This window comes from Mycolicibacterium gilvum (assembly GCF_900454025.1).
GTDB lineage: Bacteria > Actinomycetota > Actinomycetes > Mycobacteriales > Mycobacteriaceae > Mycobacterium > Mycobacterium gilvum.
Genome location: NZ_UGQM01000001.1, coordinates 1498066 through 1555073 on the forward strand (window position 1 = coordinate 1498066; position 57008 = coordinate 1555073).

51 protein-coding genes and 9 pseudogenes (1 of these 60 running past the window's edge) are annotated in these 57008 nt (G+C 62.9%); 41 read left to right on the forward strand and 19 right to left on the reverse strand.

Annotated elements, in window-relative coordinates; genetic code table 11:
- The 5 genes from DYE23_RS07060 to DYE23_RS07080 form a co-directional block, all read right to left on the reverse strand.
- On the reverse strand, positions 1-866 hold the 5' portion of the coding sequence (locus tag DYE23_RS07060) for a GGDEF domain-containing protein (protein ID WP_115326857.1). 301 nt of this gene lie to the left of the window's left edge; only the first 866 of its 1167 coding nucleotides appear in the window; the start codon lies at positions 864-866; its stop codon lies off the left edge, out of view.
- A gap of 126 nt (positions 867-992) precedes the next feature.
- Positions 993-1214 carry a hypothetical protein gene (locus tag DYE23_RS07065; RefSeq protein WP_235660343.1) on the reverse strand — a complete coding sequence of 74 codons (222 nt, stop codon included), beginning with the start codon at positions 1212-1214 and terminating at the stop codon, positions 993-995.
- A gap of 172 nt (positions 1215-1386) precedes the next feature.
- Positions 1387-1797, reverse strand: coding sequence for a SufE family protein (locus tag DYE23_RS07070; protein WP_011895614.1), 411 nt, complete (start codon positions 1795-1797; stop codon positions 1387-1389).
- The gene (locus DYE23_RS07075) at positions 1794-2711 is read right to left on the reverse strand and encodes a sulfurtransferase (protein ID WP_011895613.1); all 918 of its coding nucleotides are present in this window, start codon (positions 2709-2711) and stop codon (positions 1794-1796) included. The genes DYE23_RS07070 and DYE23_RS07075 overlap by 4 nt, the downstream gene beginning before the upstream one ends.
- A 24-nt stretch (positions 2712-2735) precedes the next feature.
- The gene (locus tag DYE23_RS07080) at positions 2736-4052 is read right to left on the reverse strand and encodes an acyltransferase family protein (RefSeq protein ID WP_337442309.1); all 1317 of its coding nucleotides are present in this window, start codon (positions 4050-4052) and stop codon (positions 2736-2738) included.
- A gap of 296 nt (positions 4053-4348) precedes the next feature.
- Between DYE23_RS07080 and DYE23_RS07085 the strand changes: the two genes are divergently transcribed.
- Entirely contained in the window at positions 4349-4717 is a 369-nt protein-coding gene (locus tag DYE23_RS07085) for a hypothetical protein (protein ID WP_115326859.1), read from the forward strand.
- 81 nt (positions 4718-4798) lie between these two features.
- Positions 4799-5146 carry a hypothetical protein gene (locus DYE23_RS07090; protein WP_115326860.1) on the forward strand — a complete coding sequence of 116 codons (348 nt, stop codon included), beginning with the start codon at positions 4799-4801 and terminating at the stop codon, positions 5144-5146.
- Here the strand turns inward: DYE23_RS07090 and DYE23_RS07095 are convergent, their stop codons facing one another.
- Genes DYE23_RS07095 through DYE23_RS07105 form a run of 3 tightly spaced genes read right to left on the reverse strand, consistent with a single transcriptional unit; the run spans position 5147 to position 7711 of the window.
- Positions 5147-5779, reverse strand: a complete 633-nt coding sequence (locus tag DYE23_RS07095) for a Maf family protein (protein ID WP_172527892.1) — start codon at positions 5777-5779, stop codon at positions 5147-5149. It abuts the gene before it with no gap.
- Positions 5776-6057 (reverse strand): acyl-CoA carboxylase epsilon subunit, encoded by a 282-nt coding sequence (locus DYE23_RS07100; protein WP_115326862.1) that lies wholly within the window; start codon positions 6055-6057, stop codon positions 5776-5778. Before DYE23_RS07100 ends, DYE23_RS07095 begins: the two co-directional genes overlap by 4 nt.
- A gap of 28 nt (positions 6058-6085) precedes the next feature.
- Positions 6086-7711 carry an acyl-CoA carboxylase subunit beta gene (locus DYE23_RS07105; protein WP_115326863.1) on the reverse strand — a complete coding sequence of 542 codons (1626 nt, stop codon included), beginning with the start codon at positions 7709-7711 and terminating at the stop codon, positions 6086-6088.
- 461 nt (positions 7712-8172) lie between these two features.
- On the opposite strand from DYE23_RS07105, the gene DYE23_RS07110 reads away from it, so the two are divergent.
- From DYE23_RS07110 to DYE23_RS07140, 8 genes and pseudogenes are all read left to right on the forward strand, one after another.
- Complete coding sequence (locus DYE23_RS07110) at positions 8173-8589, forward strand: hypothetical protein (protein ID WP_115326864.1); 417 nt, start codon at positions 8173-8175, stop codon at positions 8587-8589.
- 200 nt (positions 8590-8789) lie between these two features.
- Positions 8790-10550 (forward strand): DUF4012 domain-containing protein, encoded by a 1761-nt coding sequence (locus DYE23_RS07115; protein WP_115328886.1) that lies wholly within the window; start codon positions 8790-8792, stop codon positions 10548-10550.
- 123 nt (positions 10551-10673) lie between these two features.
- On the forward strand, positions 10674-12170 hold the full coding sequence (locus DYE23_RS07120; protein WP_115326865.1) for a tyrosine-protein kinase domain-containing protein: 1497 nt from the start codon (positions 10674-10676) through the stop codon (positions 12168-12170).
- Between the two features lie 85 nt (positions 12171-12255).
- The gene (locus DYE23_RS07125) at positions 12256-13479 is read left to right on the forward strand and encodes an O-antigen ligase family protein (protein WP_172527721.1); all 1224 of its coding nucleotides are present in this window, start codon (positions 12256-12258) and stop codon (positions 13477-13479) included.
- A 247-nt stretch (positions 13480-13726) separates the two neighbouring features.
- Positions 13727-14173 (forward strand): acyltransferase family protein, encoded by a 447-nt coding sequence (locus DYE23_RS32005; RefSeq protein ID WP_276051713.1) that lies wholly within the window; start codon positions 13727-13729, stop codon positions 14171-14173.
- On the forward strand, positions 14077-15780 hold the full coding sequence (locus DYE23_RS31725) for an acyltransferase family protein (protein ID WP_276051712.1): 1704 nt from the start codon (positions 14077-14079) through the stop codon (positions 15778-15780). Before DYE23_RS32005 ends, DYE23_RS31725 begins: the two co-directional genes overlap by 97 nt.
- 17 nt (positions 15781-15797) lie before the next feature.
- A pseudogene (locus DYE23_RS31285) lies at positions 15798-16288 on the forward strand (Mu transposase domain-containing protein); the annotation flags it as partial.
- Positions 16289-16346: 58 nt separating this feature from the next.
- Positions 16347-16816 (forward strand): annotated as a pseudogene (locus tag DYE23_RS07140) (ATP-binding protein); the annotation flags it as partial.
- Between the two features lie 29 nt (positions 16817-16845).
- Here the strand turns inward: DYE23_RS07140 and DYE23_RS07145 are convergent.
- Positions 16846-17241, reverse strand: a pseudogene (locus DYE23_RS07145) (integrase core domain-containing protein); the annotation flags it as partial.
- A gap of 62 nt (positions 17242-17303) precedes the next feature.
- On the opposite strand from DYE23_RS07145, the pseudogene DYE23_RS31290 reads away from it, so the two are divergent.
- From DYE23_RS31290 to DYE23_RS07175, 5 genes and pseudogenes are all read left to right on the forward strand, one after another.
- A pseudogene (locus DYE23_RS31290) lies at positions 17304-18313 on the forward strand (IS3 family transposase); the annotation flags it as partial.
- A 101-nt stretch (positions 18314-18414) separates the two neighbouring features.
- The gene (locus DYE23_RS07160; RefSeq protein ID WP_011895481.1) at positions 18415-19497 is read left to right on the forward strand and encodes a tyrosine-type recombinase/integrase; all 1083 of its coding nucleotides are present in this window, start codon (positions 18415-18417) and stop codon (positions 19495-19497) included.
- Positions 19445-21376 carry a tyrosine-type recombinase/integrase gene (locus DYE23_RS07165; protein WP_235660318.1) on the forward strand — a complete coding sequence of 644 codons (1932 nt, stop codon included), beginning with the start codon at positions 19445-19447 and terminating at the stop codon, positions 21374-21376. The genes DYE23_RS07160 and DYE23_RS07165 overlap by 53 nt, the downstream gene beginning before the upstream one ends.
- Positions 21373-21672 carry a DUF6262 family protein gene (locus tag DYE23_RS07170; protein ID WP_115326493.1) on the forward strand — a complete coding sequence of 100 codons (300 nt, stop codon included), beginning with the start codon at positions 21373-21375 and terminating at the stop codon, positions 21670-21672. Before DYE23_RS07165 ends, DYE23_RS07170 begins: the two co-directional genes overlap by 4 nt.
- 34 nt (positions 21673-21706) lie before the next feature.
- Positions 21707-21940 (forward strand): annotated as a pseudogene (locus DYE23_RS07175) (integrase core domain-containing protein); the annotation flags it as partial.
- Here DYE23_RS07175 and DYE23_RS07180 read toward each other — a convergent pair.
- Positions 21904-22733 (reverse strand): annotated as a pseudogene (locus DYE23_RS07180) (IS3 family transposase); the annotation flags it as partial. The pseudogenes DYE23_RS07175 and DYE23_RS07180 sit on opposite strands and share 37 nt — an antisense overlap.
- A 282-nt stretch (positions 22734-23015) precedes the next feature.
- Between DYE23_RS07180 and DYE23_RS31730 the strand changes: the two are divergent.
- From DYE23_RS31730 to DYE23_RS07220, 8 genes and pseudogenes are all read left to right on the forward strand, one after another.
- Positions 23016-23192 (forward strand): annotated as a pseudogene (locus DYE23_RS31730) (ATP-binding protein); the annotation flags it as partial.
- Between the two features lie 235 nt (positions 23193-23427).
- Entirely contained in the window at positions 23428-24606 is a 1179-nt protein-coding gene (locus DYE23_RS07190; protein WP_115326870.1) for a polysaccharide biosynthesis protein, read from the forward strand.
- A 137-nt stretch (positions 24607-24743) separates the two neighbouring features.
- Positions 24744-25448 (forward strand): annotated as a pseudogene (locus tag DYE23_RS07195) (transposase); the annotation flags it as partial.
- Positions 25449-25602: 154 nt separating this feature from the next.
- Positions 25603-26190 (forward strand): helix-turn-helix domain-containing protein, encoded by a 588-nt coding sequence (locus DYE23_RS07200; protein WP_115326491.1) that lies wholly within the window; start codon positions 25603-25605, stop codon positions 26188-26190.
- A 123-nt stretch (positions 26191-26313) separates the two neighbouring features.
- Positions 26314-27807 (forward strand): DDE-type integrase/transposase/recombinase, encoded by a 1494-nt coding sequence (locus DYE23_RS07205; RefSeq protein ID WP_115326490.1) that lies wholly within the window; start codon positions 26314-26316, stop codon positions 27805-27807.
- Positions 27804-28619: an ExeA family protein gene (locus DYE23_RS07210; RefSeq protein WP_016343888.1), complete on the forward strand. Its 816-nt coding sequence runs from the start codon at positions 27804-27806 to the stop codon at positions 28617-28619. Before DYE23_RS07205 ends, DYE23_RS07210 begins: the two co-directional genes overlap by 4 nt.
- A 261-nt stretch (positions 28620-28880) precedes the next feature.
- Positions 28881-30109 (forward strand): IS3 family transposase gene (locus DYE23_RS07215; RefSeq protein ID WP_109536170.1). Its coding sequence is split into 2 segments (ribosomal slippage): positions 28881-29193 and positions 29193-30109, totalling 1230 coding nucleotides; the frame shifts between segments, so codons are not numbered across the junction.
- A 32-nt stretch (positions 30110-30141) separates the two neighbouring features.
- Positions 30142-30876: pseudogene (locus DYE23_RS07220) on the forward strand (IS1380 family transposase); the annotation flags it as partial.
- 198 nt (positions 30877-31074) lie between these two features.
- On the opposite strand, the gene DYE23_RS07225 reads toward DYE23_RS07220, so the two are convergent.
- The gene (locus DYE23_RS07225) at positions 31075-31812 is read right to left on the reverse strand and encodes an FkbM family methyltransferase (RefSeq protein WP_115326871.1); all 738 of its coding nucleotides are present in this window, start codon (positions 31810-31812) and stop codon (positions 31075-31077) included.
- A gap of 319 nt (positions 31813-32131) precedes the next feature.
- Between DYE23_RS07225 and DYE23_RS07230 the strand changes: the two genes are divergently transcribed.
- Together DYE23_RS07230 and DYE23_RS07235 are read left to right on the forward strand one after the other, a co-directional pair.
- Positions 32132-32818 (forward strand): FkbM family methyltransferase, encoded by a 687-nt coding sequence (locus tag DYE23_RS07230; RefSeq protein ID WP_115326872.1) that lies wholly within the window; start codon positions 32132-32134, stop codon positions 32816-32818.
- A gap of 180 nt (positions 32819-32998) precedes the next feature.
- On the forward strand, positions 32999-33688 hold the full coding sequence (locus DYE23_RS07235) for a class I SAM-dependent methyltransferase (RefSeq protein WP_235660345.1): 690 nt from the start codon (positions 32999-33001) through the stop codon (positions 33686-33688).
- A 20-nt stretch (positions 33689-33708) separates the two neighbouring features.
- On the opposite strand, the gene DYE23_RS07240 is transcribed toward DYE23_RS07235, so the two are convergent.
- A complete protein-coding gene (locus DYE23_RS07240) occupies positions 33709-34968 on the reverse strand; it encodes a glycosyltransferase family 4 protein (protein WP_115326873.1) in 1260 nt (419 codons plus the stop codon).
- Positions 34969-35180: 212 nt separating this feature from the next.
- Here DYE23_RS07240 and DYE23_RS07245 point away from each other — a divergent pair, with 212 nt between their 5' ends.
- From DYE23_RS07245 to DYE23_RS07260, 4 genes are all read left to right on the forward strand, one after another.
- Entirely contained in the window at positions 35181-36440 is a 1260-nt protein-coding gene (locus DYE23_RS07245) for a nucleotide sugar dehydrogenase (protein ID WP_115328888.1), read from the forward strand.
- A gap of 274 nt (positions 36441-36714) precedes the next feature.
- Positions 36715-37344 (forward strand): FkbM family methyltransferase, encoded by a 630-nt coding sequence (locus DYE23_RS07250; protein ID WP_172527723.1) that lies wholly within the window; start codon positions 36715-36717, stop codon positions 37342-37344.
- Positions 37345-37493: 149 nt separating this feature from the next.
- Entirely contained in the window at positions 37494-38582 is a 1089-nt protein-coding gene (locus DYE23_RS07255) for a glycosyltransferase (RefSeq protein WP_172527724.1), read from the forward strand.
- Between the two features lie 120 nt (positions 38583-38702).
- Positions 38703-40109, forward strand: coding sequence for an IS1380 family transposase (locus DYE23_RS07260; RefSeq protein ID WP_016341434.1), 1407 nt, complete (start codon positions 38703-38705; stop codon positions 40107-40109).
- Between the two features lie 257 nt (positions 40110-40366).
- Here DYE23_RS07260 and DYE23_RS07265 read toward each other — a convergent pair whose 3' ends face one another.
- Positions 40367-41602, reverse strand: coding sequence for an IS256 family transposase (locus DYE23_RS07265; RefSeq protein ID WP_115326326.1), 1236 nt, complete (start codon positions 41600-41602; stop codon positions 40367-40369).
- Positions 41603-41935: 333 nt separating this feature from the next.
- On the opposite strand from DYE23_RS07265, the gene DYE23_RS07270 reads away from it, so the two are divergent.
- The 8 genes from DYE23_RS07270 to DYE23_RS07305 all read left to right on the forward strand — a co-directional run bounded on the left by DYE23_RS07270 (position 41936) and on the right by DYE23_RS07305 (position 50010).
- On the forward strand, positions 41936-42472 hold the full coding sequence (locus DYE23_RS07270; RefSeq protein ID WP_115326876.1) for an arsenate reductase/protein-tyrosine-phosphatase family protein: 537 nt from the start codon (positions 41936-41938) through the stop codon (positions 42470-42472).
- Between the two features lie 231 nt (positions 42473-42703).
- The gene (locus tag DYE23_RS07275; RefSeq protein ID WP_115328889.1) at positions 42704-44194 is read left to right on the forward strand and encodes a sugar transferase; all 1491 of its coding nucleotides are present in this window, start codon (positions 42704-42706) and stop codon (positions 44192-44194) included.
- Positions 44195-44325: 131 nt separating this feature from the next.
- Positions 44326-45381 carry a GDP-mannose 4,6-dehydratase gene (gene gmd / locus DYE23_RS07280; RefSeq protein WP_115326877.1) on the forward strand — a complete coding sequence of 352 codons (1056 nt, stop codon included), beginning with the start codon at positions 44326-44328 and terminating at the stop codon, positions 45379-45381.
- Complete coding sequence (locus DYE23_RS07285) at positions 45342-46355, forward strand: GDP-L-fucose synthase family protein (RefSeq protein ID WP_372516260.1); 1014 nt, start codon at positions 45342-45344, stop codon at positions 46353-46355. Before gmd ends, DYE23_RS07285 begins: the two co-directional genes overlap by 40 nt.
- Before the next feature lie 168 nt (positions 46356-46523).
- Complete coding sequence (locus tag DYE23_RS07290) at positions 46524-47180, forward strand: undecaprenyl diphosphate synthase family protein (protein ID WP_235660346.1); 657 nt, start codon at positions 46524-46526, stop codon at positions 47178-47180.
- A gap of 6 nt (positions 47181-47186) precedes the next feature.
- Positions 47187-48581 carry an NAD(P)/FAD-dependent oxidoreductase gene (locus DYE23_RS07295; protein ID WP_115326879.1) on the forward strand — a complete coding sequence of 465 codons (1395 nt, stop codon included), beginning with the start codon at positions 47187-47189 and terminating at the stop codon, positions 48579-48581.
- A 284-nt stretch (positions 48582-48865) separates the two neighbouring features.
- On the forward strand, positions 48866-49384 hold the full coding sequence (locus DYE23_RS07300; protein ID WP_115326880.1) for a PH domain-containing protein: 519 nt from the start codon (positions 48866-48868) through the stop codon (positions 49382-49384).
- 38 nt (positions 49385-49422) lie between these two features.
- Positions 49423-50010 (forward strand): YdcF family protein, encoded by a 588-nt coding sequence (locus DYE23_RS07305; RefSeq protein ID WP_115328891.1) that lies wholly within the window; start codon positions 49423-49425, stop codon positions 50008-50010.
- Here DYE23_RS07305 and DYE23_RS07310 read toward each other — a convergent pair.
- From DYE23_RS07310 to DYE23_RS07320, 3 genes are read right to left on the reverse strand one after another with little or no spacing between them, the layout of a single operon-like run.
- A complete protein-coding gene (locus DYE23_RS07310) occupies positions 50007-50381 on the reverse strand; it encodes a hypothetical protein (protein ID WP_115326881.1) in 375 nt (124 codons plus the stop codon). The two genes, DYE23_RS07305 and DYE23_RS07310, sit on opposite strands and share 4 nt — an antisense overlap.
- 4 nt (positions 50382-50385) lie before the next feature.
- Positions 50386-50754, reverse strand: a complete 369-nt coding sequence (locus tag DYE23_RS07315; protein ID WP_172527725.1) for a chromosome condensation protein CrcB — start codon at positions 50752-50754, stop codon at positions 50386-50388.
- Positions 50755-50795: 41 nt separating this feature from the next.
- Positions 50796-51479, reverse strand: a complete 684-nt coding sequence (locus DYE23_RS07320) for a GtrA family protein (RefSeq protein WP_115326883.1) — start codon at positions 51477-51479, stop codon at positions 50796-50798.
- Positions 51480-51564: 85 nt separating this feature from the next.
- On the opposite strand from DYE23_RS07320, the gene DYE23_RS07325 reads away from it, so the two are divergent.
- The 3 genes from DYE23_RS07325 (at position 51565) to DYE23_RS07335 (ending at position 54079) form a co-directional block, all read left to right on the forward strand.
- Positions 51565-52773: a 5-(carboxyamino)imidazole ribonucleotide synthase gene (locus DYE23_RS07325; RefSeq protein WP_115326884.1), complete on the forward strand. Its 1209-nt coding sequence runs from the start codon at positions 51565-51567 to the stop codon at positions 52771-52773.
- On the forward strand, positions 52770-53273 hold the full coding sequence (purE, locus tag DYE23_RS07330; RefSeq protein WP_115326885.1) for a 5-(carboxyamino)imidazole ribonucleotide mutase: 504 nt from the start codon (positions 52770-52772) through the stop codon (positions 53271-53273). Before DYE23_RS07325 ends, purE begins: the two co-directional genes overlap by 4 nt.
- A 122-nt stretch (positions 53274-53395) precedes the next feature.
- Positions 53396-54079, forward strand: a complete 684-nt coding sequence (locus tag DYE23_RS07335; protein ID WP_115326886.1) for a GAF domain-containing protein — start codon at positions 53396-53398, stop codon at positions 54077-54079.
- Between the two features lie 249 nt (positions 54080-54328).
- Here the strand turns inward: DYE23_RS07335 and DYE23_RS07340 are convergent, their stop codons facing one another.
- Complete coding sequence (locus DYE23_RS07340) at positions 54329-54520, reverse strand: hypothetical protein (RefSeq protein WP_115326887.1); 192 nt, start codon at positions 54518-54520, stop codon at positions 54329-54331.
- Positions 54521-54654: 134 nt separating this feature from the next.
- On the opposite strand from DYE23_RS07340, the gene DYE23_RS07345 reads away from it, so the two are divergent.
- On the forward strand, positions 54655-55824 hold the full coding sequence (locus DYE23_RS07345; RefSeq protein ID WP_115328892.1) for an acyl-CoA dehydrogenase: 1170 nt from the start codon (positions 54655-54657) through the stop codon (positions 55822-55824).
- A gap of 2 nt (positions 55825-55826) precedes the next feature.
- On the opposite strand, the gene DYE23_RS07350 is transcribed toward DYE23_RS07345, so the two are convergent.
- Positions 55827-56627, reverse strand: coding sequence for a biotin--[acetyl-CoA-carboxylase] ligase (locus tag DYE23_RS07350; protein WP_115326888.1), 801 nt, complete (start codon positions 56625-56627; stop codon positions 55827-55829).
- 26 nt (positions 56628-56653) lie between these two features.
- Positions 56654-56998, reverse strand: coding sequence for a hypothetical protein (locus DYE23_RS07355; RefSeq protein WP_115326889.1), 345 nt, complete (start codon positions 56996-56998; stop codon positions 56654-56656).
- Positions 56999-57008 lie beyond the last annotated feature (10 nt).

Here is a 57008-nt window from a genome sequence, read left to right on the forward strand (position 1 = left end):
AGTTCGGCGACCATGAACTCCTCGCCGCCGACCCTGCCGACGAGCGCTCGGCCGTTGGCGGCGGTCAGGAGTGCCTGCCCGACGCCAACCAGCGCGTCGTCGCCGGCGCTGTGGCCGTAGGTGTCGTTGAGCACCTTGAACTTGTCGAGGTCGATCATCGTCACGGCGAGGAAGTCGGCGTGTTCACGGTGCGACAGCAGCAGGGCGTTGATCTGACGGAACAGTGCGCGCCGGTGCAGCAGCCCGGTCAGGGGGTCGCGGTCGGACTGGACCACGTCGCCGCCGAGGGCGTGGACGAGCGACTGCACGGAGAACGGGACGCTGATGTTGATGATCAGCACCAGCCCGAGGGCGGCGACGATCAGGTGGCCGTCGGTCTCGCCCATCGCGCGCACGGCCTGCAGTCCGCCGATGTAGGCGGCCACGACGACGTTGTAGAGCATGTATTTGGCGCTGTGCAGACAGGCGATGGAGATGCCCGTGGTGGCGAACGCCGTCGCTCCGACCACGCCGATGAGTTGATCGGTCTGGACCTGACAGAAGAGGGCGATGGCCAGGTTCAGCGCCAGGATCAGCACGACGGATTGGCGTTTCGACGGCCAGATCGACCACCGAACCGCCGCGCAGCCGAAGGCCAGGGCGACCGCGGCCCATCCGAGGGTCACGTCGAGGGTGCCCGTCGGTCCGCCGGGGCTCAGCATCACCGTGGCCGCGACCAGTGCCAGTCCTGCCGCGGTGACGGCCGTGATCACCCGGGCCAGACCGACCAGGCCCCGTGCGCTGAGGTAGTCGGCGAACCAGTCGTAGTGGTCGGCTTGGCGCCACCAGTGACGCAGGCCCGCGACGACCGAAAGTTGCCGTGGCACTGGATGGACCACCTGGGGATCGGGCGCAAGGGACAGCGACGCGCGGTGGCGGAACGGACCAGCGAAGTCTACGTGGCTGACATCGGCCGATGGCGATGATCGGCCAGGGCGCGCCGCGTCAGGTGGTTACCAGGTGCCCATACCGGGGCCGCCGGACCAGCTCGGCCGGAATCCGCGGGCGCGGGTGCCGTCGATGCGTCCCGGGACAGCGATCATGGAGTCGCGGACCTCGCCCTGGGCGTGCAGGTAGTCATCGGCGCCGCGGACGTCGCCGAAGGTCGCATCCTTGGACACGGTGCCCTGGCCGCTGTTCACGGTGCGGTCGGGGCTGCGATGACGGCGCTCCACGCGGCGACCTTGCGCACGCGAACCCAACCCTCGGTGGTCTTGGACATTCCCTCACCCTTTCTGGGCATCCCCTGTCGGAATGCGTTGATCACCTTGCGACGACAGTAACAGCGAGCTCCGAACGCGTCAGACGTCCGCAGTCACCCGTCTTATCGGCGTGGAGGGCCCGGTGTTACGTCAGACGCTTCTTGATGCGGGTGAGCATTGCGGACATGCCGCGCAGTCGCAGCGGGCTGATCAGCTTGGCCAGGCCCAGGTCGGTGTAGAAGTCGTCGGGCACGGCGAGGATGTCGGCGGCGGACTGGCCGTCGAGACCGGTGGCCAGGATCGCGGCGAAGCCCCGCGTGGTCGGCGCCTCGGCCGGTGCGCTGAAGAACAACCGCACATGGTCGCGGTCGTCGGCGTCGACGTGGAGGAACAACGGGGACTGGCATTCGGGCACCGGCTCCATCGCCGCCTCTTCGAGTTCGGCGGGCAACGGCGGGAGCTCGTCGGCGAACTCGAGAAGTAGCGCCAGCTTGTCTTGTCCGTCAACGTCTTTGAAGTCGGACACCACCTCGGCCAGTGCGGCCGGCATGCTCATCGTGCGGTGGCCGGCGCCTCGCCCGGCGCATCACCTGGTTCGGACCCGACGGCCACCGGGACGCGCACCGCGTTGCCCCATTCGGTCCAGGAGCCGTCGTAGTTGCGGACTCCGGGCATGCCGAGCAGGTGGGTGAGCACGAACCAGGTGTGGCTGGAGCGCTCACCGATGCGGCAGTAGACGACCGTCTCGGGGTTGTCGTGCTCGGACAGGAAGCCGTAGAGCTCGTCGAGTTCGGCGCGGCTGCGGAACTTGCCGTTGTCCAGCGCGGCCTTGGCCCACGGGATCGAGACGGCGGTCGGGATGTGGCCGCCGCGCAGGGCGCCTTCCTCGGGGTAGTCGGGCATGTGGGTGCGCTCGCCGGTGTACTCCTGCGGGGACCGCACGTCGATAAGCGGCTCGGTGCCGAGGACGGCGAGGACGTCCTCTTTGAAGGCGCGGATCGGGGCGTCGTTGCGCTCGACGACGGGATAGCCGGTGGTCTGCTTGGTCGGCACGTCGAGGGTGGTGTCGCGGCCGTCGGAGATCCACAGGCTGCGGCCGCCGTCGAGCAGTCGCACGTCGGGGTGGCCGAACAGCGTGAACACCCACAGCGCGTAGGCGGCCCACCAGTTGCTCTTGTCGCCGTAGATCACCACGGTGTCGTCGCGGGAGATGCCTTTGCGGTTCATCAGGTCGGCGAACTGCTCGCCGGTGATGTAGTCGCGCACGTTCGGGTCGTTGAGGTCGGTGTGCCAGTCGATCTTGACCGCGCCCGGGATGTGGCCGGTGTCGTAGAGCAGGACGTCCTCGTCGGACTCGACGATCGCCAGGCCCGGCCGGCCGAGGTTGCCCGACAGCCAGTCGGCGGTGACGAGCCGCTCGGGGTGAGCGTAGGACTGCAGGGCGGGGCTGGGATCGGCAGGTAGCGGCACGTCACAGAGCCTACCGGGGTCCGGTTACGGGCTCGGGGCGGTCGGAGCGATCGGTGCCGGGCTGTCGATGGCCTCGGGGCTCATCGCGTAGCTGATGACGCTGACCGTGATCAGGATCAGCGCGCCGACGCCGGCGATTTTCGTGGACAGCGCGGTGTGATGGAGGCCGTGCCTGCGGTCGTCGCGGGCCTGCCGGAGGCCTTGCAGGCTTGCGTCGCGTGCGGGGTTCTCGACGAAGTGGTGCACCGCCAGCGCTAACCCGAACGCCAGCGTCACGACGCTCGCGTAGTAGAAGACGCTGTGCTGCATGACCGCGGCCAGCAGCACGATGACGGGCCAGTGCACGAGGTACAGCGCGAACGAGATGTCACCGAGGTAGGTGCTGGCGCGGTTGCGCAGGAAGCCCTGCAGTTCGGGTTCGCGGCCGACCCCCGCGGCGATCACCAGGGCGGCACCGGAAACGGGCAGCAGCGCCCACGGCACGGGGAAGCCGGCGCTGCCGTCGATGAGGACGAATGCGGCGCCGATCAGGGTCAGCCCGGTCCAGGACAGGATCGGTCTGATCGGGTCGGGGATGCGGGACAGCGTGCCGACGGCGAGGGCCAGGAGTGCGCCGACGCCGAGTTCCCAGACGCGAGCGAACGTGTCCAAGTAGGCCCACGACGGTGACGAGGCCGTCTGGACAGCGGCCCAGGCCAGGGACGCGACCACGACGACGCCGACGGCCACCGCGAGGCGCGCGCGCCAACGCTCGTCGGTCCACGCCTTGCGGACCGCGATCGCGGTGATGCCGAGGATCAGCACGGGCCACACGATGAAGAACTGCTCCTCGACCGCGAGCGGCCAGTAGTGCAGCAGCGGTGACGCGGAATCGGCCGCGCTCGCCGCATCGGCGCCGCTCGCGGCGAAATGCCAGTTGGCGACAAAGAAGAACGCGAACAGGGCGTCCACTGCGGTGGCCGAGAGTCGTTCCGGTGTCGCGAGTGCCGCCGCGGCGAGGGTCAGGACGAGCACCACGGTCGCCGCGGGAACGATCCGGCGGAGCCGCCCGGCGTAAAAGGCGCGCAGGGACGGGGAGCCGGTGTCCGCGGCGGTTCGCAGCAAACTCTCAGTCACGAAGAAGCCGGCGATGACGAAGAAGATGTCGATGCCGACGAATCCGCCTCGCGGCCACCCGGTGAGAAAGTGGGCGAACACGCCGAGAACGGCGACCGCCCGCAGGCCCTGAACGTCGAGCCGATGATTTGCTCGTTCTGCACGTCGGCGTCGACGCGCCGATGCTTCCCGCCATTGATCTACACGTGTAACCATGAATGAGTCCCCCCGACCGTCAAATAGCATGACACGTTAGTTCTTCGCTGTTTACCCCGGTCGGCGCGGGATGGCAACACTTACGTGGTTCAGGTCACCCGTGGTCGCGGTGTTGAAGTCGGCGGACAGACGCGCGAGCGCTCCTGCCCGGGGGCTGCCGGTCTCCTGATAGTTCGCTGGGGAAGCATGTCGATCACCTGACCTGGGCTTACAGTTACCAGGACACCGACAGACTTCGAGCGACGCGGCTCGGTCCGGTACGGCCACTCTTCACAAGCCGAGCCGATCTCCGGTGGGCGGATTCTTACCTAGGCAAGGGGCTTACTGTGCAGACGAAGCTTGTTTCAGCAACGGCAGCGGCGTGCGCGCTGCTCGGCGGTGCGCTCGGAACCGCGGGACCGGCGTGGGCCCACGCCGACGACGCCCTGATCCAGTACAAGGAGCCGGACGCGATGTGGGTGATGCCGGACCTCAAAGGCAAGGTGCTGTTCGCGGCCGAGCAGGAGGTCGAGGCCGACGTCGAGAATATGCCGCTGACGTTCAACGTGGTCGCACCGAACCACGCGCCCGTCTACAACCTGGAGAACTGGGTGGTGTGCGGAGAGTCGCCCAAGGCGGGTGCCGCGCTGTCGCAGAAGACCAAGAAGATCACGCTGCTGGTGGAGCGTCCCGGCGCGGAGCACTGCGGCGCGTAACGGGCAGTCCGGGGCGCGCCCTTAGTAAATCGTGATCTTACGGCTGGCAGGAGACCCACAGCCGACGCTAGGGTACTTGCCATGGAGCGCAAGGGGTTCAAGAAGATCGCGGCCGGTACGGCATCGTTCGGCATGCTGCTGACGGGCGTCCTGGTGGCAGCGCCGGCGGCGGGGGCTCAGACGTCGACGTGGACGATGCCCGCGTTGCGCGGTGAAGTGCTGGAGAGGGCCGTCAACAGTGTCGAGGGCGCTGCCGGTTCGGCACCGATCCGCTTCAACATCTACGACATGGTGCACAACCAGGTCGTCTACAACTACACCAACTGGGTGGTGTGCGGTCAGTCGCCGCGCGCGGAGTCGACCGTCAAGGTCGGTGCCAAGCCGCAAACGGTCACTTTCGCCCTCAAGCGGCGGCAGTCGGGCTGCTAATCAGCGCGTCCAGAACTCCGAGATCGAGAGACCGGTTCGGCTGATCAGTCGCTGAACCAGCGGCAGGCTGACCCCGATGACGTTCGACGGGTCGCCGTCGATGCGGTCTATGAACCAACCGCCGAGCCCGTCCAGGGTGAACGCGCCCGCCACGTGGAGCGGCTCGCCGCTGTCGACATAGCGCGTCAGCTCGTCCTCCGAGGGCGTCCCGAAATGCACTGCGGTGCTGCCGGTGTCGCCCTCGGTATGGGTGATGACGCCGTTGCGCAGGCGTAACAGCGCATGGCCGGTGAGAAGGTGGCCGGTCGTGCCCGCCATCGACTCCCATTGCCGCCGGGCCGCTTCCGCGGAACCGGGTTTACCGCTGAGCTGACCGTCGAGATACAGCATCGAATCGCAGCCCAGCACAACGCAATCGGCCAACAGCTCCTGAGGGAGTGCAGCGGCGACGCTGAGCGCCTTCGCGTTCGCGAGCTTGGCCACCACAGCTTCGGGCGGCAGGTCCGGGTCCAGCGACGCGAGCAGCGCGTCCTCGTCGACATCGGAGACGACGACCTCCGGGTCGATACCAGCCTGCCGGAGCACTCCGAGCCGACCCTGAGAGGCAGAACCCAGCACGAAGCGCGTCATCAGCGCCGCATGTGCATGCGTTCCCACAGGGTGGTGCGTTGCCAGCTGGTGGTGTCGTAGCGCAGTTTGTCGACCGGGTGGCCCCAGAGGTTGAGTTCCTGAGGTCCGGGGTCCGCCGCGGCTCCTCCGCCGGCGCTGGCGAGCACCGCGACCAGCGCGGCGATTTCCTCGGCGGAGGGATCTCCCGTGAGCACCTGGAAGTGGGGGTCGGGGGCGGGCGGGTCGTCGATCGTCATGTCCCGCGGATCGGAGACCTCGACGATGTCGGCGTCATGGTTCATGACCGAAAGTCCTTGTCCGTAGCGGGGATCAGAGCGGAATGTTGCCGTGCTTCTTCGGCGGGGTCTGAACGACCTTGCGCTCCAACAGCTTCAGCGCGGTCGCGACGTAGCCGCGGGTGTGCGACGGCGGGATGACGGCGTCGACGTATCCGCGTTCGGCAGCGATGTAGGGGTTGACGAGGGTGTCCTCGTACTCCTGCTGCAGCTTCAGGCGCAGTGCGTCAACGTCTTCCCCGTTGGCGGCGGCTTCCTTGATCTGCTGGCGGTAGACGAACCCGACAGCGCCGGAGGCGCCCATCACGGCGATCTGGGCGGTCGGCCACGCGACGACGACGTCGGCGCCCATGTCCTTGGACCCCATCACGCAGTAGGCGCCGCCGTAGGACTTGCGGGTGATGACAGTGATTTTCGCGACGGTGGCCTCGCCGTAGGCGTAGAGCAGCTTGGCACCGCGACGGATGATGCCGTTGTACTCCTGGTCGGTGCCGGGCAGGAAGCCGGGAACGTCGACGAGCAGCACGATCGGGATGTTGTAGCAGTCGCAGGTCCGGATGAACCGGGCGGCCTTCTCGGAGGCGTTGATGTCGAGGCAGCCGGCGAACTGGGTGGGCTGATTGGCCACGATGCCGACCGGGCGGCCGTCGACGCGGCCGAAGCCGATGACGATGTTGCCGGCGTATCCGGCTTGCACTTCAAGGAATTCGTCGTCGTCGAGGATCCGGTTGATGACCTCGTGCATGTCGTAGGGCTGATTGGGGGAGTCCGGGATCAGCGTGTCGAGCTCGAGGTCTTCGTCGGTGAGGCTGTCTTCGATCGGGCCGGAGATCGGTGCGGGGTAGCGCGGCGGCTCGGCGTAATTGTTCGGCGGCAGATAGGACAGCAGGTCGCGGACGTAGTCCAGCGCGTCCTGCTCGCCGGAGGCGACGTAGTGCACTGTGCCCGACTTCGACATGTGGGTGTGGGCGCCGCCGAGTTCTTCCATCGTGACGTCTTCACCGGTGACGGTCTTGATCACGTCCGGGCCCGTAATGAACATCTGGCTGGTCTGGTCGACCATGATGACGAAGTCGGTCAGGGCGGGGGAGTAAACGTGTCCACCGGCCGCGGCGCCCATGATGAGCGAGATCTGGGGGATGACGCCGGAGGCCTTGATGTTGTTGTGGAAGATGCGGCTGTAGAGGCCGAGGGAGACGACACCTTCCTGGATGCGGGCGCCGGCGCCGTCGTTGATGCCGATCAGGGGGCGGCCGGTCTTGATGGCGAGGTCCTGGACCTTGACGATCTTCTCGCCGTAGACCTCGCCGAGGCTGCCGCCGAACACGGTGGCGTCCTGGCTGAAGACGCAGACGTCGCGGCCGTCGATGGTGCCGTAGCCGGTGACCACACCGTCGCCGGTGGGACGGTTCTTCTCCAGCCCGAAGTTCTTGGAGCGGTGCTTGGCCAGCGCGTCGAGCTCGACGAAGGAGCCCTCGTCGAGCAGCGCGAGGATGCGTTCGCGTGCGGTCAGCTTGCCTTTGGCGTGGACCTTCTCCACTGCGGCCTCGCCGACGGGGTGGAGGGCTTCTTCGGCGCGTTTGCGCAGATCGGCCAGCTTCCCGGCGGTCGTGTGGATGTCGATCTCGTGGGAGGCCTCGGGCTCAGTCACGCTCGTCATGAGACCTGATGCTAACGGCGCGGCTTTGCGGTGTCGCGGGTGGGTCTTACGACTCCCTTAGAGTTCCCGGTCCCGTCGACGACACTGCCATCACCGGATGGCGAATCTCAGAAAATTTTTCCACCTGCGTCGATGGCGGTAGGGCCGCCGACAGTGACGTTGCTCGAATTGCACGCGAAGTGGTGAGAATCGCCACGCCAACTTCGTCGAGTGACTTAGTTGAAGATGAAAGAAACGCGCGGTGCTGCGGAAAGCTGCCGCAAACCCGCCTAGCGGCCCCTCCCACCGGGCTGCGGCGGCGAGCGCGTACAGTTTGCTGGGGAAAATGACCTGCAGGTTAACGAGTTTTACAAGATTGCGACGGCAGCTCTCGGATCCTGCGTTTCGGTTGACACCCCAGGTGGCGTCTGGGATGCTTCCAGCAACAAACAAGGGCTTACGAACCTTCTGGGGGAGAAAACATGAATGCCATCGCGACCAAATTCAAGGTGACGGCCGCCGCTGCTGCCATCGCCGCCACGGCCGCCGTAGCACCGGTCGCTGCGAATGCTGCTCCGGCAGTTGAGCTTCCGGCCGCTCCGGCCATTGGCCAGCTGGCCGAGCAGCCTGCCGGCCTGTTCGGAGTCTTTGTTGTCCAGTTCACCGGTGCGGTGACCAGGACGTCCACCTACTGGACGCGCTACACCATCCTGAACTACCAGTCGCTGCTTGAGGCTCGCCCCCAGTCGATCTTCGCGCCCTTCTACCAGCGCCGCATCGACCAGCTCAATGCCCAGCTGGCTCGTTACGGTGAGGTAGAAATGTCGGCTTGCTTCGCCGGTCGTTCAACCTCGATCGTGGCCGGTGCGTATGGCGGCATCACGACAGGCACCTGCTAAGTCCGAAGCTGAACATCCCCATTCAGTTCAAGCACTGAAGCCTGCACGTCACCATTGGTGGCGTGCAGGCTTCTGCTATGTATAGGAAGCACCGATTGCGACTCTTCCCGCGACGCCGGTCCAACGACGATTCTTACGCCGATGACGGCGAGGACACCGGAGCGCAATACGACGATGAGCATGGGCGATTGCCGACGTTCATGCGTGGTCGCGGCTTCGTACTCGGAGCCGCTGTGGTGCTGTTCGCCATCCTCGGACTGGGAATCTGGATAGCGGTCGGAGCCTTTCAGGCCAAGTCCAACCTCGAGGCGGCTCGAACTCACGCTCAAGAAGCCAAAGAAGCTCTGCTGGATGGGAATACCGAGGCAGCGTCACAGTCTGCGGACGAGGCGTTGGTCAGCGCGCGCGATGCCCGGGATGCGACACACTCCATCGCGTGGAACATGGTGTCGGCGCTGCCTTGGGTAGGTAGCCCGTTCAAGACCGGTCAGCAGGTCACCGAAGTTGTGCTTGGTTTGGCGTCGGACGTTTTGCGGCCGGCGGCCGATGTCGGTCTGACCATCGCCCCTGATCGTCTCTATCGGGACGGTCGCGTGGATGTCGAGTTGCTCCGCAGCCAGGAAGCGGAACTCGGCGAACTGGCCAAGAACGCAACGCGTTTGAATGGCGAGGCCGCCGCCATCACGGATCCTCGCTATGTGTCGCTCCTGAATGACGCGCGTAGGCATTTGCAGAATCAGATATCCGACGTCACCTCGGTGATCGAGAACACTGCTTTGGCGGCGCGGCTGGCACCATCCATGATGGGTGCAGACGGACCTCGGACCTATTTCATGGCCTTTCAGACCAATGCTGAAGCCCGCGGTACCGGTGGATTGTTGGGCGGATACGGCATATTGCGTTTCGACAACGGCGTGCCGACAGTCGACTCACTCGCTTCTAACACCGATTTGAAGGGTGCAGTCGCTCCCGTTGACCTCGGCTTTGAATTTGACCAGCAGTATGGGTTTCAGCAGCCATTTTTCGATTTTCGAAATAGCAACATCAGTCCGCATTTCCCTTATGCCGCGGAGATATGGCAAGGAATGTGGCTCGAACAAACTGGTATGAAAGTCGACGGGGTCATCGCCATCGACCCCGTAGCGCTGAGTTACATTCTCGGTGCCGTAGGCCCCGTGACGATGCCCGATGGGGAGGTCATCTCCAGGGAGAACGTCGTTGAACTCACAGAATCAACTGCCTACAGTCGTTTTCCCCTTGAGACGGATCAAGCGGCACGCAAGCAATACCTGCAGGACATCGCAAATGCGGTAGTGACAAAGATGACAGGACAGGTCAAGTCTCCGCGACTGCTACTCGATGCGCTGGGAAGGGCTGTAAGCGAACGTCGCATCGCCGTTTGGAGCAGCCTCCCAGAAGATCAAGCTTTGTTGGAAGCAACACCGATTGCCCATATTATCCCTGACGACTCAGCGCCCTACGCGCAGGTGGTGATAAACAACCTTGCGGGGAACAAGTTGGACTATTACTTGGATACGCAAATCGAGTATGTCGCCGACGGTTGCAACGGCGACACACGTGCGTCGACGGTTACCGTCAAGTTGACCAACGCAGTTCCGGCGGCAGGATTGCCTGACTACGTGGTAGGCGCCGAAGGCCTCTCTCCAGATTTGGGCTTTACCGTTCCGCCAGGCACGAATGTTACGTCGGTGCGCCTTTTCGGAACCAAAGGAGCGGAGCTTTCGGGTGTGATTCTCAACGGCGAGCGTGTGCCGGCCATTCACTACACCGAACGCGGGCGCCCCGTGTTCGAGGTCCAGGTAATTATCACGGCAGGGCAAACGGCCAACATTATGTTTCAACTCTCCGAGCCAACAGTGCCGGGTGTACCGCGTGCGCCGAGTCAACCCTTGGTTGAGACAGTCGTCCCGCAGGTGATGGTGCCGGCATGCCCGGGGTAATCGGTTACTCGCTGCTCGAATTGAGATGGGCAGACCGTGATCGACACCAAGAAATGCTTTGATAGTCCGGATTGCGTGCAGTGATCGGCAGAGGCCGGGACCTTCACAAGTTAGGAAATCGCGATGAACTTGCAGGATTTCGTGAAACTGTTGCGGTCTCGGTGGTTGACCGTGGCCGTAACGACGGTAGCGGCGGTTCTTCTCGCAGTAGTCATCTCCCTGCTCACCACCCCGTTGTATCAGGCCTCGACGAGGCTGTTTGTTTCGACGACGGCTGGTTCTTCGCTGTCAGATGCCTACCAGGGCAACCGATTTTCGCAAGAGCGTGTCGTCTCGTACACGGAATTGCTCATGGGCCAAACTTTGGCTCAGCGCACGATAGACAAGCTGGGTTTGAATACGAGCGCAGAAGAGCTCAGGCAAAAAGTTGTTGCGAATGCTAAACCGGATACGGTCCTGATAAACGTCAATGTGCTAGACAAATCGCCGGTGACTGCTCGCGATATCGCAAATACTCTGTCTGATGAATTCGTCAACATGGTACGCGAATTGGAAACACCAGAAGATGGCGCAAGGCCCGATGCTCGCGTTGTGGTAGAACAGCGCGCGTCGATCCCAAGTTCACCTGTGGTACCGAAGACAGCACGCAACGTCGCAATCGGGCTTGCCTTAGGTCTTGCTCTAGGTATAGGGCTCGCAGTTTTGCGCGATATTCTCGACAACACTGTGAAGGACCGGGACACGCTAGAGCAAATCACAGGTGCTGGAATAGTGGGAACTATTCCGTTGGACAAGGATCGGCGGAAACAACCGGCGATCTCGTTCGAGACAGACAACTCGGGCATTGCGGAAGCTTTCCGGAAACTCAGAACGAACTTGCAGTTCCTAGCGGTCGATAGTCCCCCTCGGGTGATCATCGTCACGAGTTCAATGCCCAGTGAGGGTAAGTCGACTACATCGATAAACATTGCCCTTGCGTTAGCTGAAGCGGATCACAATGTTGTGCTCGTGGATGGTGACATGCGCCGACCTACCTTACATAAGTATCTTGACTTGATTGGACCGGTTGGCTTCAGCACAGTTCTCAGTGGCGCGGCCGACTTGGACGACGCGTTGCAGAGGACGCGTTTTCCCGGACTGACGGTTCTCACGTCGGGGGCCACACCCCCGAACCCGAGCGAATTGTTGGGCTCTCAGTCGGCGCGCAAACTGATTAACGAGTTGCGAACACGATTCGACTACGTCGTCATCGATTCGACACCGCTTCTTGCAGTCACCGATGCTGCGGTTCTTGGGGCAGCCTCCGACGGTGTGCTGGTCATTGCGAGGTTCGGACAGACTAAGCGCGAGCAACTATCACATGCGGTCGAGCACTTGGCCAGCGTCGGCGCTCCGATGCTTGGATCGGTGTTCACAATGATGCCGACGCGCGGAAGTGCGGCCTACAGTTACGATTACAGCTACTACGGCACCGAGGCTGACGAACGCTCAAACCACCGGCCTGCGTCGTCGGGACCCCTGGCTCTGGGAGTGGCGGAAACCGCCTCTGGTGTAGGCGCGCCCGCCCAGGAGGTCGGTCAGGCGGTCGGGCGAAGGCGTCGGCGAGAATCCTCGGATTAAGACCTAAACTATGTCGATTCGACAGCAGATAGATACGCAACCGAGTTACGCGTCGCGACAGCATGCGGTCCTCGGCTGGCCACTCATGACGACGGTATGGTCAGTCGTCGGGTTTGCAGTTCCGTTGAATAACGCTTTGCCGTCGGCGCTACGAACCATTTGGTTCTTAACCATATTCGGGTCGATCTGTTTATCCATCCTTCTGATGCGAGTAGGGAAGCCTCTTTATCCTGCAGTGTGGGTGTTCGCTGGGTATGCGACGCTGATCTCAGCGCTGACAGCGACCGATCAGGTCACCGTCTCAGACAATGTGTTCGTCGCCGTACAGATTTTGGCGTTGATCGGTCTTGCTCCTTTCGCGCTGACTCGGAACGCATCTGACGACGAATATTTCGCCAAGCGTGTGAGTGTCGCTTTTCTCGCCGGTCAGACTCTATCGGCTCTTGTTGCAGTACTGCAGTTATTGGGTCAGACCATTGAGGTTCCTGGAACGATCTACGGTGCGGTCTATGGTCGCGCCGCCGGGTTGGCCGAGCATCCGACCACCCTTGGGCTGATGTCATGTATCGCCGTGCTAGTTTCCCTCCGAATTCTGTTCACATCTAGACGATTCAGAATCCTCGTACTGGTCGCCTTGGCTGCCAATCTTCTGAGTCTGGTCGCGTCGGGCAGCCTTACTTCGGCGGTGATGGGGCTTGCGATAGGTCTGTTGGTCTTGGTTTTCTGCGAAAGGGAACACTTGGGCAGGATGCTCGGATGGGGTGTTACTTTTGTAGTCCTGCTAGCGGTTGTTTTTGCAGCGACCGGCGTAGGGCAGCATCTTCCCTCCCTAGCGGAGCGCTACGACCAGGTGACGAGCCCGACCGAAGCGGGATCTTGGAACGCCCGGACGCTGACCTTCGATTTTGCTTGGAACCGAATTATGGAGGACCCGGTCTTTGGTGAGGGCTTAAGCGCGAAGGCGCGCGGCTCCTATAACGGGGTTACCACTGTCCACAATTCTGTCCTGCGAGCCTGGTATCAGGGCGGCGTTATTCTCGGAATCGCGTACGGAGCTCTCTTCTTCGTCGTCTTGGTAGTCGTGATTCGGTCGATGGCTCGAAGGAAATATGGCGGCGAGGCTAGCGTGATGGCCGCGATCTTTGCGTACGCGATGGTGTCTCCACTCCTCGAGCAGCGTCACCTGTGGCTGCCAGTACTCATATGCTGGGCGTCTATTTCGCGTATGGAATCTGCGGCGAAAATCAAGGCAGCACCGTCTCTGAAGGGGCTCGATGCGTCGTTCGCTGGCACGCGAAAGCTGCGATGACGGGTCGAGGTCCACGTCGCTCTCCGTTGACTGGAACGGCCGAAGCTCTGTCGTGCCGACCTGTGATCCGGTATGACTCGGCCATGATCGACCTCGAAGCATCGTTCGATCCCCCTTGTAGCCTTTGCAAAAGTATGGTGTGTCTTGCTATCGAGTCGCTGGGGGGTCAATGACTACCGGATTGCGATCACACAGAACGCGACGCCGCCTTGTCTTCGAGATGGCGAAGCGTCCCGACCTGCAGGGTATGCGCGCGGTCGCCGTACTTGCGGTGTTTGCCGACCACTTATTCGGGTGGCCGACAGGGGGGTTTGTCGGTGTCGACGTGTTCTTCGTGTTGTCTGGATTCTTCATCACAGGGCTACTGCTCAGAGAGCGCTCCACTGACGGCACCGTGTCGTTTACGAACTTCTACGTGCGTCGCGCGAGACGCATATTGCCGTCAGCGTTACTTGTCCTAGTTGTGACCGTAGTCAGTGCGTATTTCCTTCTGCCGGCTCGCGCGCGAAGGAAAGTCTGGTCGATGCATTGTGGGCGGCCGTGTTCGCTTCGAACATCCGATTCGAGCAGGTGGGGGCTGACTACTTCCAGCAAGATCTGCCACCGTCGCCCCTTCAGCATTATTGGTCGTTATCTATTGAGGAGCAGTTCTACTTCGTATGGCCTTGGTTGCTGGCTGGTATTTTCCTCGTGACCCGCAAGGTCTACCGGCGCGGACACCTATGGGCTCGCCATTGGGGACTATTTGGTGCGATGTCACTCGTCGTGGCGGGCTCGTTCAGCTGGGCCATGTACTTGACGGAGAGTAACCCTAACGCTGCATACTTCTCGACTTTCACCCGTGTGTGGGAACTCGGAGTCGGAGCTTTGGTAGCCATCGCCGGCCCGTGGCTGGTGCGCATCCCCGATGCAGTGCGGCCTGCGCTCGCGTACTTCGGACTTATAGGGATTCTCGCCTCACTGCTTCTGATCGACTCCGAGTCCCTGTTTCCCGCTCCATGGGCGGCGCTTCCTGTCCTATCGACGGCAGTTGTCATTGTGTCCTTCTACGGGGCGAGAGTTCACGGCGTGCCGGTTCTGACGAACCCGGTAGCCCGGTGGTTTGGAGACACAAGCTACACCCTCTACCTGTGGCATTGGCCCGTCATCATCCTCTTGCCCGCTCTGGTGTCCGAGGGGTTGCTGTTTTACCTTTTGGTGCTGGGCCTCGCTCTCGGCTTGACGGCCCTGACGTACCACTATTACGAAGATCCCATTCGCAAATCGCAGTGGCTCGCTGACAAGTCCGGTCTCGGGCAGCGACGGAAGCGACAGTTCGGCTTGGCAGGATGGTCTTTTATCGGCGTCCTCACTGTTGCCACAATTGTGACCTCGATTCTCTATATAGAGCAGACCGATAAATTGTCTGCGCAGAAGCAAGAGATCGACTCAGCAGTAGTCGTCGACTTGGCGCCGCCGCTCGACACCGGACCCGCAAGCGCTGGTAGCGGCGATACTCCGGCGCTATCGGTCGTACCCGGCAATGAGCCCTGCTACGGGGCGCCAGCCCTCATCAACGACACCTGTGTCCTGCGAAATCCCGAGAAGCCTTTGCAACCGAGTATTGAGAATTTCGCCACCGAAACGGGCGGCCCGTACTGTTTCACCCGTTTGAAAGATCCTCTGATGTCGTGCAAGTACGGCTACGAAGGTCCGGATGCCGTCCGCATCGCACTGGTGGGTGATTCGCATGCAGGAAGAGTTCTTCACGGCATTGCGCCCTACCTAGAGAGTCAGAAGTGGCATCTGACCACGTTCTTCGGACAGGGATGCGTGTGGAAAAGCCCACCCATCGATCAATGCGCAGCGATGCCCGCCATCGAAGAGCAACTCGCGCAGGCGAGATTCGACCTGGTGCTTACAACGTCGACTCGCACGGGAAACGCCGCCGACTACCTCCCGGCTTGGAAACCTGTACTTGATGCAGGTAGCCGCATAGTCGTTATCGCGGACAACCCAAAAGCGAGCGAGCAGTCGATCGCATGCCTGACGCGGATCAACTTCGGCGAGGACAGATCTGGCGAGTGCGGAACCCCTAGAGCGCGGGCGACACCCGAGGATCCGCAAGTGATTGCCGCGAACCGGCTTGACCCGCCGATCCCGGTAATTGACCTAACACCGTACTACTGCACTGTTGACAACTGCCCGTCAGTTGTCGGTGACGTCATCGTCTACGCTGACATCAGCTCTCACATCACCCCGACATACATGCGGACAGTCGCGCCTGCACTGGTAAACGGAATACGTCGGTCAGTGCCGTAGCTGCGCACTTTGATGTGGACAACGAGGCCGGGATCAGTAACGCGGCCGCCTCGCCCAGGGCGTGGCCGGGTTCTGTGGGGGCTCAGTGTACCCGGTTGATTCGGGGCCCGGCCCTATGACCCCGAAACCAAAGGGCTGGTGGAACGCGCCAACCAGTACCTGGAGACCTCGTTTCTGCCCGGCCGGGTCTTTGTTTCGGCAGCGGACTTCAACACCCAGGTCTGAATGGCTGAGCACCCGGGCCAACCAGCGGCGCCATGCCGGGACTCGGGAGGTCCCCGCGCAGGCGTTGGTGGTGGATCGGGCCGCGATGGCGGTGTTGCCGCCGGTGGCCCCGGCGGTCGGCACGACAGTGACGACCCGGTTGGGCCGGGACTACTACCTCACCTGCGGCAGAGCCTACTCGGTGCATCCGGAGATGATCGGACGGATGGTCACCGTGCACTCCGGGTTGGATCCGATCACCGTGCACTGCGGGGACCGGTTGGCGGCCGAGCATCAAACGATGTTGAGGTGGCCGACCTGAGCGCTTAAGACGCGGTCTTCGGTACCGGGTAGCGGGCCTGATGCCCACCACCAAACGCACGGCGCCGGCTCCTGGTGAGGCCGACAAGCTGATCGCCCACCAGGCCCGGCTGTTGAAGCCGCCCCGGATCGCGGCGCACTACCAGCGGCTGGCCGAGCAGGGCCGGGCCGGGCCGGTCGTTGGAGGACTACCTCGGGGCGGTGTTGGCTGTGGAGTCCAGTGCCCGCGCTGAATCTGGTGCCCGCCAACGTATCCGATATGCCGGATTCCCGGCGATCAAGACGGTCACCGTTTCGATTTCACCGCTCAACCAGCAGTCGACCGCGCTCAGATCTCCCGCTTCGAGGCCGGGGGCTGGCTGGCTGAAGCCCGCAACATCGTGCTGGTCGGGCCACCAGGCACGATAAGACCCATCTGGCGACCGCGCGGGCGATCGCTGCCGCTCACGTCGGGCACCGGGTCGCGTTCGCAACGGCCGCCGGCTGGGTCACCCGGCTAGCAGAAGCGCATTGAGGGGGACCCGTTTGGTGGTCCAGTCGTTATGCGACTTTCGGTTGGTGGGTCGCCGACCACTGTAGGGCAAACTCGGTGGGGGTGAGTTCGCCGTGGGCGGTGTGGGGCCGGTTGGCGTTGTAGTCGCGGCGCCAGTCCTCGATGATCACGCGGGCCTCCAGCAGGGAGTCGAATCGCCACGAGTTGAGCAGTTCGTCGCGCAGTCGGCCGTTGAACGATTCGATGAAGGCGTTCTGCCACGGCGATCCGGGATCAATGAAAAGTGAACCGGCACCGTTGAATCGACACCAATCACTTACCGCATGTGCGACGAACTCCGGCCCGTTGTCGAAGCGCACGTACTGGGGTGCCCCATGGACGAACGCCAGCCGATCGAGCACGGCGACCACACCGTCGGCGTCGATGGATCGGTGGGACTTGACCCCGTGTGTTGGACACGCTCAATCCCAGGAATGTGCTGGGGGAAGCGAGATGATCCAACCCGATGGCAAGGAAAAATTACCCCGATGAGTTCAAGCGTGACGCGGTCGCGCTCTACCGGGACACCGAGGGCGCGACGATCGCCCAGATCGCTGCCGAGCTCGGTGTCAGCGAGGCCACGCTCTCGGCGTGGTGCAAGTCGGCCGGGGTGCCGATTCGGCACCGCCGCGGTGTCGTAGTGGCCGAGCCTGTGCCAGGGGCCGAGAGCCCTGAGCAGGAGCTGGCCCGCCTCCGCAGTGAGGTCAAGGCGTTACGCGCCACCGAGGCGCGGTTGTCCACCGAGCGTGACATCTTGCGGTCGGCGGCCAAATATTTCGCCGGGGAGACGAACTGGTGAGCCGCTTTCAGTTTGTCGCCGACCACCTGCACGCCTTCGAGGTGAAGTGGCTCTGCGCAGTCGTCGAGGTTGCGCGTTCGTCGTTCTACGCGTGGTTGGCCGGTGCTGACGGACGAGCGGCCCGTCGGGCTGCTGACGAGGCGCTGGCCGAGCGTATCCGCGCCGTCCACGACGAGGACAACACCTACGGGGCGCCGCGGATCACCGCCGAGCTCAACGACGGTGCGCCCGAGGGGCAGCGGGTCAACCACAAGCGGGTGGCTCGGGTGATGCGCGGCGCCGGGATCGCCGGTTATCGACGCCGACGTCGGGTCAAGACGACCGTGGCGGACCCGGCGAACCAGAAGGTCCCCGACCTGCTCAAACGGGATTTCACCGCCGCGCAGGTCAACACCCGTTACGTCGGCGACATCACCTACTTGCCATTGGCGACCGGCGCCAACCTGTACCTGGCCACCGTGATCGACTGCTGTTCACGGCGGGTCGCCGGGTGGGCGATCGCCGATCACATGCGCACCGAACTGGTCATCGATGCGCTCAAAGCCGCTGCTGCACTGCGGGGTTCACTGGCTGGTGCAATATTCCATGCAGATCATGGAAGTCAGTACACCTCACGGGATTTCGCGAATCTCTGCCGCGATCTGGGGGTCGTCCAGTCGATGGGTGCGGTGGGGTCATGCCTGTTGACCGGCTAATCGGGGACGGTACTGGCATGTAAACGACACGCCAGCAAGGAAAATGCTTGACCGGTGGGGGCCGGCGGGGTTGCACTTGTCTCATGACGATTCAGCATCAGCTGCGTCTGCAAGCAGGCACCGATGTCGCCTGGGTGTTGTCCGGTCCGGGTTGCGGGAAGTATGCGTTGGTCAACGAATACCTCAGGTATCTGGCCGACCGGAATTACTCTCCTCGCACGCTGCGGGCCTACGGCTATGACCTGTTGGCATTCTGCCGGTGGCTCGGCAGCGTCGACGTCGAGTTGAGTTCAGTGACCACCGAGACCGTGCTCGACTTCATGCGGCACTGCAGGCAGACTCCGATCGCGGGACGCCCCACCAACGTGGTGTCGATGACCGGCACGCGTCTCGACCGTTACTCGTCGACCACCATCAATCACCGGCTTGCCGCGTTGACGGGGCTGTTCACCTTCCGGGAGCTGCGTGACCCCGGACTGCGTACCCCAATCCCCAGCGGCCGCGAAGCGCGGCGGGTCAGCGCCGAGGAACGCAACGGCCTGCTCGGACATCTGGTGAGGCCGAAACGCCGATCGGCGCTGCGCCTGCGTGAACCGCGGCGGCTTCCGCGGGCTTTGAATCGCCGCGAGACCGCCGAGCTGTTATCGAGCCTGCGAACCTGGCGTGACCGAGCGCTGGCCGGGCTGATGTTGTTGTCCGGGTTGAGATCCGGGGAACTGCTCACCCTCGACGTGACTGACGTCGATATCGGAGCCCGCTGGGTGAAGGTGATGGGCAAAGGCGCCAAGGAACGCCGCGTGCCCCTCGATGTGGAGGTCGCAGGGCTGATCCAAACGTATCTTCTCGTCGAGCGACCCGAATCGGACAGCAACCGCCTTTTCCTGGTCGCCAAAGGCCCCCACCGGGGTCAGCCGTTGACCGCGGCCGGACTGCGCACCATCTTCCGGTATCACCGGATCAAGTCCGGAGTGCTCGCCGGTCACCCGCATGCGTTACGTCATACCTTCGGCACCGCGATGGCCGAGGCCGGTGTGGATCTAGCGGTGATGCAGGCACTGCTCGGACACGCCCACATCGACACCACAGCCCGCTACATCCATCTGGCACCCACCCATGTCAAGGCGGAATACGATGCTGCCCGAACACGATTACGCTCCCACACCTGAAACACCGGCGCAGATCTACGCCGCCTACCTGGTGCACCTACAACGCCGGGACCGCGGCAACACCGCCTACGCCCAGGCCGCCCGATCGTTCCTGCGGCGCTGGCCCCGAGTCCAGTCATGGGCCGACATCCCACTCGATGAGCAGCTGGCGGCGAACTGCTCGACACGCCCATTCGTCACCTTCTTGATGGTCAGCCGACGGTTGCAACCGGGCTACGACTACCTCGTTCACCGCAAGCTGTCGAGTCTGTGGCATGAGCTGACCGACAGTTGCCTGCAACCCGACCTCGATCAGTTCATCAGCGCAGCACTGGAACTGGGTTTCACCGAACGGGTCGCCTCGGCCATCGGCTCGCAGATCATCGCCCGGCTGCTGATCCAGACCGGCCGCCCCTTGACCGGCCTGCGGGAAAGCGACCTGCAGGAGTTGCTGCACGCCTGCCATGTTCGCCAAGAACGTACCGGACGCGGCGCCAAGCACTATCGCAGCACCACCCACAGTGCCCGCCAGATTCTGTTCCACCTCGGCATTCTTGATACACAGGCACGGCCGGCGGTCACTGCGTTGACCCTCGAGCAGCGGATGGTCGACGTTCCTGTCGCGCTGCGACCGGCGTTCGTGGCCTACCTGAACCGCAAATACGCCACCTGCGTGCCCAAAACGGTCAGTTCCCTGGCCACCCGATTGGCCCATTTCGGCCGGTACCTCGCCGCCGCCGACCCCAGCTTGACCTCCCTGAACCAACTGGACCGCCGCAGGCACATCGAACCGTTCATCACCTCGCTGACCACAGCCACCAACAGCGTCACCGGTGAGCCGATCACCGTCGCAGACCGGATCAGACGCATCCACGCGGTGGGAAACTTCCTAGCCGAGATCACCGAATGGGGATGGGACGACGCGCCACCGCGGCGCCTGATCTTCCGCACCGACCTGCCACGGCCACCCCGCTGCCTGCCCCGATACCTGCCCGTCGACTCCGACCGCAAACTCACTGCCGCACTGGCAAAATCACCCTACCGACTGGCCGCTGACGCACTGCTGGTGCAGCGAGCATGCGGACTGCGCATCGGTGAACTGCTCGACCTCGAACTCGACTGCATCCACGAGATCCCCGGCCAAGGATCCTGGCTCAAAGTTCCCCTCGGCAAGCTCAACTCCGAACGCATGATCCCCGTCGACGACGAGGTCCTCACCCTCGTGGACCGGATCACCACAACCCGCTCATCGGGCCGACCGATGATCCACCCCCGCACCGGAGCCCCAGCCGACTTCCTGTTCACCCACCACGGAAAACGACTCTCCCAGAACGCAGTACGTGAAGAATTGAACCGGGCAGCACAGGCCGCCAGCCTGGGACACATCACACCGCACCAACTGCGACACACCTACGCCACCGCGCTGATCAACGCCGGAGTCTCCCTGCAAGCACTCATGGCATTACTCGGCCACGTCTCCACCCAGATGAGCCTGCGCTACGCCCACCTCTTCGACCACACCGTACGCACCGAATACGAACGCGCCCTGGATCTGGCGAAGAGCCATATCGGAGCGCTGCCGAAAACCGCAGTCGGGCTGCCCATCACCGACATCACCGGCACCGGATGGAAGGACACACCGGCCATCAAATCCCGCCTCGCCGGCGGATACTGCCTACGCGCACCCGCGCAAGGATCCTGCCCCTACGCCAACATCTGCGAACACTGCCCAAGCTTTCACACCGACTCCACCCACCTGGCCGTCCTCGCCGCCCAACGCATCGACGCCCAAGATCTGGCAGCAGACGCAGAAAAACGAGGATGGATCGACGAAGCAGAGCGCCACCACAACCTCGTCTCCCGACTCGACGCACTCATCACCGGATCGGCATCCGCATGAATGAACCCGCCCTGCTCCGAGTCGAGCGCGTCTGCGCCGAACTCGCCACCTCAGGCCAACCCATCACCTTCACCACCGTGGCCGAACACGCCCAGATCAGCCGCGCGACGCTCTACCGCGACCACCAGCTCCGCGCCATCGTCGACGAACACCGCACCCGACAAACCGACGCCCGCACCCTGACCGGCCTGGCCACCGAAGTCGCACACCTGCGCACCGCCGTCGAAGCACTCGCCGCAGGAGTCAAACGCCACGAAGAACAAATCCGCAAGCTCACCAAACCACCCCGACGATGAACCATTCCGCCCAACACCGCGAGTCCATGAGCCCGGATTAGCCGGTCAAAGTGCCGATAACGCGTTGGCCGAATCGTTCAACGCCGCCCTCAAGCGCGAGATTCTGCAAGACCGTAACTGCTGGCCGGACGCGGCGATCTGCCGCCGTGAGGTCTTTCGGTGGCTGGCCCGCTACAACACCACACGACGGCACTCCTACTGCCGTCATTCCAGCCCCGCGACCTACGAAAGGAACCTGACACCGGCTACGCTGCCCGAAGCCGCATAACCACAAATCCCGTGTCCACTACATGGGGGCAAGGCCCGGTTGACCTCGATGGCGAGTGCTTCGCGGGTGAATTCGTCGATGACGTTGAGCATCTTGAGGGTGCGGCCGTCGGCGGTGGTGTCGAACTGAAAGTCCATCGCCCAGATCACGTTCGGACGGATCGGCGACATCGCGCCCACGGCTACACCGATACCGGTCAGCCGCTTCTTGCGGCGGCGCTGCGGGACCCGCAGGCCCTCCTCGCGCCAGAGCCGGCGGATGCGCTTGTTGTTGGCCTTCCAGCCCGCCCGCCGCGCCATCTTGGCAGCGCGGCGCCATCCCCAGCGAGGCCGGTCGGTGGAGAACCGGCGCAGCCAGGCCCGCAACTCGGCCTCCTCGGTAGTCATCGGCGGCGGCGCCAGCCGCATTGTGGAGCGGTGCAGGCCGACTACGGTGCAGGCGCGGCGCTCGGACACCCCGAACCGCTCACGCAGCATGGTCGCTGCGCGGCGTTTGCGGTTCGGGGTCAGAAGTTTCCCGACCCGATCTCCTTGAGCATGTCGATGTCGAGGGCCTGATTGGCGACCAGCTTCTTGAGCCGGGCGTTCTCGGCCTCGAGCTCTTTGAGGCGCTTGGCGTCGTTGGCCTTCATGCCGCCGTACTGCGCCAGCCAGCGATGCCACGTCGACTCGGTGATCTCCAGATGCCGGCACACCTCGGCCAGCTCCTGACCGGTCGCGAGCAGCTTGTTGCCCTCGGCGAGCTTGCGGATGATCTGATCCGGCGTATGCCGCCGGCGCTTGTTCGATGCCATGTCGTTGGTGATTCTTCCTGCCCGAACACTCGGGCAACAGAGTCCCACAACGACTGGACCACTACAGGGGGCTCACCTCAGCATCGCACCGACCGCCTCGACGCCGAACTGCGCAAGATCTCTCGCTACGGGCTGATCGTGATCGACGAAGTCGGATACGTCCCGTTCGACACCGAAGAGGCCAACCTGTTCTCTTCCACCTGGTCTCCACCCGCGACGAGGAATCCCTAATCGTCCTCCAACCTGCCGTTCTCCAGGTGGGGGTAGGTTGTCGGAGAAGGCACGATCGCCTCAGCGATGATCGACCGGATCGTGCACCGCGCCGACGTCATCGTCCTCAAAGGCGCCAGCTACCGCATCAAACACACCGCGATCGACACACTGCTCTCCGTAGAAGCCGACCGTGAGGCAGACTCCTCCACAGCGATCGGCGTCTACGACAGCGCCCTCGGAACCTGAGTTTCCCGGTGTCAGCGAACTCGCTCTAATATGGGACTTGAAGAACAGGATGGCGCCCGCAAATTCGCCGAGAGCCGCGTCTCAGTTACTGTACGACAGTTCAAGCAAAGTGAACACGAGATTGAGCCGAAGAGAGGCAATCGCTATGCCCGGTCGGCTGCGGTCGTCCCTTGTGCGTGGTCGATCAGGGATATGGCGACTAGTTGGGTTTAGTTTGTCGGTAGTTGTATTGGCCGTGACCTCTCTCGCCGCTATCCCGGCCATGATCGCTGCCAGCGGCCAAGCGGCGTGGGGGTCTGTCGCGCTCGGACAGGCGATCGGCACCATTGGTGGAGTAGCTGTTGGCTACGGTTGGGGCTGGTTCGGTCCCGCGAGAATCGCGCAGAACTCCGCTACCGAGAGGCGGATCGAGTACATCGAGTCGATAAAGGCCCGAGCGTCGTTGTTTGTCCCAGTCACGGCTGTTGCGGCGACCGTCGCGTATCTGCTCGCGTCTACGGATCCGACATTCGCAGCAGTGGGTGCGTTGTACACGACCAGCATTGGGCTTACCGCCAATTGGTACTTCGTCGGATCCGTGCGGCCATACACGATGTTGTCGCTAGAAACACTCCCGAGAGCGGCCGGCACACTTTTAGGAGTGCTTCTGATGTATCAGGGGCACAGCGCGATCGCCGGACCGCTGGGAATGTTCGCAGGAATGGCGGCTGGATTTGTTTTTTCAAGCATGTGGGTGATGTGGGAGACGAAGCGGGACGGTGCTGCTGCAGTTCCGACTCGTTCGCTCAAAATCCTGCTTCACTCGAACCGTCACGGTATCTTCTCCGCTTTGGGATCAGTAACGTACGTCGCCGCACCGATCGCCATAGTTTCGGTCGTCGCACCCGCTGTTCAACCTGCGTTTGCTTTGGCGGACAAGGTAAAACAACAGATTTACCTTACGTCGGGGCCAGCGGTCACGGTGCTACAGGGCTGGGTACCAAGGGGGCCGGAGGAGGGTCGAATTCGGCGGGCAAACGCGGCGCTCCTCAGCGCTGGCGCTTGTTCGATTGCACTTGGATTCGCCACCTGGGCGCTGGCCCCAACACTCGTAAGTTGGCTGGGAAGTAACCAGATTGCGTTGACCGGAGGAGTGGTGGTCCTTATGTCAGCGCTCGTGGCGCTGATCTTCTTTCAGGCAGTCCTGGAACGTGCAGTGCTGGCTAGCTTCGAGCAACTCGGAATCGTCGCGACCGCGATCCTGATTGGGTCAATTGTTGGTATGCCGGTGGTGGGATTCGGAGCGCACTCATTCGGCACGGTTGGCGCATTAAGTGGTGTATTGCTGGGAATGTCTCTCAGCGTAGTCATCGAACTATTTGCGTTCGCGAGAGGTCGGAAGCGCGTATTACAGCGGAAAGTGTTGGACACGTAAGGCACCCGGCCCCTTAGCCCGGATTTTTCGTGGAATGTTGACTGTGGGGGTGTGTAGATAAGCGAAAGTGCCTGTCCTGCAAGGAATAATTGGACTTCTCTACGGTTCAAAAACCCTGACGGGAAGGCACTTCGCAGGTGAAGAATATCGCGGCGGCATCGCCGGTGAAAGTTTCCGCCGACGGCCATGGCGTTGTGTCGCATGCCGGGATGGGCATGCTGCGTGAGCTTGCCGACCGGACCGGCTTATCGGCGCAGGTCACGGCCGCGTTGGCCGACACCTACCGCGGCCCGTGGGTGTATGCGCCTGGGGAGGTGTTCGCTGATCTGGCGGCCGCGGTCGCCGACGGCGCGGACTGCATCGACGCGGTCGGTCAGCTGTGCGGTGACCGGGAGCACGTCCTGGGGGCCAAGGCCTCAACGACCACCATGTGGCGGCTGATCGATGAGCGGATCGATGCCGCGCATCTACCCGGGGTGCGCGCAGCCCGAGCCGCGGCGCGGGCAGCGGCCTGGGCTGTCGGAGCCGCCCCCACCACCGGCGGCTGGCTGCATATCGACATCGATGCCACGCTGGTGATCGATCACTCCGACAACAAGGCCGGGGCTGCGCCGACCTGGAAGAAAACGTTCGGGCTGCACCCGCTGCTGGCGTTTCTGGACCGCCCCGACATCGCCGGCGGCGAAGCCCTGGCCGGGTTGCTGCGCAACGGTAACGCCGGCTCCAACACCGCCTCCGACCACATCATCGTCCTGCACCAGGCTTTGGCATCGCTGCCAGCGGCGTGGCGGCCCAACCTGTTGACCGTCTCTCAGCATGACGACCACGGGGTAGTTATTCGTCATTGAGGTTGCTGATGTGAGGCGCCGGATTCTCGTGAGGTTGCTGGTGTTGGTGTGCACCGTCAGGGTGAGGACGTACTGATGGGTCGCGCGGCACCCCGCTGAAGTCTTGGCGGGCTCGCAGGGTGCCGCGCTGTAGTGCACGGAGGCACTCATGGTGACGGTAGAGGCTGATCTGGTTTCCGTCGAGTCCCGGCTGGCTGCCGGCGAGATCGGGTGCCCGTCCTGCGACGACGGTGTGCTGGGCGGCTGGGGATTTGCCCGGCCCCGCCGCATCCGCGGCGTAGCTGGCGCGGTGCGTCCGCGACGGGGGCGTTGCCGGTCGTGTCTGGTGACGCATGTGCTGCTGCCGGTGATGATGTTTGCGCGTAGAGGGTATGGCGCACAGACGATTTGGAATGCGTTGGTGCAGCGAGCCGACGGCTTTGGGCATCGCCGAATCGCGGAGAATCTGAGGGTGCCAGCGACCACGGTGCGCGGATGGCTGCGCCGGGTGGCCGGGCGTGTGGAGTCAGTGCGGGCGTGGTTCATCCAGGTCGCGATGCGCACCGGAATAGACGTGCCGGTCCCGCAGGGGTTCGGCTGCGGCTGGCGTGATCTGGTGGCCGCGATAATCACCGCCGCTGCGGCGATCGGTCAGCGGTTCGGCCCGGCGGGGGTGCTGGGCGTGGTGACGCCGCACTTGGTGATGGTGGCGGTCAGCGGCGGGCGGCTGTTGGCGCCGGACTGGTTACCGGCATGACGTGGGGTGCACGCAACACCAGTTGCCCCTGACGCGACGCGCCGTGATCGGTGATCCTCGCCAAGGAACCTGCCCGGCAACGGTTTCGGGCAGGGCCGCCGAGCATGCGAGGAGGACACTGCGGTGTCATTGGAAGAGCACAAGCGTCGGGAGCGGGCCCACGCGATCGGGTTGTTCCGCTATCAGTTGATCTGCCCTGCACTGGAGGCGGGGTTGTCGACCAAGCAGCGGGGCAGGCTGGTCCGCGAGATCGCCGAGCGGCGCCATATCGACCCGTTCGGCAGTCAGGTGCAGGTGGCGCGGGCGACCTTGGATCGCTGGATCCGCCGTTACCGGGCTGGCGGCTTCGAGGCACTGGTCCCTGAGCCGCGGCGGTTGGCCACCCGCACCGATGAGCAGGTGTTGGAGCTGGCTTCCTCGCTGAAACGGGAGAACCCGGCCCGCACCGCCGCCCAGGTGGCCCGGATCCTGCGCACCGCGACCGGGTGGGCACCCTCAGAGTCGACCCTGCTGCGCCACTTCCACCGCAGCGAACTGATGGGCCCGGCCACCGGCGCGGCAGGTGAGGTGTTCGGGCGGTTCGAAGCCCCCGACCCGAATGAACTGTGGGTCGGCGATGCCCTGCACGGCCCGCGGGTCGGGGACCGCAAAACCTACCTCTTCGCGTTCCTCGACGACCATTCTCGGTTGGTGGTCGGGCACCGCTTCGGGTTCGCCGAAGACACCGTGCGCCTGGCGGCGGCGTTGAAGCCGGCGTTGGCTGCTCGCGGAGTTCCCGCCTCGATCTATGTCGACAACGGGTCCGCGTTCGTCGATGCGTGGTTGCTGCGGGCGTGCGCGAAACTCGGGATCCGGCTGGTGCATTCCGCGCCCGGTCGCCCGCAGGGCCGCGGCAAGATCGAACGGTTCTTCCGCACCGTGCGTGAACAGTTCCTCGTCGAGGTCACCGACACCAGCAGCGAGGACCTCGCCGCGGCCGGGGTGGATCACCGCGGGGCGTTGTTGGAGCTCAACCGGCTGTTCATGGCCTGGGTCGAGACCGAATACCATCGCCGCACCCACTCCGAGACCGAAGCGCCGCCGCTGGCTCGGTGGGAGGACGGCTGGGATCGGCTCGGCGGGCTGCCGGCGTTGCCGACTGCTGCGGATTTGACTGAGGCGTTCTTGTGGTCGGAGTTCCGCACGGTGACCAAAACCGCCACGGTCTCGCTGCATGCCAACACCTACCGGGTCGACCCGGCCCTGGCCGGGCGCCGGGTGGAGTTGGTGTTCTCCCCGTTCGATCTGGAAACGATCGAGGTCCGCTACCGGGATCAGAGTTTCGGCGCCGCGATCGCTCACACCATCACCCGCCATGCCCATCCGAAAGCCCGGCCCGAGACCGTTGACTCAGGACCTGCGCCGGCGGTGACGGGGATCGACTATCTGGCGTTGACTGCCGCTGCCCATCATGAGCAGCTGCGCCAGGATGAACGTATCGGCTATCACGCCCTCTACGGCCCTCGCACTGACCGCACTATCGACGCCCCTGGCGACCATGCTCAGATTCCTGGCCAGCTCTCCATCACCGACCTCGACCCCAGCAACGCTGCTCATGAAGATGGGGTGTCGGCATGAGTATTGAACGGCTGCAATCGCATTGGGGTTTCTCCCGGATGCCGTTCGGGCGGAATCTAGCTCCGTCGATGCTGCACCGCCACCCCGGCCACAGTGAAGCGATCGCCCGCATCGGCTGGTGTGTCAATCAGTGCGCGATCGGGGTCATCACCGGTGAAGTCGGCGCCGGCAAAACCGTGGCCATCCGCGCCGCGGCGACCGCCCTGGACCCCGCCCGGCACGTCATCATCTACCTGGCCAACCCCACCATCGGAGTCCGCGGGATGCTCACCCACATCGTGGCCGCACTCGGACACACCCCGGTCTTTCACACCGCCCGCCTCGCACCCCAGGCCGCGGACGCCCTGGCCGCTGAACACGCCGAACGCGGCCGCAACCCCGTGCTCGTCGTCGATGAAGCCCATCTGCTCGACAACCATCAGCTCGAAGCGATCCGGCTGCTCACGAACCATGACATGGACTCCGGGTCACCGTTCGCGGTGGTGCTGGTCGGCCAACCCACCCTGCGGCACCGGCTACGCCTCGGTGTCCTTGCCGCGTTGGATCAGCGCATCGCCGTGCGCTACACCCTGCCCGGCATGAGTCCAGCTGACACCGCCGACTACATCAGCCATCACACCAAGATCGCCGGCCGCTCCGACACCCTGTTCGCCGAGGATGCCGTCACCCTGATTCACAACGCCTCACGCGGACACCCACGAGCGGTCAACAACCTCGCCTTGCACGCGCTGACGGCTGCGTTCGCGGCCGGTCATTCCATCGTCGGTGAGAAAGCTGCCCGCATCGCCATCAGCGAAACAGCCTCAGACTGAACCAGACTCCCATCACCGAGACCACCACGGCATCACCGCGGCGACGATCCCGTCACCGAGACCACCACAGCCCCGCTCAAAACACCGAGCGGGGCTGTTCTCATCGATCCGTCATCATCACCACCGATGACGACAACATCGTCACGCTCAATGACGGGCAACACCCAACCCCGACGATCCCGACAACCCGGGACTTGACCCCGTGTGTTGGACACGCTCAATCCCAGGAATGTGCTGGGGGAAGCGAGATGATCCAACCCGATGGCAAGGAAAAATTACCCCGATGAGTTCAAGCGTGACGCGGTCGCGCTCTACCGGGACACCGAGGGCGCGACGATCGCCCAGATCGCTGCCGAGCTCGGTGTCAGCGAGGCCACGCTCTCGGCGTGGTGCAAGTCGGCCGGGGTGCCGATTCGGCACCGCCGCGGTGTCGTAGTGGCCGAGCCTGTGCCAGGGGCCGAGAGCCCTGAGCAGGAGCTGGCCCGCCTCCGCAGTGAGGTCAAGGCGTTACGCGCCACCGAGGCGCGGTTGTCCACCGAGCGTGACATCTTGCGGTCGGCGGCCAAATATTTCGCCGGGGAGACGAACTGGTGAGCCGCTTTCAGTTTGTCGCCGACCACCTGCACGCCTTCGAGGTGAAGTGGCTCTGCGCAGTCGTCGAGGTTGCGCGTTCGTCGTTCTACGCGTGGTTGGCCGGTGCTGACGGACGAGCGGCCCGTCGGGCTGCTGACGAGGCGCTGGCCGAGCGTATCCGCGCCGTCCACGACGAGGACAACACCTACGGGGCGCCGCGGATCACCGCCGAGCTCAACGACGGTGCGCCCGAGGGGCAGCGGGTCAACCACAAGCGGGTGGCTCGGGTGATGCGCGGCGCCGGGATCGCCGGTTATCGACGCCGACGTCGGGTCAAGACGACCGTGGCGGACCCGGCGAACCAGAAGGTCCCCGACCTGCTCAAACGGGATTTCACCGCCGCGCAGGTCAACACCCGTTACGTCGGCGACATCACCTACTTGCCATTGGCGACCGGCGCCAACCTGTACCTGGCCACCGTGATCGACTGCTGTTCACGGCGGGTCGCCGGGTGGGCGATCGCCGATCACATGCGCACCGAACTGGTCATCGATGCGCTCAAAGCCGCTGCTGCACTGCGGGGTTCACTGGCTGGTGCAATATTCCATGCAGATCATGGAAGTCAGTACACCTCACGGGATTTCGCGAATCTCTGCCGCGATCTGGGGGTCGTCCAGTCGATGGGTGCGGTGGGGTCAAGTGCCGATAACGCGTTGGCCGAATCGTTCAACGCCGCCCTCAAGCGCGAGATTCTGCAAGACCGTAACTGCTGGCCGGACGCGGCGATCTGCCGCCGTGAGGTCTTTCGGTGGCTGGCCCGCTACAACACCACACGACGGCACTCCTACTGCCGTCATTCCAGCCCCGCGACCTACGAAAGGAACCTGACACCGGCTACGCTGCCCGAAGCCGCATAACCACAAATCCCGTGTCCACTACATGGGGGCAAGGCCCCCCCGAGGCCCCGAAGGTGTTGGTGCGCTGCGATACCGCCGGATCCACCCACAAATTCGCCGCAGCGTGCCGGGCCGCCGGGGCCGGGTTCTCCTTCGGGTACCCCGTCGATACCCGCGTCCAGGACGCCGTGGACACCCTCAACCTCGGCGATTGCTGGTATCCAGCGATCGACACCGACGGCGGGATCCGCGACGGCGCGTGGGTCGCTGAAGCCACCGACCTGGTCAACCTGGCCTCCTGGCCCGAAGGGACCCGGCTGATCCTGCGTAAAGAACGCCCCCACCCCGGCGCGCAGTTGCGGTTCACCGACGCCGACGGCATGCGGGTCACCGCGTTCATCACCGACACACCACCGGGTGTCGTACCCGGTCAGGTCGCCGGTCTGGAACTACGGCACCGCCAGCACGCCCGCGTCGAGGACCGTATCCGCGAACTCAAAGCCACCGGGCTGCGTAACCTGCCCTGCCACTCCTTCTGGGCCAATGCTGCCTGGCTCGAAATCGTCCTGGCCGCCGCTGACCTGGTCACCTGGACCCGCCTCATCGGGTTCGCCAGCGATCGCGCTCTGGCCCGCGTCGAGATCACCACGTTCCGCTACCGGGTCCTGCACGTGGCCGCCCGTATCACCCGCGGCGCCCGCCAACTGCGGCTACGCATCGATGCCACCTGGCGCTGGGCGGCGGCGATCGCCGCCGCCTGGCACCGCGTCCGCACCGCCTTCGGATAACACCCCACCCCATCGGACCCATCAACGATGAAGGACCCACAGGCCCCAGGAAAGCCCGCCCCACCCGGCGACACGGGACAGCACCTCTACGCCACCACACGAAAACCACTACCCAACAACACAACTCGGCATCACACCGAACCCACACCAATTACCACGCAAAATCCGGGTTAGTGCCTTCACGATTGGTGCCGCCGGTCAGCTAGGCGCTTTCGTGAAGAGGAAGTTGTTCGCGTACGCAGGAGTCTGGGGCTGCTGGGCTAGTTGGTCGCGCTCTAAATCGAACGACGCGAATGGGTGCATGGCCCCATGTTGTCGATACTGCGCATGGACATAGCCGAGGTCCGCGAGCCAGGCCGTGATTCGATCGAGTCCACCGGGATTGTGGCGCTCCTCGATCTCAATGTAGATAGTCGCTTCGCTGCGGCGCAGAGTCTCCTCGGCGCCGCGTAGAAGGGCCTCCTCGTGGCCCTCGACATCGATCTTGAAAAAGCCTACATCAATGAGGCCAAATGAGTCGATCGTCGACAGCGGAACTTCGAAGGTTTCCGTCGGTACGTCTAATGTCCTCAAGCTCGCCTCGCCATTGGAGGATCTAGGCACGTGCAAGTATGCGATGCCCTCCTCATCGGAGAGGGCACAGTTGTGCATGGTGAGGCCGCGAATCCCACTCGCCGCAACGCGCTTCGCTAATTTCGGTTGGGGCTCAAACGCAATTACTTGACTGGCCGATCGAGAGATCCAATAGGTGTAGAGCCCGACGTTGGCTCCGGCGTCGATGGCGGGCTTTCCGACTGGGACAAGCGCCGCTAGATCACGACCCGGGGCGTAGAACCCTGGAAGCCGACGTCGGTTTCTCGCCACCCGAACTGAAAGTTCGAGCGGGGGAGGAAGGTATCGAAGCCCGTCACGTACAACGTCGCGGATCACACTCATGGTCCGCCCCTTTCTCCTTTGTGTCGTTCGCTTACGACCGGCGTAGACCGGCTAGCCGGCAAGCAGGCCCGATCGTAGCTGCAACCGGAGCGTCCTAGTCGAGTTCAAACGGCGAAAGCAGGGCGCCCACCCAAGCCGGTGTCCCCCACAGAATCTCCCACCGCATGGAGTGTAGCGGCGAGCGAGTGGAAAGATTTCGGCTGCAGGCAAAGGATCACATGCAAATCTGCTGAAGGGTCTACAGACTTACCCCAACGGCCTCGGTCAGGAGTAGTGGGGGGTAAAGCGCGCCGCGCTGCCACCACATATAGTTCGGGTCATGAGCCTGAAGCACACATTGAAGAGGTGGGTCCGTGATAACTACGGCGACCACCGTGTACGGCGGATTAAGTCTATCCGGACACAAATTGCCTGCAAGCTCAATGTCGGACCCTGGCGCCGGCCCGGATTGAATGGGATCGATGTCGATCTCGCAGATGCCTTCGGTTGGAGACGCGATGGAACATTTATAGAGTTAGGCGGGAACGACGGCTTCCAATACTCGAATACGTTGTTGCTGGAAAGAGAGCTAGGTTGGCGAGGAGTCCTGATCGAGGGGATCCCAGAGCTCGCGGCGGAATCGGTGCGCAATCGGCCAAAAGCAACGGTCGTGTGCGCGGCGGTGACGCAAGAATCGAATCAGGGCGTTGTTCCGATGAATGATGAGGACCTTATCAGCACGATTTCGGGTTCTCCCGGTCGAGTTTATGTCGCCACCACTACCCTATCGAGCGTGATTGACCAGGTTATGAATGGGAAGGCTCCTGATTTCCTCATCGTCGATGTAGAAGGGTTCGAGTTTGACGTGTTGGCGGGTTTGGATCTCACCCGACACCGTCCGACATGGATGCTTATCGAGACACTGGAAGAGGATCGTGTCAGCGATATTCTTGGTGGTTATACGCGGATCGCAAAGCTCTCGTACCACGACTACCTCTATAAACTGAATGAAGGCGGCGAAGCCTGACGAACAAGTGCCAGCTGTAATCGCAGTTTTGCAGTGCCTGTGATTAGGGCGGAGGGCAAGACCTGAACGAAGGTGCGAAATACATGAGTTGGGGGTGTGATGGACGCTTTGACGTTGCGGCGGCGGTTTTTTCCTGAGTCGAATGTGAGTGGTGTCAGCCACGTCGACGCAGGTGTGGCTATGTTCACTCAAATCGACGCGATTTTGAGGCCGACCGATCGAGTGCTGGATTTCGGTGCGGGCAGAGGTGAGCATATTCTCGACGATGCGATCGAATACCGCAAGCGGCTATTCAACCTTCGGGGTCGATGCGCTCATGTCGAGGGGTGCGATGTAGACGAAGCGGTCCTTACCAACCCGTTCTTGGATCATGCTGTGGTAATACACCCCAACACCCGCCTACCGTACCCGGATGACAGTTTCGACATAATCTTCTCCCGCTTCGTCTTTGAGCACATCCAGGACTCCAGCTCTGCCGCTGGTGAGATGCTGAGAGTGCTTAAACCTGGCGGGTTGATCGCAGCTCTGACTCCTAACCGATTCGGGTACATAGCGTTGGCTGCCACAGTAATTCCAAACAAGTTTCATGTGAGGGCTCTGCGATACATACAGCCTAAGCGTAAGTCAATAGATGTTTTTCCAACCAAGTATCGAATGAACTCTTCGGGCGCGATCAAAGCAGCTTTTGGCGACGGGTCAGAGGTTTACACCCAATTCGTTTCCGGAGAACCCGGGTACCACTTTGGGAAGCCATTCTTGTACGGAATATTCAAGTATTTGCACAAGATATTGCCGGATAGGTTGCAGCCTTTGATTATTGCCTATATTCGGAAGCCAAAGCGATATGCACAAGCGGGCTTAGAGGTATAGGGTCTCATTCAAGGTGGGCGCTATCGAGTCTTGTCGTCCCCTCCATCATTCGCAGTTAGGAGTTCGGTAAGGAGTTCCGACCATCGCTGGATCGCGGCGTCCCGCCCCAAGATCGCTTGGCGATACAGTCGTCCATTCGAGCCGAACTCCGCCATGATCTCCGGATTTTCGCGCATAGCCAGTATTTTTTCGAGCAGCAGACGAGGTTGGCCGGCCGGTACGACGACGCCGGCGCCGGACGCGAAGACTTCCGACGCGCTTATGCCCTCCGAATCGGTCGCAGCAACTACGGGACGTCCAGCGTGGAAGTACGACGTGAGTTTGCTCGGGACAGCCATTGCAGCAACGCCTGGCTTCTCGTTTACGAGAAGAATGTCGGCCGCACTTAAGGCGAGGCTGTAGGACTCATCGTTGAGCGACCCGACGAAGGTCAGGCGCGAGATCCCGCGCGCAAGTTCACATAATTTCTGCCGTTCGCTTCCGTCGCCAACGAGAATGAAATGGACTGGGGCGTTCTCGGCGTCTGCGAGTCGAGCTGCCTCGATGATGTTTTCCAATCCTTGTTTGGCGCCCATGTTGCCGGTGTGCACCGCCAATGTCGTGTCGACGGGCCAGCCTAAAGCGCTTTTTGCCTCGCTCGAATCTACGACGTCGCGATCTGGCAGGTGTGCCCAGTTTCGTATGACCGCTATCTTTCTCGACTCGACGGCGAGTTCATTTCGCAAGTAATCGGCGAACCGGTCGTGAATGACGACGACCTTATCGGCGGACCGAAGTGTGGCCCCCTCGACCCTACGGGTGACCCAAGCAGCCAGCCCCCCTCCTTCGCCGGTTTCTTCTAAACCGAGAGTGTAGATGTCCTGTACCCAGATGATTAGGCGTGGCTTGCGCGGTTTCACCGAAATCCTCAGCGCTGCAAAAGCTGTCGAGAACAGAGAAGGGGACACCGCAACGACTGCCGACGGACGCCCCCATCTCGCGATCACTAGTCGCGCACCGAAACTCAACTCCGAGAGCAGCCTTCGAACTCCGCGTGGCGACCGGGGCACATAGTGGAGTCTGCGCTGTATTTTTACGCCCGCGGAGTGGTCTGTACGCAGCCATTGCCCGTACCCCGCGCTGATCGCCCATTGTGGATAGTGGGGATGGGCGACGTGGGCTGTTACTCGGTGTCCGCGTTCAGTCAGCCCCGTAGCGAGACCGGTGGTGTAAGGCGCGATACCTGTGGGTTCCGGTAGGTAATTGAGACCCAGGATTGCTATATCGAAGCAAGAACGCATGGACCGAGGGTATCCAAGTGGCTGAGTTGCGGGAGTTTTGCAGTTGCCAAGCGGCTAGGACGGGAACCGCACGTATCAGAAAGAACCTCGATTTGGAACGGTATCGGCTCTGTGGAGGCTACCGCTCGTGGCTCCGGCTAAGCTTCGTGAGGCGCATGTTCGACTTCGTGTGCACGAGTTCGGATTCAAAGCCCGAAAGGCGGGGGGTAGCCGTGAAGATCGCGATCTTGGGCTTGGGGTATGTAGGTATCACGGCCGCAGCGTGCCTGGCGAGCCAGGGGCATGAGGTAATCGGGGTCGACCCCAACCAGACCAAAGTGAACGCGATCTTAGACGGGCGCTCGCCGATTAGCGAGCCGGGCGTCGAGGACCTGATAGCCCAGGCGCAAGCCAGTGGATCGCTAACAGCGACGACGGCGATGACGCGTGATGTGGCTTCCTGTGAATTGGTGATCGTCTGTGTCGGCACTCCGAGTGCAGTTGATGGCTCGCACAGCATGACGCACATCGCTGAGGTCTCTCGGCAGCTGGCCGAGCTTGTTAGAGCCAATCCAGCAACGCGGCTGACTGTCGCCTATCGATCAACGATACGACCTGGATCGATGGAGGAGTTGATACAACCCATTTTGGAATCAGTGCTGAGCGACGTTAAGTCTCAAATAGAACTCGTCTATTATCCCGAGTTCCTGCGTGAGTCTTCTGCCGTCAAAGATTTCTTCGCTCCGCCGAAAATCGTTGTCGGGACGGCAGACGGCCAAGCCAGCGCAGTCATCGACGAGCTAAATAAGGGCCTTGATGCCCCGGTATTTTATGTCAAATACCGTGAAAGTGAGATTACTAAGTTTGTTGATAACACATTCCATGCAGTAAAAACGGTGTTTGCGAACGAAGTTGGTCGCCTTTGCGTCCAGCTCGGAATCGATGCGTCCGAGGTCCACAAGATCTTTGTGTCAGACACCAAGCTGAACATTTCAGCGAATTACTTGCGCCCAGGTGGCGCTTTTGGTGGCTCCTGTCTTCCGAAAGACGTTCGTGCGTTTCAGCACATCTCTCGGACGTCTGGGGGAAATACTTTCATGATTGATTCTCTAATCGCATCGAACGAGGCGCACAAATCTTTTCTGTTTGAGTACGCAACGCGTAATTTGGAGCATGGATCGCGAGTTCTCCTGCTCGGTATCGCTTTCAAGGATCAAAGCGATGACCTGCGGGAAAGTCCAAATGTTGACCTGGCTCGAATGTTGATCACTGCTGGCTACCAGTTGTCGATTTTCGACCCGCATGTCGAGCCACAAAATCTCATGGGACAGAACCTAGGGGTACTTTCAAATTCTCCGTTCATACGCCAGCTGCTGGTCGACCGAAAGTCTGCCGAAGATACTGAGTGGAGCCTGGTGATCGATACGCGGGGAACTATTGGAAACTATTCGATTACAGCGGCAAGAATCGTTGATATCAATCGCCTGGCTTAGCGCCCGACGCCGCTTGCGGGGGCTAGTCCCGGCGCGTGGCTATGCTGGCATAGACGGAGCAGCACGAGCAAAGGCGTCGTGCTAGCCTGACCGTCGATCATCCGCTTCAATATATGACGGGGGGGGGACTGGTGATCCAAGTTCGCAGCCGCGTGCTTGATGATCAGCGTACGAAATGGCTTTAAAGCACAGATTAAGACATCTGGCACAGCGGTTCGGAGTGGACGTGGTCCGGTATCCTCTGCATGATCCTGTAGCCCGAACGGTACGCTTGATGGAGCACCACGGCATCAGTCACGTGATCGATGTGGGGGCTAATGACGGCGGATTCGCTTCCGAGATTCGTCAACTTGGCTACGACGGCACTATCGTGTCGTTCGAGCCGCTGCAAGAGCCCTACGAAAAGCTTCGGCGGAAGTCGACTTTGGACGGCAAATGGCAGGTGCACCGACGCGCCATCGGCGATTTCGATGGAGAGGTGACAATAAACGTTTCGGGAAACTCCGGTTTGTCGAGTTCCGTGCTGCCAATGCTCGATGCGCACGTAGAGGTTGCGCCCAATTCCGGATACGTGGCGCAGGAGACCGTTCCGCAGGCGCGCCTTGATACTCTGCTGCCGCAACTCGGAGTTGACACGACTTGTCGTACATTCCTGAAGGTTGACGTGCAAGGCTACGAAGCCGCGGTGTTGGACGGCGCGGTGGCCCTATTCGAAGAGGGCGGTATTCTCGGGCTTCAGTTGGAATTGTCTCTGACGCAACTCTATGCCGGCGGAATGACCTACCGCGAAGGGCTGGACCGCGCCGAGGCGCTGGGATTTTCCCTCATGGGTCTGGACCCCGTTTTTTCAGACCCGCGCACCGGCAGACTACTGCAGGTTGACGCCATTTTCTTTGCCGCATAGATCAGCCGTGGGTTTGGTGTACTGATTAGCAGCACGCCCGCGATCCAGATTGAAAGCGCCTAGCTATAACTCGGGAGACGAGACGAATGCAACCGCGCGTTCTTATACTGTCACCGCAGGTGTACGCGGAGCCTCACAGTGGTGTCGGGATGCGTGGGCATTTCCAGGCTGTGCATCTCTCGCGGCTGTGGCCAGTCACGGTGGTGACTGAAACCGGGACCTACGATGTGAAGGACGGAGTCTTCACGCACCGGGTTGTTACTGAAGTGGCCGAGGCTTCAAACGCGCTAGCATACCTACGGTCTGCGGCACGAAGGACGCACTATCTTTTCGAGAAGTACAACTGTCGATACTGGGAAGTGCCAAGCCTTGATGAGTTCACCCACGTCATTATTCATTATCCGGCTCTTCTGGAACTTTTGGCCAGCAGTCCTCGACCGCAGGCCTCAATTATTTTTGACACCCACAACAATGAGCGTGAGTACTTCGAAACAGTTGCTGCTCGGACGCCGAATCGCTTCAAAAGGGCGGTTATCAGTAAGCAAGCTGATGTCGCAGAACGCGTAATCCAGAAGGCTAGAGGTCTTATAGCGGCGACTATTTCGGTGTCGGAGAGCGACCGTGATTGGATTGAGTCTCTTTGCGGTAGTGGTGTTCGGCATTTCGTTATACCTAATAACCTGTTCAGTTACAGCCCGACAAAATGGACGGGACGCAAGTCAATTTTGTATGTCGGCTCGCTGAACGTCACGATGAACCTACAGGCACTCGAGTGGTTTACGGTGAACGTCTGGCCACTGCTTCGGAAGATCGTACCGGATGTCGAGTTTGTGGTCGCCGGGCGAGATCCCTCAGCAGCATTGATGGCCGATCTTAAGCGGAAAGGTGTGACGGTCATCGCGAATGCCCCGTCCCTGGATCCGCTTTATGAAGATGCGTTGTGCTCCCTCATTCCGGCATCCTCGGGGTCTGGAGGCAAAATCAAAGTCTGCGAGGCGCTTTCGCGTGGCGTTCCAGTGATCACTACCCCGCACGGCCTGGTCGGACAACCGGCGGCCATCGCTGACTGCTGCATCGTCCGGGAGGATCCAGCCGGCTGGGTTGACGCGATTCGGGCTCAGGTAGAACGGGGACACCGCTCAACCGGCGAGTGGGACGATCAGGTCGAGGCAGCACTTAGTGCGAGCTACTTCGGAAACTCCATCAAACAGATCTCACAATACATCGAATCCCGCTAGCCCGGATTTTTCGTGGAATGTTGACTGTGGGGGTGTGTAGATAAGCGAAAGTGCCTGTCCTGCAAGGAATAATTGGACTTCTCTACGGTTCAAAAACCCTGACGGGAAGGCACTTCGCAGGTGAAGAATATCGCGGCGGCATCGCCGGTGAAAGTTTCCGCCGACGGCCATGGCGTTGTGTCGCATGCCGGGATGGGCATGCTGCGTGAGCTTGCCGACCGGACCGGCTTATCGGCGCAGGTCACGGCCGCGTTGGCCGACACCTACCGCGGCCCGTGGGTGTATGCGCCTGGGGAGGTGTTCGCTGATCTGGCGGCCGCGGTCGCCGACGGCGCGGACTGCATCGACGCGGTCGGTCAGCTGTGCGGTGACCGGGAGCACGTCCTGGGGGCCAAGGCCTCAACGACCACCATGTGGCGGCTGATCGATGAGCGGATCGATGCCGCGCATCTACCCGGGGTGCGCGCAGCCCGAGCCGCGGCGCGGGCAGCGGCCTGGGCTGTCGGAGCCGCCCCCACCACCGGCGGCTGGCTGCATATCGACATCGATGCCACGCTGGTGATCGATCACTCCGACAACAAGGCCGGGGCTGCGCCGACCTGGAAGAAAACGTTCGGGCTGCACCCGCTGCTGGCGTTTCTGGACCGCCCCGACATCGCCGGCGGCGAAGCCCTGGCCGGGTTGCTGCGCAACGGTAACGCCGGCTCCAACACCGCCTCCGACCACATCATCGTCCTGCACCAGGCTTTGGCATCGCTGCCAGCGGCGTGGCGGCCCAACCCCGACGATCCCGACAACCCCGAGGCCCCGAAGGTGTTGGTGCGCTGCGATACCGCCGGATCCACCCACAAATTCGCCGCAGCGTGCCGGGCCGCCGGGGCCGGGTTCTCCTTCGGGTACCCCGTCGATACCCGCGTCCAGGACGCCGTGGACACCCTCAACCTCGGCGATTGCTGGTATCCAGCGATCGACACCGACGGCGGGATCCGCGACGGCGCGTGGGTCGCTGAAGCCACCGACCTGGTCAACCTGGCCTCCTGGCCCGAAGGGACCCGGCTGATCCTGCGTAAAGAACGCCCCCACCCCGGCGCGCAGTTGCGGTTCACCGACGCCGACGGCATGCGGGTCACCGCGTTCATCACCGACACACCACCGGGTGTCGTACCCGGTCAGGTCGCCGGTCTGGAACTACGGCACCGCCAGCACGCCCGCGTCGAGGACCGTATCCGCGAACTCAAAGCCACCGGGCTGCGTAACCTGCCCTGCCACTCCTTCTGGGCCAATGCTGCCTGGCTCGAAATCGTCCTGGCCGCCGCTGACCTGGTCACCTGGACCCGCCTCATCGGGTTCGCCAGCGATCGCGCTCTGGCCCGCGTCGAGATCACCACGTTCCGCTACCGGGTCCTGCACGTGGCCGCCCGTATCACCCGCGGCGCCCGCCAACTGCGGCTACGCATCGATGCCACCTGGCGCTGGGCGGCGGCGATCGCCGCCGCCTGGCACCGCGTCCGCACCGCCTTCGGATAACACCCCACCCCATCGGACCCATCAACGATGAAGGACCCACAGGCCCCAGGAAAGCCCGCCCCACCCGGCGACACGGGACAGCACCTCTACGCCACCACACGAAAACCACTACCCAACAACACAACTCGGCATCACACCGAACCCACACCAATTACCACGCAAAATCCGGGCTAGGGGATTCAATTCGGCAGGCGATGTGGGGTCAAGTCCAGGGACGTGGTGTACGACGTCGTCGTGTGATTCTTCGAGGTGATGGTTCAGGCGGTCAGTGTCGCCGGGGTGGCCTCCTGTTCGGTCGGGGTGTCGTTGACTGTGCGTGATTTGCTCAGGACGTCGAGGCCGAGGTAGCGCCGGGATTCGGCCCATTCGTCGTGTTGTTCGGCCAGGACGGCTCCGACGAGGCGGATGAGGGCGTTGCGGTCGGGGAAGATACCGACGACGTCGGTGCGCCGGCGGATTTCCTTGTTGAGCCGTTCCTGGGGATTGTTGGACCAGATCTGGCGCCAGATCTGTTTGGGAAACGCCGTGAACGCCAGCAGATCCGGCCGTGCCGCTTCGAGGTGATCGGCGACCGTAGGTAGCTTGTCGTCCAGGGCGTCGATGATCCGGTCATATTGTGCAGCAACGGATTCAGCATCAGGCTGGTCGAACACAGAGTGCAGCAGGGTGCGCACCCAGGGCCACGACGACTTCGGGGTCACCGCCATCAGGTTGGTCGTGTAGTGGGTTCTGCAGCGCTGCCACGTCGCACCGGGCAGCGTGGCGCCGATCGCGGCGACAAGCCCGGCATGGGCGTCGCTGGTGACCAGTTTGACCCCCGACAGGCCGCGGGCGGTCAGAGCCCGCCAGAACGTTAGCCAGCCGGCGCCGTCCTCGGCGGTGGTGACATCGATGCCGAGGATTTCGCGGTAGCCCTCGGCGTTGACCCCGACCGCGATCAGCGCGTGCACGTTGACGACCCGGCCGCCCTCGCGGACCTTGAGCACCAGGGCGTCGGCAGCGACGAACGTATACGGGCCGGCATCGAGCGGTCGGGTGCGGAAGGCCTCGACGGCGGCGTCGAGCTCTTTGGCCATCACCGACACCTGCGACTTCGACAGGCTGGTGATGCCGAGGGTTTCGACGAGCTTGTCCATCCGCCGCGTCGAGACACCGAGTAGGTAGCAGGTGGCGACCACGGTGGTCAGGGCCCGCTCGGCGCGTTTGCGGCGTTCCAGCAGCCAGTCCGGGAAGTAGGAGCCCTGGCGCAGCTTCGGGATCGCGAGATCTAATGTGCCTGCGCGGGTGTCGAATTGGCGGTGCCGGTAGCCGTTGCGGGAGTTGGTCCGCTCGGTGCTGCGTTCGCCGTAGCTGGCGCCGCACAGGGCGTCGGCTTCGGCACCCATCAGGGTGTGGATGAACGTGGCGAGCAGCTCGCGCAGCACGTCGGGATGTGTGGTGGTGAGTCGTTCGGCCAGCACGGTGGGCAGGTCGATATTCTGGGCAACGGTCATCGCGTGGTTCCTTTGCTCGAGTGACTTTGACGGGTCCCTCGAAGAATCACGCGATGACCCTCAATCAGTCGGCTACGACACGCCGGTACCGCTAATCAGGTCCGACTCATACACCACTCTGCTGGACGCAACCCGATGTGGAGGCCGAGGCCTAGTCGGAGTGCCGTGGAGCCTCCAGGGGCTTGTGGCTTTCGCGTCGTTGTTCTAACTGGGATCCGGCGTGGGCGTTGGCGCTAGCGGTTGTTCAAGCGCTTACGATTCCCTCTGAATGAAAGCGTCTGTATTGGACATGAGCAGTGCTGTGCACCGGCAGTCGGATGAAAGGGGTCTGGCATGCATCTTCTATTTGTTTGCACCGGCAATATCTGCCGGTCGCCCATAGCAGAGCGGCTGGCGGCGGTCCACGGCACTCGCTTACAGATTCCGGAGTTCGAGACATCGAGCGCAGGAACGCGCGCCGTGGTGGGAAGTCCCATTCATCGCGATGCGGCGATCGTCCTGACCCGACTGGGAGGCGAACCGACCGGATTCGCAGCGCGACAGTTCACTACCAAGGTCGCTTCCGAGGCCGATCTGATTCTGACTATGACGACGGCGCACCGCGACAAAGTGCTGGAGCGAGCGCCTCGCCTGTTACGCAGAACTTTCACGATTTCCGAATTGTTCTGGCTCAGCTCCCACTTCGAAGCAAGGAGCATCGCAGACCTCTGGGCCTTGCGCCCTGAGCTGGTTGCTAATCAACTGGTCGACGTGGTCGATCCTATCGATCAGAGCCCCGAGATATTCGCGACCGTCGGATCACAGATCGCTGACCTGCTGATACCCACAATCGAGTTCTGTCAACGAGCTGCAAAGCCTACTGCCGAATAGGGGGCAAATGGCCGGTAAGAAGGGCGTCAGCAGCCGCGAGTAGTTGGTGCGGAGAGCAACAAAGATAAGATTTCTATTAGAAAATTAAGACTTGTCCTAGCGGAATGGAACTGTCATCCACGTCAGCGCGACTGTGTAAGCTCGTTCGCGAGCGAACATCCCGTTTCGGTTGAGAACCACGAGCGTAGTGCGTAAAGTTCCTGCGCAAGGGTGGAACAATTGGGGGAGCACGTGACGGCGGTAAGTGATCGTCTAGAGGTTGCAGCAAACATCGCTAGGATCCCGACGAAGGTTCCGACGTGGCAGCGGGGGTACGCGCGCCGCCTTCTCGGGATCGACTTTGTTGGGGTGCTGCTGTCAGTCGGACTCGCCCAATGGTTACGCTTCGGCGGGCTTGGCGTAGAAGTGTCCACGTTCCAGGCCGTGGATTATGCGGTCGTTTCGCTCATCATTGCGGCTGTTTGGATGGCGGCACTCTCAATCAACAACTCCCGCTCGACTCGGGTCATAGGATCCGGAGCCGAGGAGTACCGCAGAGTGTGGATGGCCACGCTTACTGTGTTCGGCGGCGTCGCGATTGTGTCCATGTTGTTCAAGCTGGAGATAGCGCGCGGTTATCTGATGATCGCGCTGCCGGCCGGTTTGTTGGTACTCGGTCTTTTTCGCTGGCTTGCGCGCCAGGCTGTTGTGCGGGCTCGCTCCAAGCACGGCCGGTGCATTACACGGGTACTGGTAGTGGGAAGTCCCTCAGCGGTCCGCGACCTAGCGACATCCCTTGGTCGGGATGCGGGATCGGAATACGAAGTTGTGGGGGCTTGCACTCCGGGCCCTATCCGACGGTCCAGCATCGAGATTCCTGGTTTTGGTGAGATTCCCACGTTCGGTGACGAGTCCAACGTTGTCGGAGCGGTTACAGCGACCAACAGCCACGCCGTGGCAGTAACCGCGACTGAGCGACTCAACGGACGTGGGATCCGCGACCTATCTTGGGAGCTCGAAAAGCTAGAGATTGACCTGCTGGTAGCTCCGGGCGTCGTCGACGTCGCCGGTCCTCGCTTGCAGATGCGTCCCGTCGCCGGCTTGCCGCTGATCCATGTTGAAAAGCCGCAGTATCACGGCGCGAAGCGATTCCAGAAGCGCCTCTTCGACCTAGTTTTCTCGAGCGCCGTCTTGTTATTAGGACTGCCGCTGCTCGTTCCCGTCGCCATCGCGATCAAGCTCACCAGTCGCGGGCCTGTGTTCTACCGCTCGGAGCGCGTGGGTTTGGACGGCCGTCCGTTTCAGATGATCAAGTTCCGGACCATGGTGGACGGTGCAGACAAGATGGTCGATAAACTCGCGGCGAAGAACGAGAGCGAAGGCGGAGTTTTGTTTAAGATCCGCGAAGATCCACGCGTCACGCCAGTCGGCAGGATCCTACGCAAGTACAGCATCGACGAGCTGCCTCAGTTCATTAATGTCCTGAAGCGTGACATGAGTGTAGTCGGACCCCGTCCTCCGCTGGCCAGGGAGGTTAAATCCTACGATGACTATGCCAAGCGGCGCTTGCTCGTCCGCCCGGGCATCACGGGCTTGTGGCAGGTCAGCGGTCGCTCCGACTTGACATGGGAGGATTCGGTTCGCTTGGACCTGTTCTATGTCGAGAACTGGTCGATGATTGCGGATCTTCTGATCGCCATAAAGACTGTAAAAGCTGTCTTTGGCCACGCCGGTGCCTACTGACTGTATGAGCTTGGACTTCATCACCGAGTCTGACGTAGAGGGCCGATGAAGCCTCTGTAGTCACCCGGTAGGCTACGAATTCGATTGGCCTCGGCGGCCTGCAGAGGCTCGATTACAGGGGAAAATCATCTATGGCGAAGCGTGCGTTAATCACCGGCATAACCGGGCAGGACGGCTCCTATCTAGCCGAGTTGTTGCTCAGCAAGGGCTACGAGGTTCACGGTTTGATTCGGCGAGCATCGACCTTCAACACCTCCCGCATCGATCATCTTTATGTGGATCCACATTCACCCGATGCCCGTTTGTTTCTTCACTACGGAGATCTCAGCGACGGCGCCCGGTTGGTCACGCTGCTTTCAAGCATCGATCCCGACGAGGTGTACAACCTTGCAGCTCAGTCCCATGTGCGCGTCTCGTTCGACGAGCCAGAACACACCGCTGACACCACCGGTACTGGCACGATCAGGATGTTGGAGGCGGTAAGGCTCTCCGGCGTCAAGACGCGGTTCTACCAAGCTTCTTCGTCGGAGCTGTACGGTGCAACGCTCCCGCCGCAGAACGAGAGCACGCCCTTCTATCCGCGTTCCCCGTATGCCGTCGCAAAGCTGTATGGCTTCTGGATTACGAGAAATTATCGCGAGGCGTACGGCATGTTCGCGGTTAACGGAATCTTGTTCAATCACGAGTCGCCGCGGCGGGGGGAAACGTTCGTCACCAGGAAGATCACGCGTGCGGTTGCTGCAATTAAAGCCGGCAAGCAGGACTACGTGTATCTGGGAAATTTAGATGCAGTCCGGGACTGGGGATACGCGCCTGAGTATGTCGAAGGAATGTGGCGAATGATGCAGGCGGAGGAGCCAGACGATTACGTACTCGCGACAGGCGTGGGAATAACGGTTCGCGAATTTGTAGAGATCGCTTTTGAACGGGCGGGCCTCGACTGGGAGAAGTATGTTCGCTTCGACGAGCGTTACCTGCGCCCGACCGAGGTCGACGCTCTTATCGGCGACAATTCCCGCGCACGTCAAAAGCTCGGCTGGTCGCCGACGATCGATGGGCGAGGCTTGGCACGGCTCATGGTAGACGCGGACATCGAGGCACTTCCGCATGCGGGCCATCCATGGATAGACAAAGTACGGCTGGAGTCATGGATCACGCCGACGTTCAGCAACGCGGGGATGGCATGACCGACGAACGCCCGTTTTTCTCGCCCGGCGAATTGGACCGCACTGCGTCATTTTACGTTGCGGGCCACCGCGGTTTAGTTGGTTCTGCGATTGTCCGGAAGCTAGGGGCCGCCGGTTTTGAGACGATCGTCGGCAGATCCTCCGCCGAACTCGATCTGAAGGACAGATCGGCCGTCTTTGAGTTTTTCGAGGCCATTAAGCCGCGGTATTGCGTGCTGGCAGCGGCCAAGGTCGGTGGGATCATGGCGAATAGTACTTACCCGGTTGACTTCCTCAGCGACAACATCCGGATCCAGGTCAACGTGCTCGACGCCGCCCGTGAATGCGGTGTCGAGAGGCTCCTGTTCCTCGGCTCTTCGTGCATTTACCCCAAGTTTGCCGAGCAGCCAATACGGGAGGACGCGCTGCTTACCGGCCATCTCGAACCGACTAACGACGCCTACGCGATCGCAAAGATAGCAGGTATTCTGCATGTCCAGGCGGTGCGTCGGCAGTACGGCCTGCCGTGGATCTCAGCGATGCCGACAAACCTCTACGGACCGAACGACAACTACTCGCCTACCGCCTCGCACGTCCTTCCCGCTCTGATACGCCGTTACGACGAGGCCGTCGCATCCGGAGCCGAGTCGGTGACAAACTGGGGTACCGGCTCGCCGCGCCGCGAGTTCCTGCATTCCGACGACATGGCTGACGCTTGCCTGCACCTACTCGAAAATTATGACGGTGCCGAACAGGTCAATGTTGGTAGTGGCACCGACACAACGATCCGAGAGATTGCTGAGACCATTGCCTCCGCTCTGGGGTTCACTGGCGAAACACATTGGGATATAACTAAACCCGACGGAACCCCGCAGAAGCTGCTCGACGTCTCCAAGTTGACCCGAGCTGGGTGGACATCGAAGATCGGTCTGCAGGAAGGCATCGAACGGACCGTGGCGTGGTACCGAGAGCACGTGGGTGCGCTGCGCGCATAGTTGCTGTCTAACTCTGACGAGAAGTAGCGGGCAGGGCTGGACGACGCCATCTCCAGTGCGTGAGCAGGCCCGCAGGGGATTGGAGTTGCGCCGCTGAACGCTTAGTGGATCCGGCGGTCGTGCATGCGACTTTGCGCTATGTTTGCCCGGGGCGAAACTAAGCGGGGGATGTTGGGTCTGATGAAGCCAACTCACGTCGGCGTGATACCTGACGGCATGCGCCGCTGGGCCGACGCACACGGCGTTACCTTCGCCGAATCCTATCGCCGCGGCTCCGAGAAGGTCGTCGAGATTCTCTTGGCTTTGCAGCGCAACGGCGTGGGCATGGTGTCGGTGTACAACCTGAGCCGCGCCAACCTGGCGAGGCCCGCGGACGAACTCGCCGCGGTCTACGACGCCTCCATCTACTTCTTCTCCGAACTCATCCCGGCTCACTTCAGTACCGACGAATACGCCGTCCGGTTGCACGGTGACCGCAGCCTATTGCCGCGCGAATATGTCGCCGCTGCCGAAGCTCTGGAGACCTCGACGCGCGGCGAGTTTCGCATCAACATCCTGGCTGCCTACGACGCCGTCGACGAACTGCGCGTTGCCCATTGCCGCGCGCAGCGCGAAGGTTGTGACATCGCTGCAGCCTTCGACATCCCCTCGGTCGACCTTGTCATCCGCACCACCGCCGAACCTCTGCTCAGCGGCTTCCTCCCGCTCCAGTGTCAGTACGCCGAGCTCATGTTCCTCTCGACACCCCTCAACGAGCTCACAGCCACGGACATCGACGCAGCGATCGACGAGCATCGACGCTTTCCCCAGCGGCGCGGACGGTAGCGGTTGATGGCTATTCCCCAGAACCCACTGATCATCGGCGCGGGGCCGGCTGGACTCACCGCCGGCATTGAGCTGGTGAAGAGGGGAGTGGCGCCGCGCATCTACGAATCGTCGATGGAAGTCGGGGGTCTTGCTCGGACGCTCACCGATGGGGAGTGGCGTGCCGACCCCGGCGGGCATCGATTCTTCACACAGCACGAGGAGATCATGGATCTGTGGAAGTCACTGCTTCCACATGATCAATGGATCGCTCTTCCGCGGCGGTCGGCGATGCTCGTCGATCGCCACCTGGTGCCGTACCCGTTGGTCGGTCGTGACCTCCTGACGCAGTTGGGTTTCCGAAGCGGCGTGCGCGGTGCCGGCGGGCTCGTGTGGTCGCGCATGCGTCGCGGTATGCGCGCCGTCGAGAAGCAGCAGACATTCCGCGAATGGGGCGTCGAGGAATTCGGCCGCTATTGGTACCGGCTGTTCTTCGATGGCTACGTCCGCAAGACGTGGCTGGCCGATCCTGACCACCTGGCCAGCGATTGGGCGAACCAACGAATCAAACCCATCGATTGGCGCCGCCCCGGCACGCGGAACGGCAACCACGATGTGTTCCGCTACCCGCGACTCGGTCCCGGGCAACTCTGGGATGCCGCCGCAGCCAGACTGGTTGAGGCCGGCTGCCCACCGTCCCTCGGCTCCCGCGTCATCGGTCTCCATCGGGACAGCCGTGGTTGGACGATCGAACTGGAGAACGGCGAAACAGCTACGGGGGACGCCGTGTTCTCCAGCATGCCGTTACAGACGTTGGTCCATGTGTTGAAACCTGCCCCGCCCAAACACGTCCATGCCATCGCGGACACGCTCCGCCATCGCTCTCTCATCACTGTGGCGGTGGCACTGCCCAAGGCGTATGACGTCCCGTTCAACTGGGTGTACACCCCGGGGCCGGAGTTCCGGGTCGGGCGCGTGCAGAACTACGGCCGCTGGTCGGCAGCGCTCGCCCCTGCGGGGTTCAGCGGCACGCATCTCGGCTTGGAATACTTCACGCTGCCCCACGACGATCTCTGGTTGGCCGACGACGACAACCTGCGCGCCATCGTCCAGCAGGACCTGCGGATGCTCGGCGTGGGGGAGTTGGATCCCGAACACCTGATGATCGTGCGCTCGCAATACGCGTACCCCATCTACGAGACAGGTCGGGAGAGGAACGTCGTCCGCATCCGCGATTATCTGCGGGAGAACCACCCGGCGATCCATCCGATCGGCCGAAACGGTATGCACCGCTACGACAATCAGGACCACGCGATGCTCAGCGCGCTACGCAGCGTGGCCCGGTACTTCGGCGAGCAGGTCGATCCGTGGCAGGTCAACACCGATCTCGGCTACCACGAAACCGGCTTGCTCAAGAACTGAATGTCTCAGCGGCCGAGCAGTCGCTGCAGCCGCGACCGGAACGAGCCCTCGGCCGGCACGAAACGCGCGCATTCACACGAGGAACAGTCACTGCCGGCCCGGTAGTGCTCATGAGCAAGTCGGCCGTGACCGCACCGGCACTCCGTCGTCTGCACGCACCTGAATTTACGCTGTGAAACACCTGTTTCGGCAACGAATCCACACGCAGAGGCGGCCGGCGAGCGAATTCGCCGTCCACCGCACGAAAGTGCGCCAACGCGTCAATTTCTCAGTACAGTGCTGCCGTGGGCTATCCGGAGAATGTGCTGGCCAAGGACGAACATGTCGTTCTGCACCGCCATCCGCACTGGGGGCGGCTCGTCCTGCCCGCCGTGATCTTGATTATTGCCAGCGCTGCCGCCGCGTTCGTCGCCGGCTACGTCAATACCCTGAACTGGGAGCAGACCGCCAAGACGATCGTCTTCGGGGTGATCGCGGCGATCTGGCTCGTCCTGGTCGGGTGGCTGGCGGTGTGGCCGTTCCTGAACTGGTGGACGACGCACTTTGTGATCACCGACCGCCGCGTCATGTACCGGCACGGACTGATCACCCGGTCGGGCATCGACATCCCGCTCGCGCGGATCAACAGCGTCGAATTCCGGCACGGCCTCGTCGACCGTATCTTCCGTACCGGCACCCTGATCATCGAGTCGGCTGCCCAGGATCCCCTGGAATTCCAGGACATCCCGCGGGTCGAGTACGTGCATTCCCTGCTATATCACGAAGTTTTCGACACCCTCGGCTCGGAGGAGTCGCCGAGCTGAGTCTGCGCGAGGTAACGCGCTGACCTAGCGTGGACGGCATGGTTGTCGGGCAGAGGGTGACTGCGCGGCGCCGCTACCTCGTTCCCACTGTGATGGCCACGCTCGTGGTGTTGCTGTTCGTCAATGGTGCGAGCGGAACGGTGCTCTTCGCGCGCGCGCCAGTGGATCCGCTGGCCGCTGCGGACGCCATCATGGTTCTGGGCGGTGAACACGACGGCCGCGAGGCGTACGGACTCAAACTCGCCGAACAGGGCTACGCGGACACCGTCGTGCTGTCGAATCCCTATGCGGCCTCGGATAAGACGATGAAGAAAGCGTGTGCGCCACGGTCGGATATCCGGGTGATCTGTCGACCGCCTGCGCCGTCAACCACTCGCGGCGAGGCCCTGATGGCCCGCCAGCTCGCCGATGAGCACGGGTGGACGTCGATCATCGTTGTCAGCTGGCGCTACCACCTGCCTCGCGCACGCAAAATCTTCGAGCAGTGCTTTGTGACGCCAGAACGCTCCGTCATCATGCGCGACGTTCCGCGGCGCTACCCCTTCTCGGTCGCCCAATGGCAATACACCTACCTCTACCAGTACGGGGGATGGGTGAAAGCTGAGATCCAGGGGCGGTGCGATTAGCGCAGCACCTTGACGTAGAACGTCGTTCCCGCCCGCACCGCCAGATAGCCGGCCAGGGCGAATGTCGCTCCGACCGCGCAGTACACCGCGAGCCGGCGTGCCACGACGAGCCCGCTGCGCAGGATTGAGTCGGTCCCAAGCCATACCGGCGGTGCGGCCGCGACCAGGATCATGCTCGACGCTGAACCTAGGAACCCGACCGTGATCGGTGCCGTGACGGCGGGGAGATAGGGGTACGCGCTGAACACTCCGAGGGCGCCACAGATCCCCGCGGTGCTGAGAAGTAGTCGTCGTCGGGAGGGTCGCCGCAGGACGAGGAGTGCGACGCCGCTTCCCAGTGCTCCACCGATGGCCACCATCACCCAGTTCATGCGGTCACCGCGCCGCCACCCGCGCGCACAATAGCCCGCACACCAGCCCCGCCACCGCCGCCGTAGGCGTCAGAGTCAGCACGGCGAGTGAGATCTTCATGGTCGTGCTGATCGTGAGCACCGCCCACGCGCTCAGGCTCGCCACGCTGCCGCACAATCCCAGCACCGCAAACTGCAGCGGCGACTTCGGGCCGTGGGCGAGGACATACGCGGCCACCACGAACGCGACAAAGACGGTCACCACCGTGGACACGAGCATCTCGCGGGGCGTCGGCCAGGTCGCCGTGACCGCGTAACGCACCAGTGCACCCGCGGTGCCGCCCACGATCAAAGCCAACGGTTGCGTCGACGAACGACGATGGCGACCCGGCACCCAACAACGCTATGCAAAGACCGTCTCGCCGGCACGCCGGCTTACGAGGTCTTTGACACCCTCGGCTCGTCGGAGTCGTTGCGTTGACGGTGGCTACGGCGACGTCGCGACGTCCGCATCGGCGTCACGTTGTCCTTCGGCTCCGGGCCGTGGGGATGCCGCAACTCGTACTCGTCTTCCAGCGCCTCGGCGAGACCGCCACCGGTGAGCGTCGACTCCAGCGCCTTCTCCGGGTTGCGCGCGAACTCGTCGGGGAAGACGAAGCGCCGGAACGCCCAGAACCGGAACGCCATCTGCAGCAGGTTGCCGATGATGTAAGCGGAGATGAAGTCCGCGATGTTCTCCGTCATCAGCGACACCATCGGCACGCGCAGCATCAGCACATAGCTCGACACCCACAGCGGCGCCATGCTGAGCAGCACGCCGACTCCACTGACCCCGAAGAACAGCAGCGCCTCGTGGTGACGCTCGCGGCCGCCGCGATCGCGGAAGCTCCATTCCCGGTTGAGGATGTAGGACGCGATCACCGCGACGATGCCGGCGATGATCTTCGCCGTGACGGGCTTCGGCTCGAGGATCGTCAGCTTCAGCGTGAAGAAGATGGCCGAGTCGATGACGAATGTCGTCGCACCGACGATTGCGAACTTGATGAGCTCATGGTGCCGTTCGGCGTAGGGACGGATCGGGCCGGGGAGGCGGCGGATCGTCGCATCGGCAAAGGACACAAGGAGTCAGTTTACGGAAACGGTTGCCCGGATGCCGCATCCCGCGGTTACCGCAGGTCAACGCTGCGTCATCGGCCATGACACCATGTACGCCGTGTCAAGAAGTCCCGCCTCTCCACCCGTCGTAGCAATGATCGGCGGCGGCCAACTCGCCCGCATGACCGCTCAGGCCGCTATCGCGCTCGGCCAGACCCTGCGCGTGCTGGCGGTCCGCAGCGATGAATCCGCCGCTCAGGTGACCCCGGACGTCGTCCTCGGCTCCCACACCGACCTTGATGCGCTGCGGCGCGTCGCCGACGGCGCGACCGCCTTCACCTTCGATCACGAGCACGTCCCGACCGAACACCTCGACGTGCTGGTCGCCGAAGGCGTGAACGTGTCGCCTCCGCCCGGCGCGCTCGTGCACGCCCAGGACAAGCTCCTGATGCGACGGCGTCTCTCCGACCTCGGAGCGCCCGTGCCCCGCTTCTCCGACGTGTCGTCGGTCGAGGACGCCGTCGCGTTCAGCGAGCAGGTCGGTGGCCCTGCGGTCATCAAGACGGTGCGCGGGGGCTACGACGGCCGCGGCGTCGTCATCGCCGCTGACACCGACGAGGTGCGCGCCGTCGTCGCGCAGTATCTGAACGACGGCGTGTCGGTGATGATCGAGGAGCGCGTCGCGATGCGCCGCGAACTGGCTGCGCTGGTGGCACGTTCGCCGTTCGGGCAGGGTGCTGCGTGGCCGGTGGTGGAGACAGTGCAGCGTGACGGCATCTGCGTCACCGTGCTGGCACCGGCTCCCGATCTGTCGGAGGGTTTGGGTTCGGCCGCATCGGAATTGGCGCTGCGCATCGCGTCCTCGCTCGGTGTGGTCGGGGTGCTCGCGGTCGAGCTGTTCGAGACCGTCGACGGCAGACTGCTGGTGAACGAATTGGCGATGCGCCCGCACAACTCGGGGCACTGGACGATGGACGGCGCGCGCACCAGCCAGTTCGAGCAGCACCTGCGTGCGGTGCTCGACTATCCGCTGGGCGACACGTCGGCGCTGGCGCCCACGGTGATGGGAAATGTTCTCGGCGCGCCCGAGACGCCAGCGATGTCGATGGATGAGCGTGTGCATCACCTGTTCGCGCGTATGCCCGACGCCAAGGTGCACCTGTACGGCAAAGAAGAGCGGCCCGGTCGCAAGATCGGCCATGTCAACATCGTCGGCGGACCGTCGGAACCGGTGGAGTCCCTGAGGGAGCGCGCCGAACGGGCGGCACACTGGTTGTCGCACGCACAGTGGACCGACGGATGGGATCCCCACGCATGAGCTCACCCCGCGTAGGCCTGATCATGGGCAGCGACAGTGATTGGCCGGTCATGTCCGACGCCGCCGAGGCATTGGCGGAGTTCGAGGTGCCCTTCGAGGTCGGTGTGGTGTCCGCGCACCGCACCCCCGCGCGGATGCTGACCTACGCCCAGGAGGCTGCCGGCCGCGGCATCGAGGTGATCATCGCCGGTGCCGGGGGCGCGGCGCACCTGCCGGGGATGGTCGCGTCTGCCACTCCTCTTCCGGTGATCGGTGTCCCGGTGCCGCTGGCCCGGCTCGACGGGATGGACTCGCTGCTGTCGATCGTGCAGATGCCGGCCGGGGTGCCGGTGGCGACGGTGTCGATCGGCGGCGCGCGCAACGCCGGCCTGCTCGCGGTCCGGATCCTCGGCGCGTCGGACAAAGCCCTGCAGGAGCGCATGGCGGCTTTCCAGGCATCGCTGGAGCAGATGGTCCTGCAGAAGGACGAGGCGCTGCGCCAGAAACTCCTGGGGGAGTAGCGGCCGTCTGGAGCCCTGGACGGTCGTTTCTGGCGCAATCAGATGTCCGTCAATGACCACCCTTCACCTGGGATTCGTCACACCGAGGTGTAGCTCTGGCGAATGACGGCTACCGGATAGTCATGTCCATTTCGCTGCCCGGATTCGACACCTGGCTCATCGAGCGTCTCGAGGAGTGCGCAGGAGATTCGGGCGAACCTGTCGACACCTACGTCGCTCGCGCCGTCGCCACGCAGATGGTCACCGACTGCGAGCGCGTCGACCGTGCCTCTGCAGGCCGGCTGAAGGCGCACCTGTCTCTGACGGGACTGTCCGGAGAAGCCGCCGCCGACGGCCTGTCGCCCGTCCTTGCCGACCCGGAACGGCTTCGGGCGCTCCATGCCACGGGTGTGACGGGCACTCCGCCCGATCCCGCGTACACCCGCCTGGCCCGCATGACCGCGGATGCCCTGTCGGTGCCCGCCGCAGCACTTGTCGTCGTGTCGGCAGATCGCCAGTTCGTCCTCGGTGTCGCAGGCTCCGCCCCGCAGACAAGTCTGGCCGAGTCCTTCGACAAATACGTTGTTGCGAACGGTGCTCCCGTCAGCGTCGACGACGCACGCCGACATCCGCTGTTCAAGAAGTACGCCGCGGTGGCTGAAGGGCACGTCGTCGCGTACCTCGGCATGCCGGTGGCCGATGGCGCCGGCAACACCGTCGGCGCGCTCAGTGTGTCCGACACAGCTGCGCGACGGTGGACGTCCGGCGAGATGCAGATCCTCGGCGACCTTGCCGCGGTCGCGGCCGAGCGAATATTCGGTTCCTGACACGACCTCGAGCGTGTGCGGTCGCCGAACTGAGGTTCCCGGCTGTGGTAGACGCTGAATTCACAACCGGGAATCCCAGTTCGGCGGCAGCCGATCGCCAAACCACGCCGAGCTTCGCCATAATCGATAGCCGAGCTAACGCATTGACATCAGCGGCAATTGGGCACGAAGAGGTCCAGAGATTTATGAGTGACATCGGTCACGTCAAGCGCCAGCGAACTTCGTGGCGCCCGAGGCGGCAGCGTTGAATCAGGACGCCCGCAGGACGACGACCGGGGCGGTGTGCTGGACGGGCGCAGCGGCCTGGATGTGCCCGGTCTGCGCTGCATGAATCCCGGCATCGACAACCGCGGCGCTGCGCAACCGCCGCGGAGTACCGTTCCAACCACATTCGCAATGCGCGGTACGGCGGAAAGCCTTGCCTTCGATGTACACCTGCATGTGGCTGAAAGTACCCACGGCACCTGAGAGCGAACCGCTACCGGGGCTGAATGCAGGCTGAGAAGACGGTTCCCCGGAATTCGCTTCCCGCCGCGACCGCGCTAAAGTTACCGACGAGTAGCAAGGAGATGCTGATGGCTAGTTGGGCCGGAAATCCGTCGTTCGATCTCTTCCAGTTGCCGGAGGAGCATCAGGAACTGCGCGCCGCGATCCGCGCGCTCGCCGAGAAGGAGATCGCGCCGCACGCCGCCGACGTCGACGAGAACGCGCGCTTCCCCGAAGAGGCGCTGCAGGCGCTCGTCGCCAACGGCTTCAACGCTGTGCACGTGCCCGAGGAGTACGGCGGCCAGGGTGCCGACTCGGTCGCCGCGTGCATCGTGATCGAAGAGGTCGCCCGCGTCGACGCGTCCGCATCGCTCATCCCCGCGGTCAACAAGCTCGGCACCATGGGGCTGATCCTGCGCGGCTCCGACGAGCTGAAGCAGAAGGTGCTGCCGTCGCTGGCCGCCGGCGAGTCGATGGCGTCCTACGCGCTGTCCGAGCGCGAGGCGGGTAGCGACGCCGCATCCATGCGCACCCGAGCCAAAGCCGACGGCGACGACTGGATCCTCAACGGCGCCAAGTGCTGGATCACCAACGGCGGCAAGTCCGACTGGTACACCGTGATGGCCGTCAACGATCCCGACAAGGGCGCCAACGGGATCTCGGCGTTCATGGTCCACGTCGACGACGAGGGCTTCAGCATCGGACCCAAGGAGCGCAAGCTCGGTATCAAGGGTTCGCCCACGACCGAGCTGTACTTCGAGAACTGCCGAATCCCCGGCGACCGCATCATCGGCGAGCCGGGCACCGGCTTCAAGACCGCGCTGGCCACCCTCGACCACACCCGCCCGACCATCGGCGCCCAGGCCGTCGGCATCGCGCAGGGCGCGCTCGACGCGGCGATCGAATACACCAAGGACCGCAAGCAGTTCGGCAAGTCGATCAGCGATTTCCAGGCCGTGCAGTTCATGCTCGCCGACATGGCGATGAAGGTCGAAGCCGCACGCCTGATGGTGTACTCGGCTGCCGCCCGCGCCGAGCGCGGCGAAGGCAACCTCGGATTCATCTCCGCCGCGTCGAAGTGCCTGGCATCCGACGTCGCGATGGAGGTCACCACCGACGCCGTGCAGCTCTTCGGCGGAGCCGGCTACACCGTCGACTTCCCGGTCGAACGAATGATGCGTGATGCCAAGATCACTCAGATCTACGAAGGCACCAACCAGATCCAGCGCGTCGTGATGAGCCGTTCGCTACTGAAGTAGCTTCAGTCCTGAGCCGGGCGCAGGTGCGTGATGTCTCCTGCCGACACTGTCACTGTGGTGCCGTCGGCGTCGATGAGCAGACGGCCGGAGTCGTCGATGCCCGTTGCCACACCGATGAGCTCGGAATCGCCGGGCAGGATCGCGCGCACCCGCGTCCCGATCGTCGTGCTGCACTCGCGGTAGTCGGTGGCCAGTCCGGCATCGACGCCCCCGGCCAGGCGCCACCGCCGCAACCTCGAGCTGAACTCCTGGAGCAGGGATGCGGCCAACTGGGTGCGGTCGGCGTGATGGTCCAGCATGGACAGCGACAGCGCATTCGGATCGGGCAGCTCGTCGACCGTCATCTCCACGTTCAGACCGAGCCCGACCACGATCACCGGCGTGGACACCTCGGCGAGGATGCCGGCCAGCTTGCGCGGGCCCACCATCACGTCGTTCGGCCACTTCACCCCGGTATCCACGCCGTAGGACTCCCGCAGCGTGTGCGCGACCGCAAGACCGGTCAGCAGCGGCAGCCAGCCCCATCCGGCCGGCGGCACCCCGGTCGTGTCGACCCCGAACGACATCGAGATTTGTGAACGCGGCGGCGCCGACCAGGTGCGTCCGTGACGTCCGCGTCCTGCGGTCTGATGCTCGGCCAGCAGCACCGCCCCGGCGATGTCCTCGCCGCGACCGGCCCTCGCGATCAGATCCGCGTTGGTCGATCCGGTCTCGTCGACGACGTCGACACGATGCCATTCGGTGCCCGTCATCGCCGACCGCAGGACGTCGACATTCAGCGCGGGACGTTCGGGGGTCGGCACATATCGAGACTAGTGGCGCAGGAGTGTCAGGACGGCAAGGGGTTCGACCGCGCGGGAGCGCTGGACGCGTCAATGGACTCGATGGCCTGCGCGGAGTGCGCATGCGCGAGCGTCACCTGGCGAAGAAGAGCGAACCCGTGGACGAAGAAGACCATCGCCACAAGCGTCCACGCATTACCCAGTGCCCATTCCCACGATGTCGCGGTCGGCGCCGCCGTCAACCAATACGCGGCGACCGCTGTCAGCGAATATCCACTCGTTACATAGAACCGGCCGTCGGCACTGGCGAGCCAACCGGGATGGCGGCGATTGCGGAGATGGCAGAGACCGAGCACGAGCACGATCGCCACTGCCGCTACGGATGTACCCATAACGCTCCCT

Excerpts from the sequence above, each read along its gene's own strand:
- DYE23_RS07070 (WP_011895614.1), bottom strand. The coding sequence starts at position 1,797 with ATGAGCATGCCGGCCGCACTGGCCGAGGTGGTGTCCGACTTCAAAGAC.
- DYE23_RS07080 (WP_337442309.1), bottom strand. The coding sequence starts at position 4,052 with ATGCTATTTGACGGTCGGGGGGACTCATTCATGGTTACACGTGTAGAT.
- DYE23_RS07090 (WP_115326860.1), top strand. The coding sequence starts at position 4,799 with ATGGAGCGCAAGGGGTTCAAGAAGATCGCGGCCGGTACGGCATCGTTC.
- DYE23_RS07100 (WP_115326862.1), bottom strand. The coding sequence starts at position 6,057 with ATGAACCATGACGCCGACATCGTCGAGGTCTCCGATCCGCGGGACATG.
- DYE23_RS07105 (WP_115326863.1), bottom strand. The coding sequence starts at position 7,711 with ATGACGAGCGTGACTGAGCCCGAGGCCTCCCACGAGATCGACATCCAC.
- DYE23_RS07110 (WP_115326864.1), top strand. The coding sequence starts at position 8,173 with ATGAATGCCATCGCGACCAAATTCAAGGTGACGGCCGCCGCTGCTGCC.
- DYE23_RS07115 (WP_115328886.1), top strand. The coding sequence starts at position 8,790 with ATGCGTGGTCGCGGCTTCGTACTCGGAGCCGCTGTGGTGCTGTTCGCC.
- DYE23_RS07120 (WP_115326865.1), top strand. The coding sequence starts at position 10,674 with ATGAACTTGCAGGATTTCGTGAAACTGTTGCGGTCTCGGTGGTTGACC.
- DYE23_RS07125 (WP_172527721.1), top strand. The coding sequence starts at position 12,256 with ATGACGACGGTATGGTCAGTCGTCGGGTTTGCAGTTCCGTTGAATAAC.
- DYE23_RS32005 (WP_276051713.1), top strand. The coding sequence starts at position 13,727 with ATGCGCGCGGTCGCCGTACTTGCGGTGTTTGCCGACCACTTATTCGGG.
- DYE23_RS07160 (WP_011895481.1), top strand. The coding sequence starts at position 18,415 with ATGACGATTCAGCATCAGCTGCGTCTGCAAGCAGGCACCGATGTCGCC.
- DYE23_RS07165 (WP_235660318.1), top strand. The coding sequence starts at position 19,445 with ATGTCAAGGCGGAATACGATGCTGCCCGAACACGATTACGCTCCCACA.
- DYE23_RS07170 (WP_115326493.1), top strand. The coding sequence starts at position 21,373 with ATGAATGAACCCGCCCTGCTCCGAGTCGAGCGCGTCTGCGCCGAACTC.
- DYE23_RS07200 (WP_115326491.1), top strand. The coding sequence starts at position 25,603 with ATGGTGACGGTAGAGGCTGATCTGGTTTCCGTCGAGTCCCGGCTGGCT.
- DYE23_RS07210 (WP_016343888.1), top strand. The coding sequence starts at position 27,804 with ATGAGTATTGAACGGCTGCAATCGCATTGGGGTTTCTCCCGGATGCCG.
- DYE23_RS07225 (WP_115326871.1), bottom strand. The coding sequence starts at position 31,812 with ATGAGTGTGATCCGCGACGTTGTACGTGACGGGCTTCGATACCTTCCT.
- DYE23_RS07230 (WP_115326872.1), top strand. The coding sequence starts at position 32,132 with ATGAGCCTGAAGCACACATTGAAGAGGTGGGTCCGTGATAACTACGGC.
- DYE23_RS07235 (WP_235660345.1), top strand. The coding sequence starts at position 32,999 with ATGTTCACTCAAATCGACGCGATTTTGAGGCCGACCGATCGAGTGCTG.
- DYE23_RS07240 (WP_115326873.1), bottom strand. The coding sequence starts at position 34,968 with ATGCGTTCTTGCTTCGATATAGCAATCCTGGGTCTCAATTACCTACCG.
- DYE23_RS07250 (WP_172527723.1), top strand. The coding sequence starts at position 36,715 with ATGGAGCACCACGGCATCAGTCACGTGATCGATGTGGGGGCTAATGAC.
- DYE23_RS07255 (WP_172527724.1), top strand. The coding sequence starts at position 37,494 with ATGCGTGGGCATTTCCAGGCTGTGCATCTCTCGCGGCTGTGGCCAGTC.
- DYE23_RS07265 (WP_115326326.1), bottom strand. The coding sequence starts at position 41,602 with ATGACCGTTGCCCAGAATATCGACCTGCCCACCGTGCTGGCCGAACGA.
- DYE23_RS07270 (WP_115326876.1), top strand. The coding sequence starts at position 41,936 with ATGCATCTTCTATTTGTTTGCACCGGCAATATCTGCCGGTCGCCCATA.
- gmd (WP_115326877.1), top strand. The coding sequence starts at position 44,326 with ATGGCGAAGCGTGCGTTAATCACCGGCATAACCGGGCAGGACGGCTCC.
- DYE23_RS07285 (WP_372516260.1), top strand. The coding sequence starts at position 45,342 with ATGGATCACGCCGACGTTCAGCAACGCGGGGATGGCATGACCGACGAA.
- DYE23_RS07290 (WP_235660346.1), top strand. The coding sequence starts at position 46,524 with ATGTTGGGTCTGATGAAGCCAACTCACGTCGGCGTGATACCTGACGGC.
- DYE23_RS07295 (WP_115326879.1), top strand. The coding sequence starts at position 47,187 with ATGGCTATTCCCCAGAACCCACTGATCATCGGCGCGGGGCCGGCTGGA.
- DYE23_RS07305 (WP_115328891.1), top strand. The coding sequence starts at position 49,423 with ATGGTTGTCGGGCAGAGGGTGACTGCGCGGCGCCGCTACCTCGTTCCC.
- DYE23_RS07310 (WP_115326881.1), bottom strand. The coding sequence starts at position 50,381 with ATGAACTGGGTGATGGTGGCCATCGGTGGAGCACTGGGAAGCGGCGTC.
- DYE23_RS07325 (WP_115326884.1), top strand. The coding sequence starts at position 51,565 with ATGTACGCCGTGTCAAGAAGTCCCGCCTCTCCACCCGTCGTAGCAATG.
- purE (WP_115326885.1), top strand. The coding sequence starts at position 52,770 with ATGAGCTCACCCCGCGTAGGCCTGATCATGGGCAGCGACAGTGATTGG.
- DYE23_RS07335 (WP_115326886.1), top strand. The coding sequence starts at position 53,396 with ATGTCCATTTCGCTGCCCGGATTCGACACCTGGCTCATCGAGCGTCTC.
- DYE23_RS07340 (WP_115326887.1), bottom strand. The coding sequence starts at position 54,520 with ATGCAGGTGTACATCGAAGGCAAGGCTTTCCGCCGTACCGCGCATTGC.
- DYE23_RS07345 (WP_115328892.1), top strand. The coding sequence starts at position 54,655 with ATGGCTAGTTGGGCCGGAAATCCGTCGTTCGATCTCTTCCAGTTGCCG.
- DYE23_RS07355 (WP_115326889.1), bottom strand. The coding sequence starts at position 56,998 with ATGGGTACATCCGTAGCGGCAGTGGCGATCGTGCTCGTGCTCGGTCTC.